Origin of the sequence: Faecousia sp. (assembly GCF_048519415.1) — a bacterium.
Taxonomy (GTDB): Bacteria; Bacillota; Clostridia; order Oscillospirales; family Oscillospiraceae; genus JAZOXB01.
In genome coordinates, this window is sequence record NZ_DBFZUT010000048.1 from 1 (window position 1) to 41013 (window position 41013).

The following is a 41013-nucleotide window of genomic DNA, read 5'->3' on the forward strand; positions in this document are numbered from 1 at the left end:
TCCCGCTGGGAATACTTACAACAAAACAGGAGGTGGACAGCATCAGTACACAGAGGAAACCGTCGCCGGAGCAGGCAAAGAAAGAGCTTGCCGAACAGCTCTGGCTGAGCTACTACAATCAGGTTCTGTTTGAAGCCGGACTGATTACGGAGACGGAACGCAACCGCATGAAAAACAAAATCAGCGCATTGGCGCCGTCCGCCTCCAATGGAGTTGACAGGAGCGTCCTGACGTGATGCTCCTGTCAGAAATTCACACTTGCTTGTTTCGCGCAGGTGTGATATGGTAGAAAAAAACATGATAAAACGAAAAAACGAAGGAGCGCACCAAATGGACATACATACGATCAGAATGGAGTTAAGAACAAAGTCCATTTACGATTTGCCGCTGCGCGTGACCTACTATGCGCGTGTGTCGTCTGAGAGTGACGAGCAGCTGAACTCACTGGGCAATCAGGTTTCCTACTATGAGGATCTGATCCGAAGGAATCTCCCGTGGACATTCGTGCCGGGGTACATTGACGAGGGCTTGTCCGGTATCTCCACGAAAAAGCGCGAAAACTTCAACCGCATGATCGAAGACGCCGCCGAAGGCCAATTCGACTTGATCATCACCAAAGAAATCTCCCGCTTCGCCCGAAACACGCTCGACTCTATCCAGTACACGCGCCAGCTTCTGAGCTACGGTGTCGGTGTATTCTTCCAGAACGACAACATCAACACGTTCGATGAGGATGCCGAACTGCGCCTGTCCATCATGTCGTCTATCGCGCAGGACGAGCTGCGCAAGCTGTCCTCGCGCGTGAAATTCGGTCACCAGCAGGCGATCAAATCGAGCGTCGTGCTTGGAAACAGCCGCATTTTCGGCTACACAAAAGCGGACGGGAAGCTGGTCATTGACGAAACGGAAGCGCCGATGTTGCGGGAACTGTTTGAACTTTACGCGACCGGCGAATACTCCATGAAGCAGCTGGAAACGCTGTTCTGGGAAAAAGGCTATCGCAATCACAACGGCAAGAAAATCGCGCACACCACCATGTCCAACATCATTTCAAATCACAAATACAAGGGCTACTACGTTGGCAACAAGGTCAAGGTCGTGGATATGTTCACGAAGAAGCAGAAATTCCTCCCGCCGGAGGAATGGGTCATGTTCAAGGACGAAACAGGCGAAATCGTACCGGCGATCGTGTCTGAGGAAATCTGGGACGCTGCGAATGCTGTCCTGAAAAAGCGCAGCGAGGATGTGAAGGCTCGGCAGGGCGTCTGCAACCACGCCAATCTCCTGACAGGAAAGCTATGGTGTACGGAGTGCGGGCAGCCCTACTACCGCCGCGAATCCGAGGACAAGAGCGGTAGAAAGAACAGCAAATGGCTCTGCTCCGGCAAGATCAAAAACGGCGCGGATTCCTGTAAATCCTTTGCCATCTACGAAAGCGAGATCAAGCCGCTGCTGTTCGAGGTGTTCCGCGACACGGCGGCAGACGCCGATGCGATGGTGGAAGAATATATCCGTATGTACAATGAGCTGACGCAGCACGGCTCGCTCCGGAAAAAGATTGAACAGCAGAATAACATCATCGATCAGGCAAATCGGAAGAAGAATAAGCTCCTGCAGCTTGCTGCAGACGACAGTATTACGAACGCGGATTTCAAGAAGATGACTGCTGACTGCAATCGTGAAATAGAAGAAGCCGAAAAGGAAATCACAGAACTGGAGCAGACAGCCGCCGAGGGAGACGCCTTCAAGCAGAAGATCGACGAAATCCGCAGAGTCCTGACGAATGCCCAGCGTGACGCGGCGCAGGGAATCATCACGAAGGAGTTCATCAACAAGTATATCAGCAAGATCTTCGTGACACCGAAGGACGACACGACCATGCTGCTTCAGGTCAAGATCTTCACCGGGGAAACGACGGAAAAGTACCTCCGGAAACTCGAAAGCCGCACGGGTCACATCACCCGTGATTTGGCTGAACAGTCAGAAAAGCCAGACGCCGCAAGGGTTTTCGACTCTGACGATTCTATGGGTCACACGTTCAAGAAGATGATCGAGGCCTACGAGCGCAGCATGAAGTAAGACTCCGGACCGCGGCAGATCCCTGCCGCGGTCCAAATCTCATAATGCGCCGTCTCCGATATTCTGTGCCGTACATTGCAGGAAAAAACCTGCCAAAAGATAGTGATCCCGCCCCTTGCGGGGCGGGACCTCGGCAGCCCGATTCTTTGCCGCCGCGCAATGATTTCAATCCACTCGCCCCTTGCGGGGCGGGACCGCTAGGGTCAGGAGCCGCGCAGACCGAGCAAAATTTCAATCCACCCACCCCTTGCGGGGCGGGACGATTGGCCCGGTGCAAGGACAGCTTGATCCCAAATTTCAATCCACCCGCCCCTTGCGGGGCGGGACCCGGCTCCTCGTAGGTATGCCCCTCGGCGTACTGATTTCAATCCACCCGCCCCTTGCGGGGCGGGACTAGCGACTGCTACTATGTCGACGGGATCATCCTTATTTCAATCCACCCGCCCCTTGCGGGGCGGGACTGTGCAAGACTATGTCCGCTGCAGCAAAGAGTTATTTCAATCCACCCGCCCCTTGCGGGGCGGGCCCGATGCCATGCAGAGCTGCAGAACGCCGAATGCATTTCAATCCACCCGCCCCTTGTGGGGCGGGACTCCGGCTCGTCACGACGCGCGCATCCTCACGGTCATTTCAATCCACCCGCCCCTTGTGGGGCGGGACCTCGATCGCCTCGTTAATTGTTGCCACAACCTTCATTTCAATCCACCCGCCCCTTGCGGGGCGGGACCAGCTTTCTCGTTCTGCTCCTCCTAATAGTTTTATTTCAATCCACCCGCCCCTTGCGGGGCGGGACAGCGATCTTGCACAAAAAAACTGTGCAAAACATCGCATATTGCACAAAAAGTGCATTTACCCTGGCCGTATTGAGCGGTTTTCTGGCTTTGATGCGGCCATTTTTCTGCCAAACGTGCACAAATTTCGGTGCGAACCTTCCGAAGAATCGCTGCTCGCTCCCCGTTCGCACGCTTATACCATCAGGACCCCCTCCGGCTGATAGCCGGCATTGATGCCGAAGTGTTCCACCTTGGCTTCATAGCGATTGCCCAGATAATAAAACCGCAGGCTGTCCTTCTCCTTGTCCATCAGGGAACAGAGCTTATGCTGAAGCTGCCTGCACTGCGCAGCATCCAATATGCACTCGAACACGGAATTCTGGACGCGCTGCCCATAGTTCACGCATTGCTTTGCAATCAGGCGGAGCCGCCTCCTTCCTGCCGCATCCTGCGTATTCACATCATAAGAGATCAGAACCAGCATAGGCTCACTTCCAGAGAAACGGCGGATAGGCATCCAGATCGCGCAGAGAATCGAGCGAACCCGCCTCCATGACCGGATATCGCAGATCATATTATCCACAACAGCCGAACCGTTCTATTCTGTCAGGAGCACACCGTGCATATAGCCCAAAAAGCTGTCGTACCCCAGCGTCCATTGATAAATGCCGTCGGCGATCTCTCGCAGATGCCACAGCACGATCTTCTCTTTCCGAACGGAGACCGCATGCCGCTGCAGCTCCTGCCAGCTTGCTCTGCCTTCCGCAATAGCCGATGCCATGGAGTCATCAGGAACCGCGAGAACCGTTTTCTGATCGATTACCCGGAATTTCTGCGCAAGGGTTCTGAACTGCTGTGCCGCTTCCAGCTCTGCAAAGTCACAGATCGCGCTCATGCAGCTGTCGTCCCGGACAAGCTCATCCTGCATGGAGCGCGTGCTGAGTTCCGGTGTGATTGGAAGTCTCTTTTGGAAATAGCTTCTGAGCACCGCTGCAGAGACATCCAGCGCCGGATTTTTTGGCAGCATGGAATCATCCTGCAGCGGAAAGCTCCACATGACCGCTTCCGTGTTTCTGCCGTGGCGGTTGACCCTGCCCGCAGCCTGCAGGAGCGACAGCAGCGAGGATATTTCCCGGAATCCCGTCCGGAAGGAAAAATCAACGCCAGCCTCCACGCAGGAGGTCGCCACAAGCGTCCAATCCGCGTCATCCGGATCAGCCAGCCGCCGTCTGATCCGATCGATCGTATTGCCGCGGTCCTCCGGCGTCAGAGCCGTAGACAGATGCTCCACATGCGTCTGTCCAAATTCTGCAGCCATATCCGCCGCGATCACGGCCGCACTCTGGACCGTATTCAGGATCAGCAGCCGGGGACCCGGTGCTTCCTGCACCCACTCGGCCAGCTCTTTCCGCCCGATTGGCTTCTCTCGCCACCGGAACGTGATCCGGCTACTTTCGTACCGGCTCAATTCTCTCTGCAGGTCAGGTCGGACCAGCTCCGCGATCTCCGGTCGGGGCATAGAGAGTCCGGATAACGGTTGGAGTTCCCAATACCGGACCAGCGAACCGGAAGCCAGCACCCAATAGCAGCTCCATTCGTCTGACAGAACATTCATCCAATGCCATGCAAGCGGAAGGAGCCGGAGCGGCAGTGCACTGTGTGCCTCATCGACAAAGATCAGGCTGCCCGGCAGCTCATGCAGCCGCCGCAAGGCCGCCGGATTATGGGAAGACAAGGTCTCAAAGAATGCGACCGCAGTCGTCACAACGATCGGCGCGCGCCAGAGCGCAGTAAGATAGCGTGTCTCGATATCCTCAAAATCCGCTCTGGAATGCAGCTCTGCCACAACATCTTCCGGTGTCTCCCTCGGAAGCACGAGCGCTTTCCGGTAAATATCAACAGACTGGCGGATAATGCTGGTATAGGGCAGGACTACAAAGATTCGGCGAGCATTCCGTTTGCAGGCCTGCTCCAGAAGATGCGCCATCACCGCCGTCGTCTTGCCGGAGCCAACAGGACTTCCGCACACGGAAAAGCCGCTATGAGCCTCCACCGATCGGCAGGACTGATACAGCTCTCTGCGCAGGCTGCTGCGTTCGTCCGTCTCGCCGAATTTAGACACATAGTGGTCCAGCGCAGCGAGCCGTTCCTGCGGGCGCAGCTCCGGCATGGCTTTTTCAGTCTGCCCGAATGCCGCGGCCGTGTCGCCGTGGTCGGCATCCGCAAGACAGGAAAGCGCCATACGGAGGAACACCGCCGGGTCCCCGTCATACGCCTGCACTTCTTTGTTTGGCTTCCGGGGAAAAAGCGCTTCATGCTGCCGAAGCAATGCAGGCAGCGCAGCATCCGTCTCTGCGCGCACCTCGGCATTCCCATTTCGGAATATGGAGCATCCTCTTGCTGCAAATTCCGTCGACAGATCGGGGAGGCCCTGGTGATGGGAGTATACCAGCATTGCGGCACAGCCGCTCCCCATCTTCTGCAGGGCGGCGCTTCCGGCGTCGGTATGGTCCACAGGCAGATGCCTCCGCCTTCTGCTCTGCTCACACAGAACGCTCTGGTTCCGTTCCTCCAGCTTCCCCAGATCGTGGAGCAGCGCGCTGTCGCGAACGATGGTTGACAGGATACCGTTTGCTTTCACCGAATAGCATTCTGCCTCAGCCGCGTATTTTCCCGCCCTTTCGCAGACACCGCGGACGTGCGCTTCGTAGGTCTGCGGCGGATAATTCTTTCGCGCACTGTGCGCAAGCGGCGTTCTCATCCCCGCAATATCAGGTCCGTGCAGCTTTCTACGCGCGCAAGGAGGTCCTCCGGCAGTCCCGTTTTATCCTGATAATCGGTCCACGATGTGGACGGCTCGTCAGGGTTTCCCAATTTAACGGGGGTCAGCGCCTCCAGCAGCAGATGCTCCGGGCAGCTTCCCAGAATGCTCTTGTGCTCAATGTACCATGCATGACGGATCCGGACATCCGGCCGGATCGCAGAGCGGTTCTGCTCATAGGCGTGCGGGATAAGCAGCTTGAGCAGTTCAATATCATCCGCCGTGCAGCCGCTTTTCTCTGCTTGATTCGGATTGACAAAAAACGGCATGCAATATACCCCATGGTCCACAATACGATATGCCATCGGCGCCATGCCCCGGTCCTTGCCGCTCTCCACACCAGCCTTATTGGTATTTGTCTGCCGGATGATCTCGACCGGCGCGAGGGAAATGCCCATTCCAAATTGTACGACGCCGGTTCGGATAAAGTTGTCTTCCCCTTCTTCGAGGAAGGTATTGCCGAAAACACGGGCGTCCCAGTATCGCTCGACAAATTTGCGTCTCCCGCTCTGCAGTGAGTTTTCCCTCATCTCTTCTTTGATCTGGCTTCGGTTCCGTCCGCGGTGTTCGAGGATCAGGTATTGCTTTTCATTTTCTTTCCCGCTGAATTTTTCCGGCAATGCTTTGAAAAACGGCGTATCGTGCTCATCCTTGTCATTCTGCTCGATCAGATCACGCAGCTTCCGCTTGAAGGAGACCGGAGAGATCTCCCCGCGGCCGTTGTCACGCTGTCTGGGCTCGCCATCGCGGTCCGGATCGCCATTTGGGTTTGAGTTGACTGCTTCGAGGACCAGAAGTCCGGTTGCACGTTTGATCTCATGATTCATGATTTGATTCCTCCTCTAATTTCATTTCTTTCTCAGAAAATGACGCCAGATAGCCAATAAACAGCTGCGCCTTCTCTTCATCGTTGAACCTGGACGGCACAGTCTGACTATTCCAAAGCCTCGTTGTGATCTGCTCACAGACCCGATACAACCACCCGGCACGAGCTGCATGCTTCTTGTTTTCGTTGTCACTCTTCCGGCGGTAGACTTTCGCCCACGCATAATATGGCATGATCCTCTGGCTCAGCACCGGCAGCATGCGGAGCGGTGACTCCGATACGCTGCGGAACATGCTGCTTCCCACAAGCTCCTGCGGCTTTTGTCCGTCGCGCACGACATCGCAGTACAATTCATGCAGCTCATCAGCCGCCTTGAGCAGCTGGCCATAGAGATATGGCAAGTTCTCCATATAATCTTCCTTTCTGATTCTCATTCGGTCCAGAAATAGTCCCAGCAGGAGCAGCTGCTTCCCTGCAGCTTCCTGTATTTTCTTTTCTTTCTGTATGTCCTCTTTCTTCTTTTCCTTACTGCATTTTGGTTTCCTCAAAAGTGGTCCGATGACCATCGCGCTCTCGGTCAAGCGGAGCAGATCGGCTGTAACGGGCAGCTTCGGGTCCATCAAGAGCTCTATACCGTGATATTGGGAATACGGTCTGTACTTATCCGTCACAGCATCGCCGTCCCGTCTCCAGAAGCCGTTCAGAATACCGGCAGCCTCCAGCGGGTACAGGTCCTCCGGCTTGTCAAAGGGAAATGCAGGGAGATTCCCGCAGCCCCGCGACCATGCTTCGCAGCACCGCTCCAGCTCGGCAGGATCGGTCTGCTTGGTGTAGACGATCTTTGTGCGGGCTTTGTCAATTTTTCTGAGTATAAATATCCTTATCCATTCTGCGTGAGTATCTGTCCCATCCTTTTTCGGGCGCAAAAGCTCCCGAAGGAACTGCTCTGCCTGCGCAGAGAATGTTACACTCATGTCTGGCATCCTCTTGAATATCCGGGTGTAAGAAATCGGAACTTCCGGCCAAGAGGACGGATACGCAAAAAGGATCTCATTCTTATCCGTGTTGATCCATGTTCGATTCTCCTGTTCCTTCTCACTCCCGATCCATGCAAGCGCTGATTGCAGTCGTTGGCGCATCTCGGATGAGACCGGATAGCTTTCCCCTTCAAACCGTCCATATCGGCTCTGGCACGGCTGCCCTTTGAACATGGTCCGAAGTGTCACTTCAAATCCGCCCGCCAGCTTGACGCTGGGCATCGGCTCATCTACCGGCTGAAAGCAGATGCCGAAAGCATCGATTTCCCTTTTCTGCTTCTCTGCACCACTTGGGGGATTCGCATGCAGCAAATGCTCATTTACTTCAAGAACAAACCTGTTACTGACTGCAGCGATATTATCATCGATCAGTTTTAATGCATCAAACGCAACGGAAAGGGAGCCATAATCACTCTCTGCATCAGCTCCTGCCTTTCCCAAATAAAAGAGCAGCGTCAGCGCCAAGGCAGTATCCTTCACACTTCGCAGCAGCTCCCATGCTTTCCGCTCCAGTTCGTTATGAAGAAGCGTCGGGTCTGCAAAATATTCCGTCTCCTCAAGCAGACACCGAAGTGGTCTATACCGGGCTGCAGCGGACTGGAATTCCGCCTCATGTGCCCGTTCCATGGAAGTTCTGAACTTCTTTTGGACCTTATCGCCCCAGTTATTTTGCGTGCACCATGTTTTCATTTTGCAAATGCAGGCTGTATCGATCTTTTCGGGGTGCTTTTTCAGGTCAGCCAGCTCTCTTTTTACGGATTCATCTGTGATCCGGTACAGAGGTGCAAGATTCATACAGGGATAGGTACCCTGATTGTCACCATATTTTCGGATGCTTTTGCCCAGTTCTGCACTTACGGACGAAATATCCGCAATTTTTCCACCGGAAACCGTGATACGTACGCAGGGTGCATTCTGCCGAATATTGGGGATTGGCTTATATTTGGGGTGCCAACTCTGTCTTTTGACCTGTGCATCATCAAGCACCCGCGCAAGCTCATACAACTCATTGATCACGGTACTCCTCCTCTCTTACCGGATATTCGAGAACACCTTGATGAATGCAGAGGTCCATATCATAAACCGCCTGATATATGGCCCGCTCATTTGATTCGTGTCCTGTCAGAAACACCCTGCGCAGCATGGATGGAATGTGGATATCCGGAAGCTCCTTGCAGACCTTTGTGGTCTCACGGAACGGGCCGAAATATGACAGCGTGAATTCGCTCCATCCGAGGAACGGCGTCATATAGGATTGCCCGCGCAGCAAGCGCCGGTTGAACATTTCCTGATAGGCGTGCCCCGGCGAGGTCGTGCGCCGGTCCCATTCGCGGGCTCTGTCCGGAAGCTTCTCCTTATTTGGGTTGGGGATCACATCCGCATAAAGCCGATAGCAGACACCGGTCAGCACCGTGGCAAACAGCTGGTAGTTGTTATCCTTGCTGATCAGACTGGACTTTCGAAGCGGTCCGCCGTAATTCGTTGCATAGGAGTGGTACTGCGGCGCGGAGCACAATTCCACTTTTCTCGGTATGATCCGGACCGCCGGACCCCAAAGGATACTCTCAAACAGACCGCGCACTGCGGAATAAGTCGGTGCCGGATAGCTGCACGGAGAATCTCCGGTGTCCGGCCGCGTCCAAAGCGCCGTGTCCCCTGCGACCTCCATGGAGACCTGATATGTTTTATGGATCATTGGCTATTCCTTCCTTTCCTCCATAACGCATTCGGTATGCTTCCTCTCATCTGCCCTCATCATACATCATCCGCTGTCCAATAAATTGGACTCTGCCCAAAAAATTCAACATTTTTCTCTCTTTTTTCAAATATCCGCAAAGCTCACTATTCTTTCCTTCATTATATCTCATATTTCAGCATAATTCAACAATCATATGACGTTTTTCTGAACATTTATTCGACAGTTTGACGAACCCCCACCATTCTCTGCCGCTGTTTCGCGTAATTTCCCCCCGGCGGCACGCGGGGCTTGACGGGAGCGGCTCAAAATGATAAAATATCTATGTTTCAGAATGCAGATATGCCGCTGTGGTGGAATAGGCAGACACAAGGGACTTAAAATCCCTCGCCCTAAAAAGCGTACCGGTTCGACCCCGGTCAGCGGCACCAAAAAAGGCACGCCGGTCGGATACCGAGGTATCAGCGGCGTGCCTTTTCTATTTGATTGGAGAAATATGAGATGGACATTCGGGAATACAGGGAATACAAGGCCGAGGATGTCCTGCGCCTCTACGCCAGCGTCGGCTGGACGGCCTACACGGACGACCCGGCAGCGCTGGAGCGCGGCTTCCGCCATTCGCTGCTGGTTCTGGCCGCGTGGGAGGACGGCGAGCTGGCCGGGCTGATCCGCGCAGTCGGCGACGGCGCGACGATCGTGTTCATTCAGGATATTCTGGTCGCGCCGGAGCGGCAGCGCCGCGGGATCGGCACAGCCCTGCTGCGCGCCGTGCTCGAGCGATTCAACGGCGTGCGGCAGATCGAGCTGACGACGGACGACACGCCGGAGACGGCCGCATTTTACCGCTCGCTCGGCTTTACCGACTTTGCCGGCCTAGGCTGCCGGGGCTTCATGCTGGATTAGAATATAAGGCAACACCGCACAATTCAGCAAAAGCATTTAGCGCGAGATTTTTTGTCGAGGCAAGGTTTGAAACGTGCAGATGTACTCTGTGTACCCGCAAGGGGCATGCCGCATCCGTAGGGCGGCAAAGCCGCCAACGGCTGCGCAATACCTCAAACTTTTCGAACCGACGGATCGGCGAAAAATATCCGGCAAAGGCCGAAGCTGCAATTGTGCGGCGCTGCCATAAATTGACCCGCTGCAGGGAACCCTGCAGCGGGCTTTTGTTATTTACGCGTTATGGGGACTCAGTTCGCGTAGGCACGCCAGAGGAACGTCACGGCGTGAGCACGCTGGCAGAGCGTATCCGGCTCAAAGTGCGTCTCATCCATGCCCTTGACAATGCCGTTCTCTACGCCCCAGGCAACTGCCTGCGCATAGTAGGCATTGGCCGGGACATCGGCAAACGTCGTGCCGCTTGCCTGCGGCATGCCCTTCGCGCGCCACAGGAACGTCAGCGCATGCGCGCGGCTGCAGGCCGTATCCGGCTCAAAGTGCGTCTCATCCATGCCCTTGACGATGCCGTTCTCGACACCCCAGAGGACTGCGTCATAGTAGTAGGCAGAGGCATCGACATCAACGAACGGATTGGTCGTCGTCTTCGGCTGCGGCATACCGTTTGCACGCCACAGGAACGTCAGCGCCTGCGCACGGGTGCAGACCGTCTCCGGCTCGAAGTGCGTCTCATCCATGCCCTTGACGACGCCGTTTTCCACGCCCCAGAGAACCGCGTCATAGAAGTAGTCCTTCTCGGCCACGTCGACGAACGGATTGCGGATGCGCCAGCCCGCGTAGACCGTCGTGTCGGCCTCGAGCGTCAGGCTTGTGATGGGCTGCGTCAGCGCGGCGTCGAGATACCAGCCGGTGAAGTCATAGCCCTCGCGCTCCGTCACATAGGCGCTCAGGTCCAGGGCAGTACCGACGGGCAGCTCCACGCGCTCCACAACGGAACCGCCGTTGGAGACAAAGCTCAGGACGGCATTGTGCACCGTCTCGATGGTGAATTCCACCCTTGTTTCCGCACTGACGGAGTTGCCGCGGACGGCGACGGCGCGCACGACGGCGGACTGCTCCAGCGTGAACGGGCCGGTGTAGAGCGTGCCGTTCAGAGGATCGGAGCCGTCAAGCGTGTAGTAGATCGCAGCGTCGGCAGGGGCCGCCGTGATGGTCACGGTCTGCGCCTCGGCGTAGCTGCCGCCGTCCGGCGTGATGACCGGTGCCTCGGGCGCCTGCGGGTCAAGCTCGAGCGCCGGAGCGTTCTTCTGCCGGACCTCGCCGTCCAGGATCCAGCTGTCCACCGTCAGGCTGCCGTCCGCACGCAGCTTGATGCTGTAGCGGGTGACGCCGTCCTGCAGGGCGGAACGCAGCTCGTGGTCCTCGCACTGGTTTTCGTTGAGCAGGTCGCGGAACGTCTCGCTGCACAGCTCCGCGCCGGTCATGGCGACCGTGTTGCGCACAACGCCGGTCGAACCCATGGTCACGTTCGTGCCGATGTCCTTTGCAGGCGTCACGACGCTGTTGCCGCTGCGCTGCTCCTGCTCGCTGTTGAAGTAGCCGTAATTCACGGTGCCGATGGCCGTGTTGCGGCCCGCGATGCCGCCGATGTCGCCCGTGGCGTTCTTCGACGTGAGCTTCATGTCGGAATAGTTGTTGCCCGCAACACCCGCCTGCATACCGGCGATGCCGCCGATGGTCGCAGCGTTCACGCCTGCATCGGCATAGATGCTGCCCATGGCGTAGCTGTTGGCCAGGATCGAGAAGCCGTCCAGACCGACGATGCCGCCTGCCAGCGCACTGCCGCTGACGGAGACCGTCGTCAGGTCGACATGGGCGCTGCAGTTCAGGATCACGCTGTCATAGCTCTGACCCACGATACCGCCGACCGTGCTCCAGTCCTTGGAGGACGCGGAGACCGTGCCGGAGACGGCGCAGTTCGTGATGAGCGCGCCTGCGCCGGTCTCGGACTTATCCATAACACCGGCGACGATGCCCGCATAGATGCGGACGCTGCCCGTGCGCTTGATATTGATCTGTGCATTTTCGATGGCGACGTTGCGGATGATCGCGCCGTCGGCATAGGCGAACAGACCGGCTGCGACATAGTCCGCAGGCATCTCCTCCGTGCCGATGCGCAGGCCGAGGATCTTGTGGTTCTGTCCGTCGAAAATACCGCTGAAACAGTGCGCTCCGGCATTGCCTGCCGGGACCCATTTGCGGCCCGCGAGATCGATATCCGCCGTCAGGACGATGTATTCCCCGGCAAAATGCTCTTCCTCATTCACGGCTGCCGCAAAGGCACGCAGCTGATCGGCCGTTGCGATGCGGTACGGGTCGGCCTTCGTGCCGCTGCCGCCGTCGAAGATCGCGGTGGGATCGGCAGGATCATAGGTCGAGGTATCGCCGAGCAGGGCGCGGTTCAGGGCGACCTTCAGCGCGGACTTCAGGGTGCTGTCGTCCGCCGTGTCGTTGTCGGCGCGTTCGACTGTCTGGCTGCTGACCACGGCGGCGAGAATCTCCTCGGCATGGTCGGCGTCGAAGTCCTTCGGGGTGACGATCTCGGCAGAGACGATCTTGCCGTCCTTCACGACGATGCGGACAATGACATGCTCCGCCTCATCGCGGCCGTAGTACACGCCGTCCTGATAGGCATATTTGGGCGTCGGGTCCGGCTTTTCCACGGGAACATAGGTGATGCCCGCCGCGCCGCCGCGCGGGACCGCCTTGCCGTCGACGACCGTCCAGCGCAGGAGCGGGACCGTCAGCTCGGCCGGGTCGACCGGGAATGCGGCAAAGTTCTCATTCAGGGCCGCGGCCAGAGCGGCAGGCTCCAGCGTCATGGCCGTGACGTTGTAGATAAACGCACCGTTAAGCAGATCGCCGTCCTCGTTGTAGCCGGACGGAACGACCGTGCCGAAGGCGACCGGCGGATCGAGGCGCTGATCCTCGATGGTCAGGGCCGCATCCTCTGTATAGTAGCTGTCATAGCTCTCGCTGATGGCCGTGGCCATGCCGCCGAGCGCGCCGACAAACTTCGTCCACGTCTTGGACGTCAGCGTGCAGTCGCTGTAGCAGTTCACAAGCGTACCGGCCTGGCAGCCTGCGATGCCGCCGAGGTAGCTCACGCCGCTGTCGTCCACGGTGCGGTCCGTGGCCGCGGTCAGCGTGCCGGTCGCATAGGAGTTTGCGATGATGCCGAAGGCGTTCATGGCCGTGATGCCGCCCGCCTCGGCGTTTGCCGTCTTGCAGTAGGCGTCGAGCGTGACATCCGCGCCGCAGTTGTAGATTTCGCTGCGCTGGCTGTAGCCGATGAGGCCGCCCGCAAAGCTGCTGTTTGCAAAGCTGCCGTTTTCGGTGCGGACCTGCACCGTGCCCGCCGCATAACAGCGGTCGATGAGCGCAAGGTCGCTGCAGCCTGCCAGCAGACCGGCAGACACCGTCTGCTCGCCCGTGACATAGATGCTGCCCTCCACGCGGAGGTCCTCGACGGAAGCACCGTCCATCAGGGCCGCAAACAGGCCGTAGTACGTCTTCGTCGTGTCGGTCACAGGCGCGCTCGCTGTGCCGATGCTCATGCCGGAAATGGTGTGGCCACGGCCGTCAAAGTGGCCGCGGAAGGCCTGCACACCTCTGTCCGTGTGGCCGATGGGGGCCCACTCTGCGCCGGTCAGGTCGAGGTCGGCCGCCAGAGCGATGTAGGCTCCGTCAAAGTCGCTCTTCGCAAAGAACGCGCGGAAGGCCTGCAGCTGGGCAAGCGTGCGGATGATCCACGGATCCTCCTCCGTGCCGTCGCCGCTGTCAAAAAAGTCCGGCGTCGGGATCTCGGTATCCTCATAGACTCTGGCGCTCAGGACCGTCTTGCCGTCCTCATTGCGCTCCCAGGCATACCATGCCGCCGGGCGCAGCGCAGCCAGCTCCTCTGCGGTAAAGCCGACATCCTCGCCGGTCAGCCAGCGGTCGGTGCGGCCGAGGCCCGCAGTCGAGAGGCCCTCGTTCATGGTGTCTGCAAACGTCTTCGCGCCGGTGTCGGCAGCAGAGACATTCTCCAGCCGGACCGTGTCGCCCATGGCGCCCGCGGCAGCCGTCTCGATCTGCGTGCCGTTGGCCGTCACAACGGAGGCCGTCTCATAGCGGCAGCCGACGACCACGCCGTTCAGCGCGCGGCTTGCGGAAATTTTACCGGCCAGCATACCGGCAGCGGGCGTCGCCACATCCATGGCGTTGATCAGCTTGATGTTGCCAGAGGCATAGCAGTTGTGCAGCAGGCCGGTCGCCTGGCCGATCAGGCCGCCGGCAGCGCCGCTGATGGTGCTGGTGAGCGTGTAGCCGTTGTGGGAGATCACATCGCCCAGCGCAGCACAGTTTGCCAGCATGGCGCCGTTGCTGTTGATGGCGGTGATGCCGCCGACGCAGGTCAGGCCGCTCTTGGAAATGGCGGAGACCGTCACATCGGTCCAGCAGTTCGTGATGACGCCGTACATCGCCTGCGCGCCGAGGATGCCGCCGGCGTAGGCCCAGTTTTCGGCCGTCAGGGAGATGGCGGAGCCGGTGACGGAGCAGTTGTCGATGCGGACGTCCGTGCCGATGCTCAGGGAGCCGCCTGCGATGCCGCCGACAAACGGGCGCGTCCACTGGCCCTCGGCAGAGCCGTAGATGCTCACGCCGGTCAGATGCAGGTTGCGGACCTGCGCGTCGTTTGCCAGAATGTCAAAGAAGCCGAGCGGCGAATCCGAGGCGTCGACCGGGGCGGACTGCGAGCCGATGGTCATGCTGGAGACCGTGTGGCCCCGACCGTCGAACGTACCGGCGAAGGAATGGATCGGCGTCCAGTCGCCGTTCAGGGTGATGTCGGCATCCAGCGCGACATACTGACCGGCATAGGTCTCGCCGTCCGCCGTCGTCGCTGCGAAGGCGCGCAGCTGCGCCTCGGTACGGATGAGGAACGGAGCGGTCTCGGAGCCGTCGCCGCCTGCGAACACCGCATCATCCAGCGAACCGCCGAGGACGACCTTGCCGTCCGCGAGGCCCCAGCTCTGCCAGGCAGCCGGGCGCATGGCCGCAAGGCCCTCGGCCGTGTAGGAGGTGAACGTGCCGCTGCTCGTCAGGTAGGCATCCGTCTCGGCAAGGCCGCTTTCGGAGATGCCGTCGTTCAGTGCCGCGGCAAAGGCCGCATCCGTGACGCTGTCGTGCGCGGTGATCTTGTTGTAGTCAAAATACCACGAGGCGGGGATGGAGCCGGTCGCCTTGACCGTCTGCGTCTCGCCGTTGCAGCGCAGGACTGCGCCATTGAAATAGTGGCCGGAGACGACCACACCGCCGCTCTGCTCGCCGATGAGGCAGCCGAGATAGACGTTCTTGACGCTCTCGGCAGAATCCTGCAGGGAGACATTGCCGGAGGCGTAGCAGTTGTGGGTCAGATAGGCCGAGGAGCCCAGCAGGCCGCCCGCGCGGCACCAGTTGTATTCCGCACTGACGCCCGTGACCGAGACATCGCCCAGCGCGGCCGCATTGGCGATCATGCTGCTGCCGCCGATGGTGGCGACAAGGCCGCCCGCGCAGGCGGGAGAATTGGCAGAGACTGCGGTGACGGTAATATCCGTCCAGCAGTTCGTCACAACGTTTTCGCGGTCGAGACGACCGGCAAGGCCGCCCGCATAGGCAAACGTGCCGGAGGCAGCGGAGATCGTGCTGCCCGTGACGGAGCAGTTGTCGATGCGCACATTGCTGCCCGCCGTGCCCGCGCCGCCGACGAGGCCGCCGGCATAGATTCGGTCATCCAGCGCCGCGCCGGAGCGCTGCACATAGACGGAGGCGTTCGTCAGGTGCAGGTCATGCACCTTGGCCGTGTTGGCCAGCACATCGAAGAAGCCCGCAGAAACCAGCTTGGAGGGCGCATCGGCCGTGCCGATGGTCATGCCGGAGACCGTGTGATCACCGCCGTCGAACGTGCCGCCGAAGCTGTGGACCGGCGTCCACTCGCCGTTCAGGGCGATGTCGGCCGTCAGGACGAAGTAGACATTCGTCGTCACGAGCTTTCCGGCCTGCGTGGCCTCGGCAAAGGCGCGCAGCTGCGCTTCCGTCGCGATCTGATAGGGATCGCCGACCGAGCCGTCGCCGCCTGCGAAGTAATCCGGCTCTTCCGGCGTGACGGAGCCGCCCGCCGTGGGCAGCAGCGCGCCGTCCGCATTGCGCTCCCATGCGCACCAGCCGTTTTCCGTCATGCTCAGCAGGCTGTCGAGCGTGATGTCGCCGGTCAGCAGGGATTCGGACTTGAAGTAGGCCTGCCCCTTTGCCAGCTCCTCCGGCGTCAGGGCTGCGGTGAGCTTGTTCAGAAGCGTCTCGGAGGCGATCTCGGCGGCCGTCAGACCCTCGCAGTGATCGTTGTCGCTCTCGCTGTAGTTCAGCACGTCGTAACCGACGGCCAGCGGCGTCGAGACCTCGCCGTCATAATAGGTCTGCTTCTCTTCCTTGTTGAAATAGCAGTTGTAGGCCGCAGACAGAGCCGACGGAGAACCGACGACACCGCCGACCGGCACATCCGCGCCGTCATCATAGGACATGGCGTCCATATGGATGCGGCTGGAGGAATAGCTGGCATAGACAGCGCCGGAGCTGTAGCCCACAACGCCGCCCGCGCCGTACATCATGGAGGTGTTGCCGTAGTTTGCCACGGAGCCGAGGGCCGCGCAGTTCACAACGGCGGAGTTGTTGCCGGTATCGCCGACGATGCCGCCGACAAAGCTGTCAGAGCTGCCCTTGGCATAGACGACAACGTTCGTCCAGCTGTTGCAGATGAGGCTCTTGATGCCGATGCTGCCGACGAGGCCGCCGACGTAGGAATAATAGGGAGAAGTCGTATCGCTGTAGATCGTGCCGGTCGCCCAGCAGCTCTCGACGATGCTGTTCTCGCTGATCCCGGCCGCCAGAAGGCCGACGCTCGGGTCCGTCGTGGTCTTGTTGTAGATCGCGGCGTTGATAACGCCGACGTTGCGGATGGCAGCGCCCTTGCCTACCGAGCCGAAGAGGCCTGCCTCCGTATAGGAAGCCTTCTCGCTCTCCGAGCCGATGGTCATGCCGGTGATCGTATGATAGTTGCCGTTGAAGCTGCCGTTGAACGAGCCCGTCGCGCCGATGGGCGTCCACGCAGTCCCGGTCAGGTCCAGATCGGCATCCAGACTGATGTACTGGCCCTCATAGCCCGTGCCGCCGTTGACGGCTGCGGCAAAGGCCTGCAGCTGCGCGGCCGTGCGGATGAGATACGGGTCGCTCTTCGTGCCGCTGCCGGACGCGAAGACCGGAGTCTCCTTCGATTCGGCCTGACGGAACACGTCCTTCGCAGCTTCCTTGATGGCATTGCTGCTCAGGGTCGCGCCGGTCACGGCGTCGAGCTTTTCGACCTGCTCCGGGGTCTGCAGACCGACGAGCCGGTCAAGAAGCACCTTGGCCTTTTCCCAATAGCGGGCAGTTTCCGAATGGGTCACATTGTCCACGCTCGCGATCGCGCCGTTCGTCAGCGTGAGCGTCAGCGCCACAGACCCGTTGCGGCCCGTACCCGTACCGGTGTAGGTGCCGCTCTCGTAGGTCGCCGCGACAGCCGGAGCGACGCAGCCGAGCACCAGAAGCACGGACAGCGCCACCGCCAGCAGGCGGCGAGTCACACGATGTTTTGTCATCTCTTGGGTTTCCTCCTTTTTTTATTTGGCAATACCGCATAATTTGGCCTTCGCCGGATATTTTTCGCCGAATGCTCTCGCTGAATTGTGCGGTGCTGCCTTAAAAAACGGACCAAAAAATGGATCCGATTTTTCAGATTTCCTTCGTCAGCTGCCGGTACAGCAGCGTGACGATCTGCGCGCGGGTGCACAGGTCATCCGGGCTGAAGCAGCCGCTGCCTGTGCCGTTCGTAACGTTGTTCTCCGCCGCCCACGCGACGGCCGCGGCATAGTAGCTCCCGGCGGGGACGTCCGCAAAGGCCGTACTGCCGGAAGACTCCGGCTCCCCTACCGCACGCCACAGGAACGTGACGATCTGTGCGCGCGTGCACGGGGCATCTGGGCTGAAGCAGCCGCCGCCCGTGCCGTTCGTAACGTTGTTCTCCGCCGCCCAGGCAACGGCCGCGGCATAGTAGCTGTCCGCCGGGACATCGGCAAAGGCCGTATTGCCGGAGGGCTCCGGTCTCCCGGCAGCACGCCACAGGAACGTGACTGCCTGCGCGCGGGTGCAGGACAGGTCCGGTGAGAACGTCGTCATCGTCGTGCCGTTCACCACGCCGCGGGACAAGCCCCAGACGACGGCGTCATAGTAATAGGCATCCTCCGGCACATCCCGGAACGGGAGCTGCATCACTTCGCCGCAGCGGACGCAGATGCCGTTCACGACCTCGTGGCCCAGCGGCTCCAGCGGCTGGCGGCGCAGTTCGCCGCAGATCGTGCAGCGGAAGTCGATCCAGCCCGACATGGTGCAAGTCGGCTCGCGACGGCCCGTTTCGACCAGCTGATGATCATGCATCTTCGGCTGCGTCGTATACCACAGGCTGCTCGTCTCGCCGCGGTAGACCGTCAGCGGAGTCTTCGTCTTGGCATAGCAGCGGAAGCAGCCCGCATCCGCATCATACTGCAGCGTGCGGCTGAGATAGCGCGCGCTGCGGATCGTCATATGACCGTCCTCCATGGAAATGACCCAGCGGGACAGCGACGTTCCGGTGTCCTCCGCCGTGTTGAGCTGCTCGCTGTTCGAGCGGCAGGCCAGATAAACCGCATCAGAAGTGCCGCCGAGGCGGATGGCATACTGCTCCGTGCCTGCGGCACGCTCGATCTGTACAACGACCGCAGCGGAAACGCCGCGCAGCGCGCCGTCCTCCTCTGCAAGCCCGGCATCGGCAAACGGGACTGCCGCCTCGCTGCTGCCGAGCGCCGCGCCCGTGACCGAGCCGTCACACAGGAGGGCATGGCCCTCGGCAGAGAGCACATAGGTGCCGCTCCAGTCCTCCGGGGCCTCTGTCAGCTCGTGGAAGGCGGGCGTCGTTCCGGCCGGAGTCGCAAAATAGCGATAGACGGCGTAGAGCGTCTGCTCCGGCTGCACAACGGCAAACTCACTCCCGGCGCGGAGATAGGACAGGCTCCCGACCGGCTCCGCCTGCTCCTGCAGGGACCAGCCCGCAAAGGAATAGTCCTGCGCATCCGCTGCCGGAGTCCCGACGGGAAGCGGCAGGATCTCGACATCGCCGACATAGCTCTGAATCCCGGCCTGCATGACACCGTTCGGCACGACAAAGTGCAGCACAGCTGGCGTCTTGGCAGAGAAGTGGATCGTGATCGTGCAGTCCGCGCGCAGGGACGAGATGCGGAACAGGTCGCCCTCCTGCGTCACAACAGCGGCCCCCTCCGGGGTGACCGTTGCGCCGTCGGCATAGTAGCCGCGGGCCGGGACGGCCGTGACCGTCATGCCCTTCTGGACGACCGTTCCGGCCGTTTCCGGGGCGTCCGTCGTCACGGTTGCGGTGAAGCTCTCCAGCAGGCTCCAGACGGAGCTGACCTCCTGCACTGCGTCGACCTTGCCGTGACCGGGATAGGCGTCCTCCGCCGAGACGACGACGGGGAAGGCTGCATGCTTCCGCACGGCTTCCTCCAGCGATGCGGCGGTCTGGGAGGAATCGCTGCCCAGAATGGCGGGCGAGCAGTCCCAGCTGCCGTAGCGGGCCTTCATGGTGCGGATAGACTCCGCGACCGTGCCGCCCTGCAGCAGCCTGTTGAAAAATTCCGCTTCAAAGCAGTAATCGCCGATAAAGGTAACGGACTGGCTGTAGCCGTAGACCACGCCGACGCCCGCGTCCATAAGTGGGCCCTCGAGGCCGTCCGTGGCCATGCCGAGGCAGATCGCCATCCAGACAAGGCCGCCGTTTGCGGGCTTTTCCATATGGTTGGCAATGACCGTACCGTCGACCTCATAGTAGCGCATGCCGTTGATGCCGCTTCCGCCGTAGACGGCGTGGCCGTCGGCATAGTCCTCGGTCGTCAGGCCCTCGCCGCTCTGCAGGCAGAGGTAGGACGTCGTCGCTTTGGAGGTGTAGTCCTCATTGTCGCCGGTATAATCCGTGGTGCCGTGGCTGTCAAACAGGATAACGCCGCCGGACTCGACCGCGTCGGCAATGGCGTCGACCGTCGCGGCCTCCGTCTTATAATAGTAGAACGTGCCCTCGGACTTCGCGGCGATGCGCTGGCCCTCTTCGTAGTACTGGCGCGTGAATGAGCTGTCCAGACCGTAGTACGGCTGGAAGAGATACACGTCGCGCCCGTGCTGCACGCCGCGCAGGGCGGGAATGCTTTCCAGCGTTTCCGTCTGCGCCGGTTCCTGCGCACGCTCGCTGATGCGTGCCAGCTGCGGGTTATACGAGCAGGTGATGCCCGCATCCGTCTGCCAGGTCACGCAGCTGCCGTTCGCAGAGACCGTGCCCGGCCGGACGCCGTCGGCTGTCTCCAGCCAATTGCAGAGCGCCCCGGTGTCGGCCGCACCCGCCGCGCCGCTGTTCGTGCCGTCCGCCGACGGCAGCGAGGCAAAGATCGCGTCGGCTGCGGCATAATCCGCCTCCGTCAGCTCCCGCGGCTCCGCCTGCTCGCCCGGCGCTGCCGAAGCGGCGGTGCACAGCGAGAACAGCACGGCCACGGATGCCAGCAGAGCCAGAAGCCGTTTCCATCGATTCAACATGCTATTTCCTCCTGTGAATTCTGGTTAGTCTTGCCTAACTCAAGGCCGCATCCCATCGACGCATGCTCCGTCCGGAGGGGTGGCCTCGCTTTCGTTCTGCCGCAGGTTTTGGTTAGGCAGTGCTAACTCATGTTGGAAAGAAATCCGCCCAGCGGCGGTCCGGATATCCGGTTCTCATTTCCCGTATATCCTAGTGTATTTTACCGGAGACATCGGGTATTGTCAAGATGGATTTGTGTAAAATTTTCCTGCGGCGAACACCCGGTTCGCCGCAGGTCAGAATCAGACAATATACTGCAGGACCTCGGTCTCGTCCTCGCCGTTGAGATAGATGCGAGGAATACGCTTGTTGATGCCGCACATCAGCTCATACGGGATGGTCCCGAGGCGGTTGGCAAGGCTCGTCAGCTCGATGCTGTCGCCGCCATCCTCGCCGAAGACCGTGACGACGTCGCCGACCTTTGCCTCCGGCACGCGCGTGATATCGACCATGCACATGTCCATGCAGATGCGGCCGACCTGCGGCACGCGCCTGCCATGCAGCAGGAACGACACGTTGCTCGAGAGGCTGCGCGGGAAACCGTCTGCATAGCCGATGCCGACGACGGCGATGCGGGCCGGGTCCTCCGTCGTGTAGGTGCGGCCATAGCTGATCGTGATATTCGGCTCAAAATCGCGGATCTGGAAGATCGTGGAGCGCAGGGACATCACGGGCCGCAGATCGATCATGCCGCGCAGGTCCTCCGACGGGAGCACACCGTAGGTCGCGATGCCGGGGCGGACCATATCGAGCGCATACTCGGGATAGAGAATGGTAGCACCGCTGTTGCAGCAGTGGCGGATCTCCGGCTCGATGCCCACGCCCTTGAGGGCGCTCAGCATCTGCGTGAAGCGCTCGAACTGCGTATGCGTAAAATTCGCGTCGGCTCCGTCGATGGAATCCGCGACCGGGAAATGCATGAAAATTCCCTCGATGAGAAGCTTGGGCATCTGCGCAACTTCCTTCAGCTCCTCGACCGTCTTCGGGTGGTCATAGGCAAAGAAGCCGAGGCGCGACATGCCCGTATCCAGCTTGATGTGGACCTTGAGGCGGCGCTCTGAGCCCTTGAGCTCCTCGTGCAGCGCGCGGGCATACTCGAGGCTGTGGACCTCCTGCCGCAGTCCCATGGCGACCAGATCGCGCGCATAGGCAGGCGGCGTATAGCCCAAAATCAGGATGGGACGGCGGATGCCGCCGCGGCGGAGCTGCATGGCCTCCTCCAGATTGGAGACGGCAAGGAACTCCGCGCCCAGCTCACACAGATGGCGGCTGATGGGCACGGCACCGTGGCCGTAGGCATCAGCCTTGACCACGCCGAGAAGGCGGCAGCCGGACGGGATCTTCGCCCGGAGCTGCTGGTAGTTATGATTCAGGTTGTCGAGCGAAATATCCGCCCAGGTTCTCTTTAAATAATCCATGTAAATTTACTTCCGTTATTTCAGACTGAACTCTGATATCGTCAAATTCAGAATACGCTGACCATTATAGCATACTTCCGCATAAATTGGTATGCCATTTTCAAACCAGGTGTCCACCTTGAGCATTTTTTCTTCATAATCCTTCTCATAGGTCGCGCGGAACCGGCCGTCCTCCTCACCGCCCGCGGCGAGATAGGCGGAGGACCAGCAATATGCCACGACGGCCGGACCGGCCGCCGGAGCGAGCCTTCCGTTTGCCAACAGGCCGAAGTCCATCATCAGGCCATCATAGGTGACGGTTCCGCCGGTCTCGTCCACCGCTGCAGTGATTCCGGCCAGCGTCTCCGGCGCGGCGACGGTGAAATGCGTCGGGCCGTTCACCTCCGTCTCGCAGTCGAGCGCAAACGGGACGACATAGTCTCCGTAATCTGCCGTCAGCTCCGCGCGGAAGCTGCATCCCCCGGCCTGCACCAGCGAGGCGCGGAACGCAATGGCGGGCGAAACGCCCTGGCTTCTTCCTCCGCAGCCGCCGAGCAGCAGGCAGAGGCACATCATCAGTACGGCGCAGCCTCGCCGCACGCGCATCCCCTCCTATGGCAATAAATATGGCAGCTCCGCCGCAACGTCCGAGGGCAGCAGGCCGTACTCCCCCATCCGGGCGGCGCAGCGGTCGGCCGCCGTTCCGTGGAGCCACGCAGCCGCAGCCGCTGCATGCACGGGCGGCAGGCCCTGCCCCAGCAGTGAGACGAGAATGCCCGCCAGCACGTCGCCGCTCCCGCCCGTAGCAAGGCCCGGATTGCCGCAGCGGTTCTCCCAGCGCTCGTCCGCGCCGCAGATGGCAGTCCGGTGTCCCTTGAGCAGCACCGTCGCGCCGGTCTTCTCCGCAAGCGCCGCAGCCGCGCCCACGCGGTCCTCCCCCGGCAGCCTGCCCATCAGGCGGCGGTATTCGCCGTCGTGCGGCGTGAGCACCACGGGACAGGCCGCGCCGCGCAGTACATCTATATGCCCCTCGAGCACGTTTATGCCATCGGCATCCACCACAACAGGGCAGGATGCATTGGCAAGCACAGCCTGCACGGCGGCAAACGTCCCGGCGCTTCTGCCCAGTCCGCAGCCAATCAGACAGGCATCGCAGCCGGAAAGCCGCGCCAGAATTTCCGGAACGGCGCTCTCTGCCAGCATGCCGCCCTGCGCGGGTAGCGGGAACACCATCGGCTCGAGCAGCTTTCCCGCCACGATGGGATACACCGGCTCCGGCACGCCGACGAAGATCAGCCCCGCGCCGGACCGCGCCGCCGCCATGGCAGCCAGTGCCGGAGCGCCCGTATAGCCGACGGCCCCGCACAGCAGCAGGATGCGGCCGAAATCGCCCTTGTGCGTCTCGCGCGCCCGCCGCGGGAGCCAGCCGCAGAGCCGCTCCGCGTCCATGAACGAAATATCCGCCATTTTTCTTTCCCCCATCTGCCGCAATGCGGCCTTTTTCGATATGATTATAATGTACCGCAAAAAAATAGTCAAATCCCCGGCGGATTTCCCTTGCAACCTTTGAAGAAATATGTTAAAATTTTGGCGATACAGAAGAAAAGCTGTGATCGGGCCGCCGGCTGCAGAATGTGGGCTCAGAGAGGGTGCGTTGCTGTGAGCACTCCCCGCAGGCAGTGCAGGCCTTCCCCCGTGAGCTTCCGGCTGAACGCCCTGCGGAGCATGTGCTCCGCGGCAATTAGGCCCGGACGGGTCGCTCCGTTATCGGTTTGAGTGCGCCGTGTCAGCGGCGAATGGCGGGTGGTACCGCGGAAGTTCTGTCTTTCGTCCCCTTTCGGACGGAGGACTTTTTCTTTTCCCTGCAACATTTCTTTGCAAAAAGGAGAGCCAACATGAAAGAACAACTGGAACAGATCAAGGCGAAAGCACTGGCTGACCTCGCAGCGGCGGCAGATATGTCCGCGCTGGATGCCGTGCGCGTGCGCGTGCTTGGCAAAAAGGGCGAGCTGACTGCCGTCCTGAAGCAGATGGGCAAGCTGTCTGCCGAGGAACGTCCCGTCATGGGCCAGATGGCAAACGCTGTCCGTGCCAAGCTCGAGGATGCGCTGGAGAAGCGCCGCACCGCGCTGGATGCCGCTGCGCTCGAGTCAAAGCTCGAGGCCGAGGCCGTGGATGTCACCATCCCCGGCAAACCCGTGGAGATGGGCCACCAGCACCCGATGAACCGCGTGCTGCAGGAGGTCAAGGAGATCTTCATCGGCATGGGCTATCAGATCGTCGACGGCCCGGAGATCGAGGAGGCCGCCTACAACTTCACGAAGCTGAACATCGAAGAGGGCCATCCCTCCCGCGACCGCTCCGACACCTTCTATTTTGACGACGACGATTCCGTCCTGCTGCGCACGCAGACCAGCCCCATGCAGATCCGCGTGATGGAGCAGCAGAAGCCGCCCATCCGCATGCTGGCCCCCGGCCGCGTGTTCCGCAAGGACGAGGCCGACGCCACGCACTCCCCGATGTTCCATCAGATCGAGGGCCTCGTCGTCGACGAGGGCATCACGATGGGCGACCTGAAGGGCGCGCTGGAGACGCTCATCAAGCGCCTGTACGGCGAGGACGCCGTCGTGCGCTTCCGCCCGCATCATTTCCCGTTCACGGAGCCAAGCTGCGAGGTCGACATGCAGTGCTTCAAGTGCCACGGCACGGGCGAGACGGCCGGTCAGGTCTGCTCCACCTGCCATGGCGAGGGCTGGATCGAGCTGCTGGGCGCCGGTATGGTGCACCCGAAGGTGCTCGAGGGCTGCGGCATTGACCCGAAGAAGTACTCCGGCTTTGCCTTCGGCATCGGTCTGGAGCGCATGGCCATGGGCCGTCTGCGCATCAACGACCTGCGCCTGATCTTTGACAACGACGTGCGGTTCCTTTCGCAGTTCTGAGGAGGTAGAGCAATGAAACTGAACAGAAAATGGCTCAACGAAGAATTCGTGGATCTCTCCGGCGTGCCGGATCGGGAGTTTGTCGAGACCATGACCATCGCCGGTCAGAAGGTCGAGACCTATGAGCGGCTCGATGCCGAGCTGCGCAATGTCGTTGTCGGCCGCGTCGTGTCCATCACGCGCCATACGAACTCCGACCACATGTGGGTCTGCCAGATCGACGTCGGCGCGGGCGAGCCCGTGCAGATCGTCACCGGCGCGCAGAACGTGCACGAGGGCGACCTTGTCCCCGTGGCCCAGCACAATTCCTGGCTGCCCGGCGGCGTGCACATCACAAAGGGCAAGCTGCGCGGCGAGGTATCGAACGGCATGCTCTGCTCCCTGAAGGAGCTCGGCCTGACGCTCAACGACTTCCCCTATGCCATTGAGGACGGCATCTGGATCCTGCAGGAGGACTGCAAGCCCGGCGACGACATCAACACCGTCATCGGCAACGACGACACCGTTGTGGACTTTGAGATCACGAACAACCGCCCGGACTGCTATTCCATCCTCGGTCTGGCCCGCGAGGCCGCTGCCGCCTTCAACAAGCCGATGCGCCATCACGACCCGGTCGTGCGCGGCGGCGCGGCAGGCGAGCTGTCCGAGCTGCTGGAAGTCGAGGTCCCCGCAGAGGACCTGTGCCGCCGCTACACCGCGCGCATGGTACGCAATGTGAAGATCGCCCCGTCGCCGAAGTGGCTGCGCCAGCGCCTGCGCGCCAACGGCGTCCGCCCCATCAACAACATCGTCGATATCACGAACTATGTCATGCTGGAATACGGCCAGCCGATGCATGCCTTTGACTACCGCTATGTCGGCTCCGGCAAGATCATCGTCCGCCGCAGCGAACCGGGCGAGGTCCTGACGACGCTCGACGGCAATGTCCGCACCCTGACGCCCGGCATGCTCGTTATCGCCGACGAGACGAAGCCCATCGGTCTTGCCGGCATCATGGGCGGCGAGAACAGCGAGATCATGGACGACACAGTCGATGTCGTCTTTGAATCCGCAAACTTCAACGGCACGTCCATCCGCCAGACTGCCCTTGCGCTCGGTATGCGCACGGAGGCCTCCGGCAAGTTTGAAAAGAACATCGATCCGCTGCTGACGCTCCCCGCCGTGGACCGCGCCTGCGAGCTCGTCGAGCTGCTGGGCGCCGGTGAGGTCATGGACGGCGTCATCGACGTGCTCAACGACATCCCCGAGCCGCGCACCATCGAGCTGGAGCCGGACCGCATCAATGCCCTGCTCGGCACGGACATCTCCGAGGCCGACATGGTCGAATATCTGCGCCGTCTGGAGATCCCCGTCGAGGGCCATGAGATCCGCGTGCCGTCGTGGCGTCCCGATCTGGTCGGCATGGCGGACATCGCCGAGGAGGTCGGCCGCCTGTTCGGCTACAACAACATCCCCACGACGACGTTCCGCGGCGCTGCCACGGAGGGCGGCTATACGGAGGCCATGAAGCTCGAGAACCGCGCCGGTTCCCTGTGCCGCAGCCTCGGCTACAGCGAGATCCTGACGTATTCCTTCGTCTCCCCGTCCATCTTCGATCAGATCCGCCTGCCGGAGGACTCTTCCCTGCGCAATGCCATGCGCATCCAGAACCCGCTCGGTGAGGATGCCTCCATCATGCGCACCGTCGCACTGCCGTCCATGCTCGCCATTTTGGCGCGCAACAACGCCTATCACAACGATGCCGTCAAGCTCTATGAGCTGGCGAAGGTCTACCTGCCGAAGCCCGGCCAGACCCTGCCGGACGAGCCGAAGCATCTGGTGCTCGGCACCTACGGCGAGCACGAGGACTTCTTCAAGATGAAGGGCGAGATCGAGGCCTTCCTGCGCGGCATGAACGTCCCCGAGGCCCGCTATACCGCCGAGAAGCACGATCCGACGTTCCATCCCGGCCGCTGCGCCCGCGTCAGCGTGGGCGGCGTCGACCTCGGCTGCTTCGGCCAGATCCATCCGCTCGTGGCCCGCAGCTACGGCATTGACGGCGAGATTTTCGCCGCAGAGCTGAACTTCACGGCCCTGCTGTCCCTGCAGCTGCCGGAAAAGACCTATACGCCGCTGCCAAAGTACCCGGCCGTCACCCGCGACATCGCCGTCGTCTGCGACGAGGCCGTAACGGTCGCCGCCCTGTCCGACTGCATCCGCGCCGCAGGCGGCAAGCTGCTGCGCAGCGTGGAGCTGTTCGATATCTACCGCGGCAAGGGCATCGCTTCCGGCTCGAAGAGCGCGGCCTTCCGCCTGACGCTCCGTGCAGACGACCGCACGCTGACGGATGCCGATTCCGACGGCGTCGTGTCCGCCGTTCTGGCCGCTCTGGAAAAAGAGCTGAACGCCAAGCTCCGCTGAGCACCGTTTTGTTTCCAATTTGTTTACGCATTTTTCCTTTACTTTATCCCGAATTTCGGATATGATAGAGGAAAGGAAGAAAGGAGGCGGACGTAATTGGATCATAACACGATCAAATTCAGCGTGCCGGTCGACAACAGTGCGGAGATGAAGCAGATCCTCACGGAGGTCTATCGCTCCCTCACGGAAAAGGGCTATAATCCGATCAATCAGATCGTGGGCTACCTTCTTTCCGAGGATCCGACCTACATCACCAACCACAATAACGCTCGCAGCCTCATCTGCAAGCTCGATCGCGACGAGCTTCTTCAGGAGCTTGTCCGGCACTACCTGTTTGATTAGTTCCCCGCTTGGGGAGGCTTCTGCGGCAAGTAGAGGCCTCCCCTCTTTTTCTGCCCTCCCAAGCAAAAAACATCCGACAGTTCCCGCACCGCGTCCCCGGACCATTGTAACGCTTTCCGCCGCAAAGATTACAAATCGGCAGAAATTCCGAATTTGCTATTGACAATTCGGTTTCTATGTGTTACAATTCGGTTACATTTTATTTGGAGGTTCCCGAATGTCCGAAAAAAATGAAGTCCTCACCTACAAGGGCCACCCCCTGATGCGGAAGGACAATCTGGTTTATTACGGTTCCATGGCAGACGAATTCATCGTCATGCTGCAGATCCTCGAAACAAAAAAGCTCGACGATCTCGAGCTTGCAACAAAGGTCTCCGTCCAGCTCCAGCGCACGGATCCCGCCGCCAAGGCGCGCGACCGCGTGGTGAAGAAGACGGAAAAGGACGGCTTCTACACGGCTTTGGATGTTGGCTGTGTGTGGCTGGAACGTGCACTGAACGCAAAATAAGCACAATTTCTGTTTGGGAGGTACTTTTACATGAAACGGATGATCAAGGTCCTGTTGATTCTTGCCGCCACAGTCGCCGCTGTTGCGGCTCTTGCGATCACGGCAGGCGCCACGGAGCTCAAAACCGGTATCGGCATTGTCGAAGCGAACGGCGGCCTTCGCCTTCGCTCTCAGGCATCGACGAGCTCCGATGTGCTCTCCACGGCGCATAACGGGGACAACGTCGTCGTCATCCGTCAGGTCGGAAACTGGTATCTGGTCAACTACAACCTGAAGATCGGCTACATGCATTCCGACTATATCACCTTCAAGGAGCGCGAGAATATCGAGCTGGGTTACGGCTCCGTCGATCCCTATCTCGCCAATATCCGCAGCGGCCCGTCCACTTCCTCCGGTCTTGTTGATCAGGCAGGCAGCGGCGCGAAGGTCTTCATCTTCGGCTTCAACTGCGGCTGGTACAAGGTGAAGTACAACGGCCAGATCGGCTACATCCGCAGCGACCTCGTCACCCTGCTGGAAAAGCCCTACTGCAACAGCGGTTCTTCAAGCAGCGGCTCGAGCTACTCCTCCGCCACCGGCTACGACAATTCCTATTCCTCGGGCAGCAGCTCCTCGAGCAGCACGTCTCTCGGCCAGCAGATTGCAGTCTTTGGCATGCAGTACGTCGGTTATCCTTATGTCTACGGCGGCACTTCTCCCTCCGGCTTTGACTGCTCCGGCTTTGTGCAGTACATCTACCGTCAGTTCGGCTACAGCATCAACCGCACCGCGACCGCGCAGCTCGCAAACGGCTACTACGTCTCCTATGACAGCCTGATGCCCGGTGATCTTGTCTTCTTCGGCAGCGGCTCGTCCGCTTCCCATGTCGGCATGTACATCGGCGGCGGCGAATTCGTCCACGCGGCCAATTCCCGCTCCGGCGTCAAGATCTCGAGCCTCTCGGAAAGCTGGTACGCAGCCCGGTACATCGGCGCCCGCCGCATCGTCGGATAAAGCAGAACATACTCCCCTGCGCAGGACAAGCTCCTGCGCAGGTTTTTTTACAGTTGATACCACGCATTTCCCATGGTATAATGAAGCAAATATAGTAGGAGGAGCAACCATCATGAGGTACAGAAGATTGGGAAAGACCGGGCTGAAAGTCAGCGAGATCGGTTTCGGCGGAGAATGGCTGGAGCGGCACCCCGAGGCAGAGAGCATTGAGCTGATCCACCACGCAGCCGCACAGGGGATCAACATTCTCGACTGCTGGATGGCAGACCCGACATCCCGGGACATCATCGGCAAAGGCATCCGGGACAACCGCAGCCACTGGTATATCCAGGGCCACATTGGCTCCACCTGGAAGGACGGCCAATATTTCCGAAGCCGAGACATACAATACGTGCGCCCGGCGTTCGAAGACCTTCTGCAGCGCCTGCAGACGGACTACATCGATCTCGGCATGATCCACTATGTGGACTCCGAGCAGGATTGGGCGCAGATCCAGCACTCGGATTATCTGGATTACATCATGGGCCTCAAAAAGGCCGGTGTCATCCGCCATATTGGCATCAGCTCCCATAACCCGAAGGTCGCAAAGCTGGCTGCGGAGTCCGGTTATGTCGAGATGATCCTGTTCAGCATCAACCCCGCCTTCGATATGCTGCCCGCAAGCGAGGATATCGACGCGATGTTCGCGGAGGAATTCAGCGCAGAGCTCAAGGGAATCGATCCCGAGCACGCAGCGCTCTACAGCATCTGCGAGCAGCACGACGTCGGCATCACGGTGATGAAGCCCTTCGCCGGAGGCAGGCTATTCGACGCGAAGCGCTCCCCGTTCGGCGTAAGCCTGACGCCGGTGCAGTGCATCCACTATGCCCTGACCCGCCCCGCCGTCAGCTCGGTCCTATGCGGCTATGACACGAAGGAACAGGTCGATCAGGCCGTTGCCTACGAGAACGCCTCGCACGAGGAAAAGGACTTCGCTTCGGTCATCGCCAACGCGCCGCTCCACGCCTATCGTGGCCAGTGCACCTACTGCGGGCACTGCAAGCCCTGCCCTGCCGGCCTTGACATCGGCATGATCAACAAATTCTATGATCTCGCCACCATGCAGCCGGAGGTCCCCGCCACCGTGCGCTCGCACTACGAGGCGCTGGAGCACACCGCCTCGGCCTGCATCGGCTGCCGCTCCTGTGAGTCCCGCTGCCCGTTCGGCGTGCCCATTGCGGAGCGGATGGAAAATGCCGCAGCCCTGTTCGGCTGCTGAAGTTCCTTCTGAAACAGCAAATCACGCAGGCCGATTGTCAGCCTGCGTGATTTTCATTTCGATCTTTTATTTTTCTTCCGGCTTTTTCTCCGAGCAGAGCTCCGCTGCCGCATGAAGCCGCTCCGTGGACTCACGGAACACGTCCTGCACGCCGTCAAGCGCCTGCTTCAGACGGTCATAATCCGCGTGGAACCGATCGGACAGGCCTGTAATGTCCTGCCGTCTGGCCTTGAGCTTTTCCTCGGCCTGCTCGAACGCGCTGCGCATCCGGACGGCAGACGCCGCGGCACGCTCGCGCGCCATGCGCTCTGTCTGCTCAGCACGGCGGTAAGCCGTCAGCTCCATCTCATCATAGCGCGGCTTCTGAACGGCCGCTGCAGGCTGCTCTGCGGGCTCCTGCGCCTGCCGGAGCGCAGCGTTCTGCTCACGCAGCTCGGCAAGCTCGGCGCGAAGCTGCGAAAGCTCCTGCTTCTGCCGCTCCGACTCCTCCTGCCGAGCGGCAAGTTCCTTCTTCTGCTGCTCCAGCTCCTCCTGCTGGCGGGTGCGCTCCTCCGCCAGGCGGCGCAGCTCCAGCTCGTGCTCGCTCGTCGTCTTCTGAATGAACTGCACCACATCCATGCGGTTGAAGCCGTGCAGGGAGCTGCGGAAGCTATCCGTCGTCGCTGCCATTGCCATTCCTCCCGATTCTCTCCCGATTCGGGAGTTTTTTCTCATTATAGCACGCGGAACGGCGAAAAACAATATATACCACGGAATTTTGACGGATGTTCTCTCCCCTGCCCGGCGAGTTTTCCCATTTTTCTTCTTTACTTTGTCCAAACTATCTGCTATAATAATGGATGCAAATGCGCCGGTGGCTCAATGGATAGAGCATCAGATTCCGGTTCTGAGGGTTGGGGGTTCGAGTCCCTTCCGGCGTGCCATCTCCGGATCAGGCGGGCGGACGATTCATTCGTCGGCCCGTTTGTTGTTTATGCCGGAAAAAGCGCGGATGATGCGCCTGTACTTTCTTCTTTCTCCTGTTTTCCGCTATAATCATAGCCGCGGTATCCCGCAAATCAGAACGAGGAGAAAGAAAATCATGAGAAAATGCATCCGCACAGCAGCCGCTCTGCTGCTGGCCCTCGCCCTTGCAGCCGGACTTTTCGGCTGCAGCATACCTGCCCCGATCGTCAGTGGGGGCGACAAACCCCACACCACGGAGCCTGCGGCCACAGGATCGCAAACGGACACCGAAGACACGCAGAACATGGAAAATGCAGAAGACACCGGTGAGCAAGACTGGGCCGGCGAAGAGGAGTCCTCCGACCCGGCGCCCGTGGAGACGGACCCGCCTGTGTGGGAGGGGCCGGAAACCGTAGTATATCTCGCGCCCTATGACGCGCTGGCCGTGGAATACGGCGGCTATTTCTATTATGTGGACCGGGACGACAATCTCTGCCGCACGACCACGGACATGACGGACTATACGCTCTTCTGCGAGGCGCAGATCCGGGGCGACGTCCGCATCATTGGCATCACGGACGCCGGAAGGATGTACCTGAGCAGCGGCGGGCAGTCGTGCTATGTCGATCTGGCCGAGGGCCGGGACGGCATGGCGGCCGACTACGGCATGGTCGAGTCGCAGACGTTCACAGGCGCTGCCCTCTCCATCGGCATCCGCGCCCTGCGCGGCGGCTGGATGTACTACACGAAGTCCGGCGAAAACGGTCTGTTCCGCGCAAAGATCGGCGCAGTACCCGAGGAGGAAAACTGCATCGTCTTCGACAAGGACATCCGTGAAGCGGCCGTGACCGGCGATTACCTGATCTACACCTACAACAGAGGCAGCCGCGCCGACCTGCAGGTCACGCTGGCTGACGATCCCGACAGCCTGCTGCTCACGATCGAGGGCAACGGCACCTATCCGACGACCATGCTCGCCGGTACGGACGACCGGAGCGGGACGCCCCTGCTGCTCGTCTCGCGCTATGAGCTCATCGACCGCGGCGCCGAGTACTCCGTCTACGACCTTTCGACGCTTGAGCTCGCGACAAACAGCATGCTCGACAGCGCCAAATTGCAGCGCCTTGGATATTGCTTCGGCAAAAATGGGGACGAGATCGTCTGCTTCAACAACTGTCTCCGCTTCAATCCCTTCGGGACGTTCTCAGACGGCAGCAGCCAATACTATCCGAACGCCTACTATACGGACGACTATCTCGTGAGCTTTTTCAGCATCACCTATGCCGGAAACGGCTGGTACTTCTTCGCGGACGCGGATCAGGGCGGCGCGACCCATGCCATTGAGGAAGGCGGCACCGAGCTCATCCCGCTCGTCTGACCCATAAAATCAGCCCGGCTGCCAAATGATGGCAGCCGGGAAAATTTAGCTCAAATGTGGTGTCAGGAACGCCGCAAGCGTTACGCTTTCCAGATAATTCTGAATGAGATTGTCCAGCTCCGTCCAGATCGGTTTCGTGCGGCAGTCCTGCGTGCGGTCGCAGGAGCACTGACCGTTTTCCATGCACGAAACAGGGGCCAGCGTGCCCTCCGTCAGGTTCAGAATTTCGGCCAAGGTGTATTCCTCCGGTCGGCGATTCAGCCGGTAGCCGCCGCCCTTGCCGTGAATAGCATCGACGAGCCCGGCCTTCGACAGGACGGTCATGATATTCTCCAGATATTTTCTGGAGATCTCCTCGCGGTCTGCGATCTCCTTCAGGGGGACATATTCCTCCAGCCCGCTTTCCGCCAGATCGATCATGACGCGCAGCGCATAGCGGCCCTTTGTTGAAATCATCATTGCGTATTTCTCCTCAGAGGATCGTTCCGCCGCCAACGACGGTATCGCCGTCATACAGCACAACGGCCTGCCCGCGTGCAATGGCGCGCTGCGGCTCGTCGAACGAGACATGCACCGTGCCGTCCGGATTCTGCGTGACGGTCGCAGGCTGCTCCTGCTGGCGGTAGCGGATTTTTGCCTTGACGTGCAGCTCGGCGGGCGGCGTATCATAAGCGATCCAGTTGAAATCGCCCGCATCCAGCTCCGTGGTGAACAGGGCCTCATTCGGGCCGAGCACGACGGTGTTGTCCTCCGGGCGCTTCTCACAGACATAATACGGATGCTCGATGCCGAGGCCCAGTCCCTTGCGCTGGCCGATCGTATAGTGGATGATGCCTGCATGCTCGCCCAGCACATGGCCCTCCCGGTCCACGAATGGGCCGGGCTTCGCCTTTTGGCCGGTGCGCAGCTCAATGACGCGGGCATAGTCGCCGTCCGGTACGAAGCAGATATCCTGACTGTCGCGCTTTCTGGCGTTTACAAGGCCATGCTTCTCGGCAATCTCACGCGCCTCGGTCTTGTGCAGCGTGCCGAGCGGGAAGCGCAGATGCGCCAGCTGGTGCTGATTCAGGAAATACAGCACATAGCTCTGGTCCTTGCTGTCGTCCACGGCCTTTTTCAGGAGCCAGCGGCCGTTTTCCTGCTCGATGCGGGCATAGTGCCCCGTGGCGACGGCATCACAGCCAAGCAGCTCCGCGCGCTCGACGAGTTTGGCGAATTTCATGTAGCGGTTGCAGTCGATGCAGGGGTTCGGTGTCGCACCGCGCTCATAGGCATCCACAAAGCGGTCCATCACCTGCTCGCCGAAGCCGTCCGTGAAATTGAACACATAGAACGGCATACCGAGCTGATAGGCCACGCTGCGCGCATCCTCGACGTCTTCGAGCGAGCAGCAGCTCTTTTCGCGCGACACCCCGGCGTCCTCATTGTGGAACAGCCGCATCGTCGCGCCGACACATTCGCAGCCTGCCTCAGATAGCAGGAGGGCGGCGACGCTGGAATCCACGCCGCCGCTCATCGCGATCAAGATCTTCTCAGGCTTCACAGTGGTCACAATGCGAGCAGTCCGGGAACTTGGACTCGTCATAGGCGATGCCGTGCTTGTCGTAGTAGTCCTTCACCGCTGCCTTGATGGCCTCCTCCGCCAGAACGGAGCAGTGCATCTTGTACGCGGGCAGACCGTCCAGCGCCTCGGCAACAGCCTTGTTCGTCAGCTCAAGGGCCTGGGACAGAGGCTTGCCCTTGATGAGCTCCGTCGCCATGGAGCTCGAGGCGATGGCGGAGCCGCAGCCGAAGGTTTCGAACTTGACATCGGAGATCTTGTCGTCATCGATCTTCAGATAGATCTTCATGATATCGCCGCACTTGGCATTGCCGACCTCGCCGATGCCGTCGGCATTCTCGATGATGCCGACATTGCGCGGATGCTGGAAATGGTCCATCACTTTTTCGCTATACAGTGCCATAACTGATTCCTCCTCAGAGAATAAACGATTTCTTGCCCTCGACCAGATCGCGCCAGACCGGGGACATGCCGCGCAGATAGGCGACGATCTCCGGCACGCAGGCCAGAATATGGTCGATCTCCGCTTCCGTGTTGCTCTCGCAGAGCGTCAGGCGCAGCGAGCCGTGCGCGACCTCATGCGGGCGGCCGATGGCCAGCAGAACGTGGCTCGGGTCAAGCGAGCCAGACGTACAGGCAGAGCCGGACGAGGCACAGATGCCCTTGCCGTCGAGCAGCAGGAGCATGGACTCGCCCTCGATGCCCTCAAAGCAGAAGTTCACATTGCCGGGCAGGCGATGCTCGCGGTCGCCGTTGAGCGCACAGTGTGGAATTTTCGACAGGCCGTCGATGAGCTTGTCCCGCAGGGCCGTGACCTTGGCGATGTTCTCATCCATATGCTCGCAGGCCTCGCGGAAAGCCGCAGCCATGCCGGCGATGCCGCCGACGTTCTCGGTGCCGGCGCGCTTGCCGCGCTCCTGGGCGCCGCCCTCGATGAGGTTCGTCAGGAAAATGCCCTTGCGCGCGTACAGAAGGCCGACGCCCTTCGGGCCGTGGAACTTGTGGGCCGAAAGGGAAAGCATGTCGATGTTCTGCTCGCGGACGTTGATGGGCAGATGACCGGCAGCCTGCACCGCATCGGTGTGGAACAGGACGCCGCGCTCGCGGCAGACCGCACCGATCTCGGCGATCGGCTGGATCGTGCCGATCTCGTTGTTTGCATACATGACCGTCACGAGGCAGGTATCCTCGCGGATGGCGTCCGCGACCTGCTGGGCCGTGACGAGGCCGTTTTCATGAACATCGAGCAGCGTGACCTCAAAGCCCTGCTTTTCCAGCCGCTTCAGGCTGTGCAGGATGGCATGATGCTCAAAGGCGGTGGAGATGATGTGCTTTTTGCCCTTGCGCGCGCCGAGCGTGGCCGCCGTCAGCAGGGCCTGATTGTCCGCCTCGCTGCCGCCGGACGTGAACGTGATCTCACGGGCGTCGCAGCCAAGGTACTTTGCCATCGTCTCGCGCGAAGCCTGCAGGGACTCCGCAGCCTTCTGCCCCAGCGTATACAGGCTCGAGGGGTTGCCATAGCTCTCGCGCAGGAAGGGCAGCATGGCATCCACGGCGGCCTGACTCATCCGCGTGGTGGCAGCATTGTCAGCATAAACGTTCATGTGGATTCTCCTTTATGGTGTCTCCGGCCGGGCCGGAGTTGGAATTGTAAGATGCCTCCGGAAGAATTTCCCATCATCCCGGTAGGTTAATAGGATGATATCATATTTTACCCACAAAGTCAATGGGTAGTCCAAAGATTCCCGCGCGTTCGCGAAAAAATCTCAGAAAAGACTTGACTTTTGGCGAAAAATCGAGTATGATATGCAAGCTGATTTCAGTGATCTGATATCGGCGCAAAAGTGGAGAGGTGGCTGAGCTGGCCGAAGGCGCACGACTGGAAATCGTGTAGGCGTTAAAAGCGTCTCGCGGGTTCGAATCCCGCCCTCTCCGCCAGGAAAAAGAGCACTTGCTGATGCAAGTGCTCTTTTTCAGTATAATCTACCCTTGCGGGTGAGGGAAATACCGCTCCGCGGTGTGATATACGCCTCCGGCGTGTGAGATCGCTGCGGCGGTGGGTGGATTTTATGGGAACTCCGGATCGATCATCTGCAGTTGATACCGGCTCTCTTTTCGTCAATCCATCGGTATGAATGACCTAAAAAGCGCAATGTATTCCCGTGCTTTTCACACCTCGCCTCGCCAATAGTCTCTCGCCATCCATGCTTGCTGATTGGATCAGAACTTCCATAGTAAATACCGCCGGAGCGGCTGCCTCGCAGCGGCTCCGGCGGTTCTGTTTTCGTTCCGTTCAGGACGCCTGCTCGAACTGGCTGTTATAGAGATCGGCATAGAAGCCGCCTGCGGCCAGCAGGCTCTCGTGCGTGCCCTGCTCGATGATATCGCCGTCCTTCATCACGAGGATGAGGTCCGCATTCTTGATCGTCGAGAGGCGGTGGGCAATGACGAAGCTCGTGCGGTGCTCTGTCAGTGCATCCATGGCCCGCTGCGTCAAAAGCTCGGTGCGGGTATCGACGGAGGACGTTGCCTCATCGAGGATGAGCATCGGGCTGTTCTGCACCATGGCGCGGGCAATGGTGAACAGCTGCTTCTGTCCGGCGGAAATGGCGACGTTTTCGCGGAGAACCGTGTCAAACCCGTGCGGGAGCGTCTCGATGAAGTGATAGATACCGCAGGCGCGGCAGGCGCGCTCCAGCGTTTCGTCCGAAACGCCGGTCCTGTTGTAGACAAGATTCTCGCGGACCGTGCCCTCAAACATCCAGGTATCCTGCAGGACCATGCCGAACAGGCCGTGCACCTCCTCGCGGCTCATATCCTTTGTGGAGATACCGTCGATGCGGATGTCGCCTCCGTCCAGATCATAGAAGCGCATGAGCAGATTGACCATCGTTGTCTTTCCGGCGCCGGTCGGACCGACGATGGCTACCTTCTGCCCCGGCGCAACATGGGCAGAGAAATCATGGATGATCGTCTTCTCCGGGTGATCGGGGTAGCTGAAGCGGACGTGGTCAAACTCGATCTCACCGCGCACCGGCTGCGGCACGGGCAGATTCTTCGACTCATCCGGCAGCTCCGGCTCCTGCAGGAAATCAAACACGCGGTCGCCCGCCGCGGCGGCGGACTGCAGCTGCGTCATGCCCTGCGCGATCGTCGTCAGCGGCGAGGTGAACAGGCGCACATAGAGGATGAAGGCAGTGATGACGCCGAACTTGATGCTGCCGTTCATCACGAGTGCAGCGCCCAGCACGCACACGGCGACATAGCCGAGGTTGCCGATGACATTCATCAGCGGCTGCATGATGCCGGAAAGGAACTGGCTCTTGCGATTCGCCTCATAGACAGCGCGGTTCATGCCGCGGAACGTCTCCTTGATCTTGTCATTCGCGCGCGAAATGCGCACGACGTCATGGCCGGAATACATTTCTTCAATATAGCCGTTCAGCGTGCCGAGGCTCTCCTGCCGGTCGACAAAGTATTTCTGCGAGCGCTTCATGATGATGAACATGAACACAAAGCCGATCATCGTCGCCGCGATGGCGGCCAGCGCCATGCGCCACTCCGTCACGAACATCATGATGACGCAGCCCGTAAGCTGGGCCACGGCGCTGATCATGGACGGCAGACTGTTGGACAGAGCCTGCTGCAGCGTGCTGACATCGTTTGTCACGCGGCTGAGGATATCGCCGTGCGCAATGCGGTTGAAGCAGCTCATGGGCACGCGGTTGATCTTGGCGCACAGGTCGCGGCGCATCTGCTTGGAGAGGCCGAGCGTCACGGTCGCCATGATATAGTGCTCGATATAGGTCAGCATGGCACTGAGCGCATAGATGCCGAGCAGCACGCCCGCCACGCGGCCAATGGCCGCAAGGTCGATCTCCCCCATCAGAGAATCGGAGATCAGATTTGTGATCTTGCTGAGCTGATTCGGCCCGAGGATCGTCAGCACCGCGCCCGCGGCCGCGAGCACCAGCGCAATCAGCATCGGGAGCCTGATCTTTTCGGAATAAGAGAACAGCTCACGCTGCACGCCGCGCAGGCCGCGCTTGCTCTTCTCAGCAGGGCGCATGCCGCGCCCGCCCATCGGTCCCATTGCCATCAGACTCCCTCCTTTTCCAGCTCTGCCGCAGAGAGCTGCGACATGGCGATCTCGCGGTAAACGCTGCAGTTCTTCATCAGCTCGTCGTGCGTGCCGATCCCGGCCACACGGCCCTCGTCCAGCACGACGATGCGGTCGGCATGACGGATCGTGCCGATGCGCTGCGCCACGATCAGGCAGGTCGTGTCGCTCAGCTCGCGCGCCAGACCGGCGCGGAGGCTGGCATCGGTGCGGTAATCCAGCGCGGAGAACGAATCATCAAAGATGAGGATCTCCGGCTTGCGGGCCAGTGCGCGCGCGATGGAAAGGCGCTGCTTCTGGCCGCCGGAGACGTTTGCGCCCGCCTGTGCGATCGGCGCATCGAGCTTGCCGGGCAGCTTGTCCACAAATTCCGTGGCCTGCGCCAGCGAGAGCGCGCGCTGCACGGACTCGTCGTCCTGCGGGGCGCCGCTTTCGCCGAACAGCACATTGCTGCGCACGTCGCCCGCAAACACAATGGCCCGCTGCGTCACATAACCGATGCGGTCGTAGAGCGCATCGAAGCTGTAGCTGCGGACATCCTGCCCGTCGATGAGCACCTGGCCCTCCGTTGCGTCATAGAAGCGGGCCGCAAGGCTGACAAGCGTCGTTTTACCGCTGCCGGTCGCGCCGATGAAGGCGACGGTCTCGCCCTTGTTTGCGCGGAAGCTCACATGCTCGAGCACGTCGCCGGACGACGACGGATAGCGGAACGAGACATCGCGGAATTCCACGGTCCCCTGCTCCGGCGCTTCGGTCGTTTTTCCCTCATGCAGGGAGATCGGCGCATCGAGCACCTCGTTGATGCGGACGGCAGAGACCTGCGCCATCGGCAGCAGAACGAGGATCATGACGAGCATCATAAGCGACATGATGATATACGTCGCATAGGTGCCGAACACCACGATGTCGCCGAACGTCGAAATGCGCCCGGCAAGGTCCGTTGCAGATACGCGGTTCACGATGGCCGCGCCGACCCAGTAGATCGTCAGCGACAGGGCGTTCATGGCAAGGCCGACCGCCGGCATCAGCAGCGCCATGGCGCGCTGGTTGAACAGCTGCGTGCGCATGAGAACATCGTTGGCCTTCTCGAACTTGTCCTCCTGGTATTCCTCGGCATTGTAGGCATGGACCACGCTGATGCCGGTCAGGTTTTCCCGGGAAATGAGGTTGATGTTATCCGTCAGCTTCTGCACGCGCTTGACCCGCGGCAGAATGACGAGGACCACGATGAGCATCAGGGCCAGCAGCGCCACGACAAAGCCCGCCGTGATCACAGACAGTGTCCAGCTCTTGTTGACGATCTTGATGACCGCCCACACGGCCATGACAGGGGCCTTGATCATGGTCTGCATGCCCATGGCAACGAACATCTGGATCTGCGTGATATCATTCGTCGTGCGGTTGATGAGGCTCGGCACGGAGAATTCCAGCATCTCCTTCTGACCGAAGTCCGCAACCTTCTGGAACACGCTTTCGCGGATGTGATAGCTGAAGCCTGCCGCGACCTGTGCATTGAGATAGCCGCAGAGGATGGCCATTACCGCGCTGATGAGCGTGCAGGCCAGCATCTCAAGGCCGGTGTGCAGCACGTCCGAAACGGTACTGCCCGGCGTTTTGATCTGCACGGTCAGATCGCTCATATAATCCGGCAGGCGGAGGTCAAAGTAGATCTGGCCCAGAATAAGTGCAACGCACAGCAGCGCCATGATCCACTGTTTCGCCTTCATTTGTTTGAGTAGTCTAAGCATAACAGGATTTCCTTCCAGAAATTATCTGCCCATACCGCTGAGCGCCAGCACGATACCGTCCACGCCCAGCAGGATGAGATAGAAGCCGATCGTCAGGCTCATGGAAACGGCCGACAGCACGGGGTGCAGCAGCATGAGCGTTGCCAGCACGATGCCGAGGATATTCAGAATGAGTGAAATTGCATAGCTCGCGCGGCCCGCCGTCAGGCGCACCCAGTTCAGATGCGTCAGGTTGGAGATGCAGTGCGTCAGGAACCACAACGGGAACAGCAGGGTCATGGCCCACTGCCCGGCAGAGGGATAGACCAGCAGCATGAAGCCGCACATCACGCTCAGAATACCACTGACAAGCGCCGTCATCGGGCCGAAGCCCGTATGGCGCTCCACGCGCGCATAAAACGCAATGTCCATGATTCCCGTGGCCACGGCAAGTACGCCATAGACCATCACAAAGCTCTCGAGCGCCGCCTCCGGCCAGATAAAGGTCGCAATGCCGAGCAGCACGAGCA

The 41013-nt window shown here is 60.3% G+C and carries 28 protein-coding genes, 3 tRNA genes and 1 CRISPR repeat array; of the genes, 13 read left to right on the forward strand and 18 right to left on the reverse strand.

What is annotated here, in order from left to right:
* Both ACMKFF_RS05175 and ACMKFF_RS05180 read left to right on the forward strand, forming a co-directional pair.
* The coding region (locus ACMKFF_RS05175) for a hypothetical protein (protein ID WP_419496265.1) at window positions 1–236 on the forward strand (236 nt) is incomplete at its 5' end.
* A gap of 94 nt (window positions 237–330) precedes the next feature.
* Window positions 331–2079, forward strand: coding sequence for a recombinase family protein (locus ACMKFF_RS05180; protein ID WP_419496266.1), 1749 nt, complete (start codon window positions 331–333; stop codon window positions 2077–2079).
* 162 nt (window positions 2080–2241) lie between these two features.
* A CRISPR array of direct repeats spans window positions 2242–2872; the repeat unit is 33 nt; unit sequence ATTTCAATCCACCCGCCCCTTGCGGGGCGGGAC.
* A gap of 173 nt (window positions 2873–3045) precedes the next feature.
* Here the strand turns inward: ACMKFF_RS05180 and cas2 are convergent.
* From cas2 to cas5, 5 genes are all read right to left on the reverse strand, one after another.
* Window positions 3046–3336: a CRISPR-associated endonuclease Cas2 gene (gene cas2, locus ACMKFF_RS05185; RefSeq protein ID WP_349136556.1), complete on the reverse strand. Its 291-nt coding sequence runs from the start codon at window positions 3334–3336 to the stop codon at window positions 3046–3048.
* A gap of 114 nt (window positions 3337–3450) precedes the next feature.
* Complete coding sequence (locus tag ACMKFF_RS05190) at window positions 3451–5367, reverse strand: CRISPR-associated helicase/endonuclease Cas3 (RefSeq protein ID WP_419496267.1); 1917 nt, start codon at window positions 5365–5367, stop codon at window positions 3451–3453.
* 242 nt (window positions 5368–5609) lie between these two features.
* On the reverse strand, window positions 5610–6500 hold the full coding sequence (locus ACMKFF_RS05195) for a type I CRISPR-associated protein Cas7 (protein ID WP_419496268.1): 891 nt from the start codon (window positions 6498–6500) through the stop codon (window positions 5610–5612).
* A complete protein-coding gene (locus tag ACMKFF_RS05200) occupies window positions 6490–8553 on the reverse strand; it encodes a hypothetical protein (protein ID WP_419496269.1) in 2064 nt (687 codons plus the stop codon). The genes ACMKFF_RS05195 and ACMKFF_RS05200 overlap by 11 nt, the downstream gene beginning before the upstream one ends.
* Complete coding sequence (gene cas5 / locus ACMKFF_RS05205) at window positions 8543–9232, reverse strand: CRISPR-associated protein Cas5 (protein WP_419496270.1); 690 nt, start codon at window positions 9230–9232, stop codon at window positions 8543–8545. The genes ACMKFF_RS05200 and cas5 overlap by 11 nt, the downstream gene beginning before the upstream one ends.
* Window positions 9233–9576: 344 nt before the next feature.
* On the opposite strand from cas5, the gene ACMKFF_RS05210 reads away from it, so the two are divergent.
* A tRNA-Leu gene (locus tag ACMKFF_RS05210) sits at window positions 9577–9663 on the forward strand.
* 70 nt (window positions 9664–9733) lie between these two features.
* On the forward strand, window positions 9734–10135 hold the full coding sequence (locus ACMKFF_RS05215) for a GNAT family N-acetyltransferase (protein ID WP_419496271.1): 402 nt from the start codon (window positions 9734–9736) through the stop codon (window positions 10133–10135).
* Window positions 10136–10422: 287 nt separating this feature from the next.
* Here the strand turns inward: ACMKFF_RS05215 and ACMKFF_RS05220 are convergent, their stop codons facing one another.
* From ACMKFF_RS05220 to ACMKFF_RS05240, 5 genes are all read right to left on the reverse strand, one after another.
* Entirely contained in the window at window positions 10423–17844 is a 7422-nt protein-coding gene (locus ACMKFF_RS05220; RefSeq protein WP_419496272.1) for an S-layer homology domain-containing protein, read from the reverse strand.
* Between the two features lie 133 nt (window positions 17845–17977).
* On the reverse strand, window positions 17978–20875 hold the full coding sequence (locus ACMKFF_RS05225; protein ID WP_419496273.1) for an S-layer homology domain-containing protein: 2898 nt from the start codon (window positions 20873–20875) through the stop codon (window positions 17978–17980).
* A 282-nt stretch (window positions 20876–21157) separates the two neighbouring features.
* Window positions 21158–22333 carry an alanine racemase gene (gene alr, locus ACMKFF_RS05230; protein WP_418468924.1) on the reverse strand — a complete coding sequence of 392 codons (1176 nt, stop codon included), beginning with the start codon at window positions 22331–22333 and terminating at the stop codon, window positions 21158–21160.
* Window positions 22334–22348: 15 nt separating this feature from the next.
* The gene (locus ACMKFF_RS05235) at window positions 22349–22912 is read right to left on the reverse strand and encodes a hypothetical protein (protein WP_367926447.1); all 564 of its coding nucleotides are present in this window, start codon (window positions 22910–22912) and stop codon (window positions 22349–22351) included.
* Window positions 22913–22924: 12 nt separating this feature from the next.
* Window positions 22925–23779: an NAD(P)H-hydrate dehydratase gene (locus ACMKFF_RS05240; RefSeq protein ID WP_419496274.1), complete on the reverse strand. Its 855-nt coding sequence runs from the start codon at window positions 23777–23779 to the stop codon at window positions 22925–22927.
* A 428-nt stretch (window positions 23780–24207) separates the two neighbouring features.
* Between ACMKFF_RS05240 and pheS the strand changes: the two genes are divergently transcribed.
* From pheS to ACMKFF_RS05270, 6 genes are all read left to right on the forward strand, one after another.
* Window positions 24208–25251, forward strand: a complete 1044-nt coding sequence (gene pheS / locus ACMKFF_RS05245; protein ID WP_419496275.1) for a phenylalanine--tRNA ligase subunit alpha — start codon at window positions 24208–24210, stop codon at window positions 25249–25251.
* Window positions 25252–25263: 12 nt separating this feature from the next.
* Window positions 25264–27651: a phenylalanine--tRNA ligase subunit beta gene (gene pheT, locus ACMKFF_RS05250; protein ID WP_419496276.1), complete on the forward strand. Its 2388-nt coding sequence runs from the start codon at window positions 25264–25266 to the stop codon at window positions 27649–27651.
* A 96-nt stretch (window positions 27652–27747) separates the two neighbouring features.
* Window positions 27748–27993, forward strand: coding sequence for an IreB family regulatory phosphoprotein (locus ACMKFF_RS05255; RefSeq protein ID WP_349135658.1), 246 nt, complete (start codon window positions 27748–27750; stop codon window positions 27991–27993).
* Between the two features lie 217 nt (window positions 27994–28210).
* Window positions 28211–28501 carry a hypothetical protein gene (locus ACMKFF_RS05260; RefSeq protein WP_349135659.1) on the forward strand — a complete coding sequence of 97 codons (291 nt, stop codon included), beginning with the start codon at window positions 28211–28213 and terminating at the stop codon, window positions 28499–28501.
* Between the two features lie 30 nt (window positions 28502–28531).
* Window positions 28532–29494, forward strand: a complete 963-nt coding sequence (locus tag ACMKFF_RS05265; protein WP_418468929.1) for an NlpC/P60 family protein — start codon at window positions 28532–28534, stop codon at window positions 29492–29494.
* Between the two features lie 112 nt (window positions 29495–29606).
* Window positions 29607–30752, forward strand: coding sequence for an aldo/keto reductase (locus ACMKFF_RS05270; RefSeq protein WP_419496277.1), 1146 nt, complete (start codon window positions 29607–29609; stop codon window positions 30750–30752).
* A gap of 66 nt (window positions 30753–30818) precedes the next feature.
* Here the strand turns inward: ACMKFF_RS05270 and ACMKFF_RS05275 are convergent, their stop codons facing one another.
* The gene (locus ACMKFF_RS05275) at window positions 30819–31421 is read right to left on the reverse strand and encodes a hypothetical protein (protein WP_419496278.1); all 603 of its coding nucleotides are present in this window, start codon (window positions 31419–31421) and stop codon (window positions 30819–30821) included.
* A gap of 178 nt (window positions 31422–31599) precedes the next feature.
* Between ACMKFF_RS05275 and ACMKFF_RS05280 the strand changes: the two genes are divergently transcribed.
* A tRNA-Arg gene (locus tag ACMKFF_RS05280) sits at window positions 31600–31675 on the forward strand.
* Window positions 31676–31833: 158 nt separating this feature from the next.
* Complete coding sequence (locus ACMKFF_RS05285; protein WP_419496279.1) at window positions 31834–33075, forward strand: hypothetical protein; 1242 nt, start codon at window positions 31834–31836, stop codon at window positions 33073–33075.
* Window positions 33076–33120: 45 nt separating this feature from the next.
* Here the strand turns inward: ACMKFF_RS05285 and ACMKFF_RS05290 are convergent, their stop codons facing one another.
* From ACMKFF_RS05290 to nifS, 4 genes are read right to left on the reverse strand one after another with little or no spacing between them, the layout of a single operon-like run.
* Entirely contained in the window at window positions 33121–33534 is a 414-nt protein-coding gene (locus tag ACMKFF_RS05290) for an RrF2 family transcriptional regulator (protein WP_349135665.1), read from the reverse strand.
* Between the two features lie 13 nt (window positions 33535–33547).
* Window positions 33548–34660, reverse strand: coding sequence for a tRNA 2-thiouridine(34) synthase MnmA (gene mnmA / locus ACMKFF_RS05295; RefSeq protein WP_419496280.1), 1113 nt, complete (start codon window positions 34658–34660; stop codon window positions 33548–33550).
* Window positions 34608–35039 (reverse strand): Fe-S cluster assembly scaffold protein NifU, encoded by a 432-nt coding sequence (nifU, locus tag ACMKFF_RS05300; RefSeq protein ID WP_367926436.1) that lies wholly within the window; start codon window positions 35037–35039, stop codon window positions 34608–34610. The genes mnmA and nifU overlap by 53 nt, the downstream gene beginning before the upstream one ends.
* 13 nt (window positions 35040–35052) lie before the next feature.
* Window positions 35053–36240 carry a cysteine desulfurase NifS gene (gene nifS, locus ACMKFF_RS05305; protein WP_349135668.1) on the reverse strand — a complete coding sequence of 396 codons (1188 nt, stop codon included), beginning with the start codon at window positions 36238–36240 and terminating at the stop codon, window positions 35053–35055.
* 242 nt (window positions 36241–36482) lie between these two features.
* Between nifS and ACMKFF_RS05310 the strand changes: the two genes are divergently transcribed.
* A tRNA-Ser gene (locus ACMKFF_RS05310) sits at window positions 36483–36574 on the forward strand.
* Window positions 36575–36929: 355 nt separating this feature from the next.
* On the opposite strand, the gene ACMKFF_RS05315 is transcribed toward ACMKFF_RS05310, so the two are convergent.
* From ACMKFF_RS05315 to ACMKFF_RS05325, 3 genes are all read right to left on the reverse strand, one after another.
* Complete coding sequence (locus tag ACMKFF_RS05315; protein ID WP_419496281.1) at window positions 36930–38735, reverse strand: ABC transporter ATP-binding protein; 1806 nt, start codon at window positions 38733–38735, stop codon at window positions 36930–36932.
* Window positions 38735–40504 (reverse strand): ABC transporter ATP-binding protein, encoded by a 1770-nt coding sequence (locus ACMKFF_RS05320; RefSeq protein ID WP_419496282.1) that lies wholly within the window; start codon window positions 40502–40504, stop codon window positions 38735–38737. Before ACMKFF_RS05320 ends, ACMKFF_RS05315 begins: the two co-directional genes overlap by 1 nt.
* Before the next feature lie 21 nt (window positions 40505–40525).
* Window positions 40526–41013, reverse strand: a 488-nt coding sequence (locus ACMKFF_RS05325; protein WP_419496283.1) for an HdeD family acid-resistance protein, incomplete at its 5' end; no start/stop codon positions are given.

Excerpts from the sequence above, each read along its gene's own strand:
- ACMKFF_RS05180 (WP_419496266.1), top strand. The coding sequence starts at position 331 with ATGGACATACATACGATCAGAATGGAGTTAAGAACAAAGTCCATTTAC.
- cas2 (WP_349136556.1), bottom strand. The coding sequence starts at position 3,336 with ATGCTGGTTCTGATCTCTTATGATGTGAATACGCAGGATGCGGCAGGA.
- ACMKFF_RS05195 (WP_419496268.1), bottom strand. The coding sequence starts at position 6,500 with ATGAATCATGAGATCAAACGTGCAACCGGACTTCTGGTCCTCGAAGCA.
- cas5 (WP_419496270.1), bottom strand. The coding sequence starts at position 9,232 with ATGATCCATAAAACATATCAGGTCTCCATGGAGGTCGCAGGGGACACG.
- ACMKFF_RS05215 (WP_419496271.1), top strand. The coding sequence starts at position 9,734 with ATGGACATTCGGGAATACAGGGAATACAAGGCCGAGGATGTCCTGCGC.
- ACMKFF_RS05220 (WP_419496272.1), bottom strand. The coding sequence starts at position 17,844 with ATGACAAAACATCGTGTGACTCGCCGCCTGCTGGCGGTGGCGCTGTCC.
- ACMKFF_RS05225 (WP_419496273.1), bottom strand. The coding sequence starts at position 20,875 with ATGTTGAATCGATGGAAACGGCTTCTGGCTCTGCTGGCATCCGTGGCC.
- alr (WP_418468924.1), bottom strand. The coding sequence starts at position 22,333 with ATGGATTATTTAAAGAGAACCTGGGCGGATATTTCGCTCGACAACCTG.
- ACMKFF_RS05240 (WP_419496274.1), bottom strand. The coding sequence starts at position 23,779 with ATGGCGGATATTTCGTTCATGGACGCGGAGCGGCTCTGCGGCTGGCTC.
- pheS (WP_419496275.1), top strand. The coding sequence starts at position 24,208 with ATGAAAGAACAACTGGAACAGATCAAGGCGAAAGCACTGGCTGACCTC.
- pheT (WP_419496276.1), top strand. The coding sequence starts at position 25,264 with ATGAAACTGAACAGAAAATGGCTCAACGAAGAATTCGTGGATCTCTCC.
- ACMKFF_RS05260 (WP_349135659.1), top strand. The coding sequence starts at position 28,211 with ATGTCCGAAAAAAATGAAGTCCTCACCTACAAGGGCCACCCCCTGATG.
- ACMKFF_RS05265 (WP_418468929.1), top strand. The coding sequence starts at position 28,532 with ATGAAACGGATGATCAAGGTCCTGTTGATTCTTGCCGCCACAGTCGCC.
- ACMKFF_RS05270 (WP_419496277.1), top strand. The coding sequence starts at position 29,607 with ATGAGGTACAGAAGATTGGGAAAGACCGGGCTGAAAGTCAGCGAGATC.
- ACMKFF_RS05275 (WP_419496278.1), bottom strand. The coding sequence starts at position 31,421 with ATGGCAGCGACGACGGATAGCTTCCGCAGCTCCCTGCACGGCTTCAAC.
- ACMKFF_RS05285 (WP_419496279.1), top strand. The coding sequence starts at position 31,834 with ATGAGAAAATGCATCCGCACAGCAGCCGCTCTGCTGCTGGCCCTCGCC.
- ACMKFF_RS05290 (WP_349135665.1), bottom strand. The coding sequence starts at position 33,534 with ATGATGATTTCAACAAAGGGCCGCTATGCGCTGCGCGTCATGATCGAT.
- mnmA (WP_419496280.1), bottom strand. The coding sequence starts at position 34,660 with ATGACGAGTCCAAGTTCCCGGACTGCTCGCATTGTGACCACTGTGAAG.
- nifU (WP_367926436.1), bottom strand. The coding sequence starts at position 35,039 with ATGGCACTGTATAGCGAAAAAGTGATGGACCATTTCCAGCATCCGCGC.
- nifS (WP_349135668.1), bottom strand. The coding sequence starts at position 36,240 with ATGAACGTTTATGCTGACAATGCTGCCACCACGCGGATGAGTCAGGCC.
- ACMKFF_RS05315 (WP_419496281.1), bottom strand. The coding sequence starts at position 38,735 with ATGGCAATGGGACCGATGGGCGGGCGCGGCATGCGCCCTGCTGAGAAG.
- ACMKFF_RS05320 (WP_419496282.1), bottom strand. The coding sequence starts at position 40,504 with ATGCTTAGACTACTCAAACAAATGAAGGCGAAACAGTGGATCATGGCG.